At 63.6% G+C, this 57671-nt stretch carries 56 protein-coding genes (2 of these 56 running past the window's edge); 25 read left to right on the plus strand and 31 right to left on the minus strand.

Annotated elements, in window-relative coordinates; all coding sequences use genetic code 11:
• On the minus strand, positions 1-1466 hold the 5' portion of the coding sequence (locus V1293_RS21215) for a benzoate-CoA ligase family protein (protein WP_334511929.1). The gene continues 82 nt to the left of window position 1, outside the view; 1466 of the gene's 1548 nt are visible here — the first part of the coding sequence; it begins with the start codon at positions 1464-1466; the stop codon falls past the left edge of the window.
• Positions 1467-1592: 126 nt separating this feature from the next.
• Here V1293_RS21215 and V1293_RS21220 point away from each other — a divergent pair, with 126 nt between their 5' ends.
• From V1293_RS21220 to V1293_RS21235, 4 genes are all read left to right on the plus strand, one after another.
• Positions 1593-2498, plus strand: a complete 906-nt coding sequence (locus V1293_RS21220; protein ID WP_334511930.1) for a helix-turn-helix transcriptional regulator — start codon at positions 1593-1595, stop codon at positions 2496-2498.
• Between the two features lie 180 nt (positions 2499-2678).
• Positions 2679-3050, plus strand: a complete 372-nt coding sequence (locus tag V1293_RS21225; RefSeq protein WP_334511931.1) for a PilZ domain-containing protein — start codon at positions 2679-2681, stop codon at positions 3048-3050.
• Positions 3051-3055: 5 nt separating this feature from the next.
• Entirely contained in the window at positions 3056-3286 is a 231-nt protein-coding gene (locus tag V1293_RS21230) for a hypothetical protein (RefSeq protein ID WP_334511932.1), read from the plus strand.
• Positions 3287-3349: 63 nt separating this feature from the next.
• The gene (locus V1293_RS21235; protein WP_334511933.1) at positions 3350-3892 is read left to right on the plus strand and encodes a hypothetical protein; all 543 of its coding nucleotides are present in this window, start codon (positions 3350-3352) and stop codon (positions 3890-3892) included.
• Here V1293_RS21235 and V1293_RS21240 read toward each other — a convergent pair.
• Positions 3873-4664, minus strand: a complete 792-nt coding sequence (locus tag V1293_RS21240; protein WP_334511934.1) for an IclR family transcriptional regulator domain-containing protein — start codon at positions 4662-4664, stop codon at positions 3873-3875. The genes V1293_RS21235 and V1293_RS21240 overlap by 20 nt on opposite strands.
• A 96-nt stretch (positions 4665-4760) precedes the next feature.
• Here V1293_RS21240 and V1293_RS21245 point away from each other — a divergent pair, with 96 nt between their 5' ends.
• A complete protein-coding gene (locus V1293_RS21245) occupies positions 4761-6119 on the plus strand; it encodes an aromatic ring-hydroxylating dioxygenase subunit alpha (protein ID WP_334511935.1) in 1359 nt (452 codons plus the stop codon).
• 142 nt (positions 6120-6261) lie between these two features.
• Positions 6262-7698, plus strand: a complete 1437-nt coding sequence (locus V1293_RS21250; protein ID WP_334511937.1) for a glutamine synthetase family protein — start codon at positions 6262-6264, stop codon at positions 7696-7698.
• Between the two features lie 150 nt (positions 7699-7848).
• Here the strand turns inward: V1293_RS21250 and V1293_RS21255 are convergent, their stop codons facing one another.
• The 7 genes from V1293_RS21255 to V1293_RS21285 form a co-directional block, all read right to left on the minus strand.
• Entirely contained in the window at positions 7849-8577 is a 729-nt protein-coding gene (locus V1293_RS21255) for an ABC transporter ATP-binding protein (protein WP_334511939.1), read from the minus strand.
• Complete coding sequence (locus V1293_RS21260; RefSeq protein ID WP_334511941.1) at positions 8570-9349, minus strand: ABC transporter ATP-binding protein; 780 nt, start codon at positions 9347-9349, stop codon at positions 8570-8572. The genes V1293_RS21255 and V1293_RS21260 overlap by 8 nt, the downstream gene beginning before the upstream one ends.
• Positions 9342-10289, minus strand: a complete 948-nt coding sequence (locus tag V1293_RS21265; RefSeq protein WP_334511943.1) for a branched-chain amino acid ABC transporter permease — start codon at positions 10287-10289, stop codon at positions 9342-9344. Before V1293_RS21265 ends, V1293_RS21260 begins: the two co-directional genes overlap by 8 nt.
• Entirely contained in the window at positions 10286-11203 is a 918-nt protein-coding gene (locus V1293_RS21270) for a branched-chain amino acid ABC transporter permease (protein WP_334511945.1), read from the minus strand. The genes V1293_RS21265 and V1293_RS21270 overlap by 4 nt, the downstream gene beginning before the upstream one ends.
• A 146-nt stretch (positions 11204-11349) precedes the next feature.
• On the minus strand, positions 11350-12522 hold the full coding sequence (locus V1293_RS21275; protein WP_334511946.1) for an ABC transporter substrate-binding protein: 1173 nt from the start codon (positions 12520-12522) through the stop codon (positions 11350-11352).
• A gap of 247 nt (positions 12523-12769) precedes the next feature.
• On the minus strand, positions 12770-13657 hold the full coding sequence (locus V1293_RS21280) for a sigma-70 family RNA polymerase sigma factor (RefSeq protein ID WP_334511948.1): 888 nt from the start codon (positions 13655-13657) through the stop codon (positions 12770-12772).
• Positions 13658-13677: 20 nt separating this feature from the next.
• On the minus strand, positions 13678-13986 hold the full coding sequence (locus tag V1293_RS21285; RefSeq protein ID WP_334511951.1) for a hypothetical protein: 309 nt from the start codon (positions 13984-13986) through the stop codon (positions 13678-13680).
• A gap of 434 nt (positions 13987-14420) precedes the next feature.
• On the opposite strand from V1293_RS21285, the gene V1293_RS21290 reads away from it, so the two are divergent.
• Entirely contained in the window at positions 14421-15695 is a 1275-nt protein-coding gene (locus V1293_RS21290; protein WP_334511952.1) for an NAD(P)/FAD-dependent oxidoreductase, read from the plus strand.
• Between the two features lie 6 nt (positions 15696-15701).
• Here V1293_RS21290 and V1293_RS21295 read toward each other — a convergent pair whose 3' ends face one another.
• The 4 genes from V1293_RS21295 to V1293_RS21310 all read right to left on the minus strand — a co-directional run bounded on the left by V1293_RS21295 (position 15702) and on the right by V1293_RS21310 (position 20341).
• Positions 15702-17282, minus strand: coding sequence for a tannase/feruloyl esterase family alpha/beta hydrolase (locus tag V1293_RS21295; protein WP_442894363.1), 1581 nt, complete (start codon positions 17280-17282; stop codon positions 15702-15704).
• 187 nt (positions 17283-17469) lie between these two features.
• A complete protein-coding gene (locus V1293_RS21300; protein WP_442894364.1) occupies positions 17470-18651 on the minus strand; it encodes an ABC transporter substrate-binding protein in 1182 nt (393 codons plus the stop codon).
• A gap of 120 nt (positions 18652-18771) precedes the next feature.
• The gene (locus V1293_RS21305) at positions 18772-19095 is read right to left on the minus strand and encodes a 2Fe-2S iron-sulfur cluster-binding protein (RefSeq protein ID WP_334511958.1); all 324 of its coding nucleotides are present in this window, start codon (positions 19093-19095) and stop codon (positions 18772-18774) included.
• A 10-nt stretch (positions 19096-19105) separates the two neighbouring features.
• Positions 19106-20341: a cytochrome P450 gene (locus V1293_RS21310; RefSeq protein WP_334511959.1), complete on the minus strand. Its 1236-nt coding sequence runs from the start codon at positions 20339-20341 to the stop codon at positions 19106-19108.
• Positions 20342-20421: 80 nt separating this feature from the next.
• Between V1293_RS21310 and V1293_RS21315 the strand changes: the two genes are divergently transcribed.
• Complete coding sequence (locus V1293_RS21315) at positions 20422-20952, plus strand: MarR family winged helix-turn-helix transcriptional regulator (RefSeq protein WP_334511961.1); 531 nt, start codon at positions 20422-20424, stop codon at positions 20950-20952.
• 258 nt (positions 20953-21210) lie between these two features.
• Here the strand turns inward: V1293_RS21315 and V1293_RS21320 are convergent, their stop codons facing one another.
• Positions 21211-22434: an ABC transporter substrate-binding protein gene (locus tag V1293_RS21320; protein ID WP_442894260.1), complete on the minus strand. Its 1224-nt coding sequence runs from the start codon at positions 22432-22434 to the stop codon at positions 21211-21213.
• Positions 22435-22546: 112 nt separating this feature from the next.
• On the opposite strand from V1293_RS21320, the gene V1293_RS21325 reads away from it, so the two are divergent.
• Positions 22547-23062 carry a MarR family winged helix-turn-helix transcriptional regulator gene (locus V1293_RS21325; protein WP_334511962.1) on the plus strand — a complete coding sequence of 172 codons (516 nt, stop codon included), beginning with the start codon at positions 22547-22549 and terminating at the stop codon, positions 23060-23062.
• Between the two features lie 12 nt (positions 23063-23074).
• On the opposite strand, the gene V1293_RS21330 is transcribed toward V1293_RS21325, so the two are convergent.
• Positions 23075-24937 carry a feruloyl-CoA synthase gene (locus V1293_RS21330; protein ID WP_334511964.1) on the minus strand — a complete coding sequence of 621 codons (1863 nt, stop codon included), beginning with the start codon at positions 24935-24937 and terminating at the stop codon, positions 23075-23077.
• 170 nt (positions 24938-25107) lie between these two features.
• On the opposite strand from V1293_RS21330, the gene V1293_RS21335 reads away from it, so the two are divergent.
• Together V1293_RS21335 and atzF are read left to right on the plus strand one after the other, a co-directional pair.
• Positions 25108-25623 (plus strand): MarR family winged helix-turn-helix transcriptional regulator, encoded by a 516-nt coding sequence (locus V1293_RS21335; protein WP_334511966.1) that lies wholly within the window; start codon positions 25108-25110, stop codon positions 25621-25623.
• Positions 25624-25832: 209 nt separating this feature from the next.
• Positions 25833-27641 carry an allophanate hydrolase gene (gene atzF, locus V1293_RS21340; protein WP_334511969.1) on the plus strand — a complete coding sequence of 603 codons (1809 nt, stop codon included), beginning with the start codon at positions 25833-25835 and terminating at the stop codon, positions 27639-27641.
• Between the two features lie 157 nt (positions 27642-27798).
• Here atzF and V1293_RS21345 read toward each other — a convergent pair whose 3' ends face one another.
• The 11 genes from V1293_RS21345 to V1293_RS21395 form a co-directional block, all read right to left on the minus strand.
• Positions 27799-28533, minus strand: a complete 735-nt coding sequence (locus V1293_RS21345; RefSeq protein ID WP_334511971.1) for a GntR family transcriptional regulator — start codon at positions 28531-28533, stop codon at positions 27799-27801.
• Positions 28530-28928, minus strand: a complete 399-nt coding sequence (gene hpxZ, locus V1293_RS21350) for an oxalurate catabolism protein HpxZ (RefSeq protein ID WP_334511973.1) — start codon at positions 28926-28928, stop codon at positions 28530-28532. Before hpxZ ends, V1293_RS21345 begins: the two co-directional genes overlap by 4 nt.
• Before the next feature lie 2 nt (positions 28929-28930).
• Positions 28931-30328: an AtzE family amidohydrolase gene (locus tag V1293_RS21355; RefSeq protein WP_334511974.1), complete on the minus strand. Its 1398-nt coding sequence runs from the start codon at positions 30326-30328 to the stop codon at positions 28931-28933.
• A gap of 7 nt (positions 30329-30335) precedes the next feature.
• The gene (locus tag V1293_RS21360) at positions 30336-30518 is read right to left on the minus strand and encodes a DUF4089 domain-containing protein (RefSeq protein ID WP_334511976.1); all 183 of its coding nucleotides are present in this window, start codon (positions 30516-30518) and stop codon (positions 30336-30338) included.
• A gap of 18 nt (positions 30519-30536) precedes the next feature.
• Positions 30537-32363 (minus strand): ABC transporter ATP-binding protein, encoded by a 1827-nt coding sequence (locus tag V1293_RS21365; RefSeq protein WP_334511978.1) that lies wholly within the window; start codon positions 32361-32363, stop codon positions 30537-30539.
• Positions 32364-32472: 109 nt separating this feature from the next.
• Positions 32473-33372 carry an ABC transporter permease gene (locus V1293_RS21370; RefSeq protein WP_334511980.1) on the minus strand — a complete coding sequence of 300 codons (900 nt, stop codon included), beginning with the start codon at positions 33370-33372 and terminating at the stop codon, positions 32473-32475.
• Between the two features lie 9 nt (positions 33373-33381).
• Positions 33382-34395: an ABC transporter permease gene (locus tag V1293_RS21375; RefSeq protein ID WP_334511982.1), complete on the minus strand. Its 1014-nt coding sequence runs from the start codon at positions 34393-34395 to the stop codon at positions 33382-33384.
• A gap of 12 nt (positions 34396-34407) precedes the next feature.
• Entirely contained in the window at positions 34408-36030 is a 1623-nt protein-coding gene (locus tag V1293_RS21380; RefSeq protein WP_334511984.1) for an ABC transporter substrate-binding protein, read from the minus strand.
• A gap of 228 nt (positions 36031-36258) precedes the next feature.
• The gene (locus V1293_RS21385) at positions 36259-37209 is read right to left on the minus strand and encodes an aminoglycoside phosphotransferase family protein (RefSeq protein WP_334511987.1); all 951 of its coding nucleotides are present in this window, start codon (positions 37207-37209) and stop codon (positions 36259-36261) included.
• Between the two features lie 33 nt (positions 37210-37242).
• Positions 37243-38553: a sn-glycerol-3-phosphate ABC transporter substrate-binding protein UgpB gene (gene ugpB / locus V1293_RS21390; RefSeq protein ID WP_334511989.1), complete on the minus strand. Its 1311-nt coding sequence runs from the start codon at positions 38551-38553 to the stop codon at positions 37243-37245.
• Between the two features lie 8 nt (positions 38554-38561).
• The gene (locus tag V1293_RS21395; protein ID WP_334511990.1) at positions 38562-38711 is read right to left on the minus strand and encodes a hypothetical protein; all 150 of its coding nucleotides are present in this window, start codon (positions 38709-38711) and stop codon (positions 38562-38564) included.
• Between the two features lie 114 nt (positions 38712-38825).
• Here V1293_RS21395 and V1293_RS21400 point away from each other — a divergent pair, with 114 nt between their 5' ends.
• The 12 genes from V1293_RS21400 (at position 38826) to V1293_RS21455 (ending at position 50942) form a co-directional block, all read left to right on the plus strand.
• Complete coding sequence (locus V1293_RS21400; RefSeq protein WP_334511991.1) at positions 38826-39098, plus strand: hypothetical protein; 273 nt, start codon at positions 38826-38828, stop codon at positions 39096-39098.
• A gap of 95 nt (positions 39099-39193) precedes the next feature.
• Positions 39194-41200, plus strand: coding sequence for a sensor histidine kinase (locus V1293_RS21405; RefSeq protein WP_334516829.1), 2007 nt, complete (start codon positions 39194-39196; stop codon positions 41198-41200).
• Positions 41170-42915, plus strand: coding sequence for an ATP-binding response regulator (locus tag V1293_RS21410; RefSeq protein ID WP_334511993.1), 1746 nt, complete (start codon positions 41170-41172; stop codon positions 42913-42915). Before V1293_RS21405 ends, V1293_RS21410 begins: the two co-directional genes overlap by 31 nt.
• Positions 42912-43652, plus strand: coding sequence for a response regulator (locus V1293_RS21415; RefSeq protein ID WP_334511996.1), 741 nt, complete (start codon positions 42912-42914; stop codon positions 43650-43652). The genes V1293_RS21410 and V1293_RS21415 overlap by 4 nt, the downstream gene beginning before the upstream one ends.
• Positions 43653-44049: 397 nt before the next feature.
• Positions 44050-44661, plus strand: coding sequence for a sigma-70 family RNA polymerase sigma factor (locus V1293_RS21420; protein WP_334511999.1), 612 nt, complete (start codon positions 44050-44052; stop codon positions 44659-44661).
• Between the two features lie 176 nt (positions 44662-44837).
• Positions 44838-45038, plus strand: coding sequence for a hypothetical protein (locus V1293_RS21425; protein ID WP_334512001.1), 201 nt, complete (start codon positions 44838-44840; stop codon positions 45036-45038).
• Positions 45039-45425: 387 nt separating this feature from the next.
• Positions 45426-46406, plus strand: coding sequence for a hypothetical protein (locus V1293_RS21430; protein ID WP_334512003.1), 981 nt, complete (start codon positions 45426-45428; stop codon positions 46404-46406).
• 146 nt (positions 46407-46552) lie between these two features.
• Positions 46553-47962, plus strand: a complete 1410-nt coding sequence (locus V1293_RS21435) for a cytochrome ubiquinol oxidase subunit I (protein ID WP_334512005.1) — start codon at positions 46553-46555, stop codon at positions 47960-47962.
• A complete protein-coding gene (cydB, locus tag V1293_RS21440; protein WP_334512006.1) occupies positions 47959-48966 on the plus strand; it encodes a cytochrome d ubiquinol oxidase subunit II in 1008 nt (335 codons plus the stop codon). The genes V1293_RS21435 and cydB overlap by 4 nt, the downstream gene beginning before the upstream one ends.
• Positions 48966-49094: a DUF2474 domain-containing protein gene (locus V1293_RS21445; protein ID WP_334512007.1), complete on the plus strand. Its 129-nt coding sequence runs from the start codon at positions 48966-48968 to the stop codon at positions 49092-49094. The genes cydB and V1293_RS21445 overlap by 1 nt, the downstream gene beginning before the upstream one ends.
• A gap of 154 nt (positions 49095-49248) precedes the next feature.
• Positions 49249-49848, plus strand: a complete 600-nt coding sequence (locus tag V1293_RS21450; RefSeq protein WP_334512008.1) for a L,D-transpeptidase — start codon at positions 49249-49251, stop codon at positions 49846-49848.
• Positions 49849-49901: 53 nt separating this feature from the next.
• Positions 49902-50942, plus strand: coding sequence for an amino acid ABC transporter substrate-binding protein (locus V1293_RS21455; protein WP_334512010.1), 1041 nt, complete (start codon positions 49902-49904; stop codon positions 50940-50942).
• 186 nt (positions 50943-51128) lie between these two features.
• On the opposite strand, the gene V1293_RS21460 is transcribed toward V1293_RS21455, so the two are convergent.
• A complete protein-coding gene (locus V1293_RS21460) occupies positions 51129-52268 on the minus strand; it encodes an acyl-CoA dehydrogenase family protein (RefSeq protein ID WP_334512012.1) in 1140 nt (379 codons plus the stop codon).
• 174 nt (positions 52269-52442) lie between these two features.
• A complete protein-coding gene (locus V1293_RS21465) occupies positions 52443-53627 on the minus strand; it encodes an acyl-CoA dehydrogenase family protein (protein ID WP_334512014.1) in 1185 nt (394 codons plus the stop codon).
• 160 nt (positions 53628-53787) lie between these two features.
• Between V1293_RS21465 and V1293_RS21470 the strand changes: the two genes are divergently transcribed.
• Both V1293_RS21470 and V1293_RS21475 read left to right on the plus strand, forming a co-directional pair.
• Positions 53788-54333, plus strand: coding sequence for a carboxymuconolactone decarboxylase family protein (locus tag V1293_RS21470; RefSeq protein ID WP_334512015.1), 546 nt, complete (start codon positions 53788-53790; stop codon positions 54331-54333).
• A gap of 190 nt (positions 54334-54523) precedes the next feature.
• Entirely contained in the window at positions 54524-55018 is a 495-nt protein-coding gene (locus tag V1293_RS21475; protein ID WP_334512018.1) for a VOC family protein, read from the plus strand.
• 86 nt (positions 55019-55104) lie between these two features.
• Here V1293_RS21475 and V1293_RS21480 read toward each other — a convergent pair whose 3' ends face one another.
• The 3 genes from V1293_RS21480 to V1293_RS21490 form a co-directional block, all read right to left on the minus strand.
• On the minus strand, positions 55105-56349 hold the full coding sequence (locus V1293_RS21480; protein ID WP_334512020.1) for an MFS transporter: 1245 nt from the start codon (positions 56347-56349) through the stop codon (positions 55105-55107).
• A 177-nt stretch (positions 56350-56526) separates the two neighbouring features.
• Positions 56527-56889, minus strand: coding sequence for a nuclear transport factor 2 family protein (locus V1293_RS21485; RefSeq protein WP_334512022.1), 363 nt, complete (start codon positions 56887-56889; stop codon positions 56527-56529).
• Between the two features lie 26 nt (positions 56890-56915).
• On the minus strand, positions 56916-57671 hold the 3' portion of the coding sequence (locus tag V1293_RS21490; protein ID WP_334512024.1) for an MFS transporter. The gene runs 492 nt beyond the window's last position; 756 of the gene's 1248 nt are visible here — the last part of the coding sequence; its start codon lies beyond the right edge, outside the window; it ends in the stop codon at positions 56916-56918.

Here is a 57671-nt window from a genome sequence, read left to right on the forward strand (position 1 = left end):
CGCGGATATTTCCACGGGCCGATCTTCTGCTTGACGTGCTCCTTCAACGCCTCATGCAGGCCGTCGGTTTTGCTATCGGCGCGCAGCACGACGAAGGCTTTCGGCTTCAACAATCCTTCAGGGTCGGCCTCGGGCACCACGGCGGCTTCGAGCACGGCCGGGTGGGTGATCAGCGCGCTCTCGACCTCGAACGGCGAGACCCAGATGCCGGAGACCTTGAACATGTCGTCAGAGCGGCCGCAGAAGGTGTAACGGCCGTCGGCGTCGCGGATATATTTGTCGCCGGTGCGGGTCCAGGGGCCCTCGAAGGTCGAACGGCTCTTGGCGCGCTGGTTCCAGTAGCCCTCGCCAGCCGAGGGCGCATCGACCAGCAATTCGCCGACCTCGCCATCGGCCACCTCAGCGCCCGCTTCGTTGACCAGCCGCACCTTGTAGCCGGGAACCGGACGGCCAGAGGAGCCGTATTTGATGTCGCCGGGCGCGTTGGACAGGAAGATGTGCAACAGCTCGGTCGAGCCGACGCCGTCGAGAATGTCGACGCCGAACCGCGCCTTCCAGGCATTGCCGACCGATTCGGGCAGCGCCTCGCCGGCGGAGGTGCAGATGCGCAGGCGTGTGCCGGCGCGGGCATCCTTCATCGTCTCGTCGTTGAGCATCGCGGCGAACAGCGTCGGCACACCATAGAAGATGGTCGGGTTATACTTGTTCATCAGCGCGAACATCGCGGCCGGCGTCGGCCGGTCGGTGTGCAGGACCGTGGTGGCACCGACCGACATCGGAAACGTCAGCGCATTGCCGAGGCCATAGGCGAAGAACAGTTTGGCTGCCGACAGACAGACATCGTCCTCGCGAATGCCGAGCACCTGCCTGGCGTAGGTATCGGCGGTCGCGGCGAGATTGGCATGCAGGTGCCGCACGCCCTTCGGCATGCCGGTCGAGCCCGACGAATACAGCCAGAACGCGGGCTCGTCGGGATGCGTCGCCGCGGTCGCAAACGTATCGCTCTCGCGCGCGAGCTCATCTGCGAGCTTGTTGTAGCCGTGGGCGTCCTTGCCGGACACGACGACGTGCTCGAGATCGGGCAACCGCGCGACGATGTCTTTCACCACCGAAAGCAGCGCTTCGGAGACGAACAGCACGCGCGCGCGGCAATCCCCCAGGATGTAGGCATATTGCTCCGACGTCAGCAGCGTGTTGAGCGGCACTGGTACGATGCCGGCGCGGATCGCGCCGAGAAAGACGGCGGGGAAATCCACCGTATCCAGCATGATCATCGCCACGCGCTCTTCGCGGCGAACGCCGAGCCGGCGCAGCATGTTGGCCATGCGGCGGGTCTGCCGCTGCAGATCGCCATAGGTGAGCTCGGAGATGGTATCGGTAAAGGCGAGCTTGGCCCCGCGGCCCTCGTCGACATTACGATCGAGCAGCCAGGTCACCGCATTGTACGAACCGGACGTGCCGCTCACGACGCTTCTCCCCAGGTTTTAAGAATTATAATTCATACAAAGACACCAGCCACGCTTGCTGTCAATCCTCATCGGCATTATGTTTCCGAAAACCGTCCAACTATCGGCAAAGCCGAACGAGGCAAATTGACCGAGGCCAGCGACCCCGAAACCGGTTTTCTCGAGCAGCTCGGCCAGCGCGTGCGCACCATGCGGGCGCTGCGCGGCATGTCGCGAAAAGTGCTCGCCAAGGTGTCGGGAATTTCCGAGCGCTATATCGCGCAGCTCGAAAGCGGCAAGGGCAATGTCTCGATCGTGCTGCTGCGGCGCGTGTCGAACGCGATGGGCGCACATCTGGAAGACCTCATCCCCGCCACCGAACCGGCGCCCGACTGGGCCATCATCCGCGATCTCCTGCGCAAGGCGACGCCCGCCCAGATCGCGCAGGCCAAGGATGCGCTCGCCGGCGGCGGCCCTTCGGCGCAGCGGCGGATCACGTTTGCCGGCATCGCCCTGATCGGCCTGCGCGGCGCCGGCAAATCCACCCTTGGCAGGATGCTGGCGAAAAAGATCGGCTGGAAGTTCGTCGAGCTCAACAAGGAAGTCGAACGCGAGAACGGGCTGTCCGTCGCGGAGATCATCGCGCTCTACGGCCAGGAAGGTTTTCGCCGCATGGAGCAGGCGGCGCTCGGCCAGTTGCTGGCGCGGAAAGAGCTGATGGTGCTGGCGACCGGCGGCGGCATCGTCTCCGAGCCGTTGACGTTCGACCTGATCCTGTCGTCGTTCTACACCATCTGGCTCAAGGCCGAGCCGGAAGAGCACATGGCCCGCGTCCGCGGCCAGGGCGATCTGCGCCCGATGGCGGATGACCGCTCGGCGATGGCGGAACTGCGCAACATCCTGGTCAGCCGCGAACCGCTTTATGCGCGGGCTTCCGCCGTGGTCGATACCGCAGGGCTTTCCGTCGATGCGGCCGCGGCGCGGCTCAGCGATGCGGTGGCGCCGGTGCTGCACGACAAGCACGCATTCGGCCTGCGCAGCGCCGTCTCCTGAATATTTCGGCGGAACGATCGCCCATACCCCCGAGGCCCGGGCCACGCAGAGCGGTGCCCCCAACGGCTGCGGCCGGAGACGAACGCCTCCGTTAACCACCGCACACTTTCCATGCGAACGCCTGCAGCAACACAGCCTCAAAGTGTGTTACTAAAGCGTTAAACATATGGAAGACAGCACATGCTCGAGCGCCGTCAATTGCCCAGAAGCCGCGTTTACTATGGTGGACTAGTCGCGTTCAACGCCCGCAATTCGACGCTTGCCTGCGTCGTGCGCAATTTCAGCAAGCACGGCGCAAAGATCGAATTCGAGAATTCGGCCATGATCCCCGACCGGGTTGATTTCGAGATCGAGCGCAGGGGTCTCTCGTGCCGGGCCCACCTCGTCTGGCGCGATCACAACGCCGCCGGCCTGGTGTTTTCAGATGTGCAAAATACCGTCCAGGAGACGAGCGACGTCATTCCGCTGGACCTGGCGCGCAAGCTGCGCGCGACCGAACGGGCAAACCGGCGGCTCCAGTCGCGCCTCGATCAGCTTCTATCCGAACTCTAGATCGCATGAGCGCAGTTGAAGACGAAGGCGCCGCCATCCTTACTGTCGCCAGCGCGCCGAAAGTTCGGCGGCGCCGGCTGCGTTCGATATTGCTGGCGTTGATGGCGCAGTACACGATCGTCGCGATGATCGTCGGCCTGTCGGTCGCCGGCATCCTTCGCTATGTCGTGACCCCGCAAATCGTCGCCAAGTTCGAGGCGATCGACGCCGCGCTGAAGCACCGGCCCGCGCCATAGCGCGCCTGATCAGATATCGGCGATGCGACAGACTTCCTCGTGGAGACGAGATACTGATCGCGCATGAAACTGCTTTTTCTCCATGGATCGCCCGCGGTCGGCAAGCTGACGGTGGCAAAGGCGTTGCTCCGGATCGTGCCGGGGCGGCTGATGGACAATCACGCCGCCATCGATCTGGCGCTTATGGTGTTCGATTTCGGCGCACCCGGATTCTGGAAGTTGGTCCATGACGTCAGATGGTCGGCCATCAGTGCTGCCGCCGAGCACGGCGTGCCGCTGCTGGTTACGACCTTCTGCTATGCCGAACCTGACGACCGCACCCAGTTCGGCAAATTCGAAGAAATCATGCAGCGGCATGGCGGCGAATTGCTTCCGGTCTTCCTGCACTGCTCGCGGGAAGAAGCGACGCGGCGGGTTGGCAATCCGGACCGGGTCGAACGGCGGAAGATGACGTCAGGAGCAAGCCTGATCAAATATCTCGACAGCTACGACTTCGCGGCGGTGCCGCGGCCCGACTGCCTCAAGCTGGATACCGGGGTGAATTCGGCGGAAGCGATCGCGCAGCACATCGCCCGTCATTTCGGGCTCACACCAGCATCGATTTGACCGAGGCCGCCGCCGCACGCAGGCGCGGCAAAAAGCGCTCGACCATCTCGGCTGATGACACGCGGTCGACATGCGCGCCCATGTTGATGGCGGCGACGATTGTTCCGTCATAGCGGCGGACCGGCACCGAGATCGAGCGGAATCCCGGCTCGGCTTCGCGATCGACCAGCGAATAACCTTCCGCGCGATCGGCGATGATCGTCTTCAGCAACAGTTTTTTGTCGGTCACCGTGAACGGCGTCAGCGGCGTGAGATCCATTTTGCCGAGCGCCGCGGCCAGTTCGCCGTCCGGCAGCCGCGACAGCAGCACGCGGCCAACCGAGGTGCAGAAGGCCGGCAGCCGGTAGCCGATATCGATGCCCGCGGAAAATATCCGCGTCGGGCTGGCGCGGGCGATGAAGACGACATCATTGCCGTCAAGGATCGCCATCGACGAGATTTCCTGCGCCTCGCCCGACAATTTATCGAGCGCGGGCTGCAGCACCGAGACGACGTGGTTGGAAGCGAGATAGCTCGAGGCCAGCACCAGCACACGCGGCATCAGGCGGAACAGCTTGCCGTCGGTTGCGACGAAGCCGGCGCGTTCGAGCGTGAGGAGAATCCGCCGCGCGGTCGCGCGCGGCAGGTCGGCGGCCTTGGCGAGATCGCTCAATGTCATGGGCTGCCGGCTGCCGCCAAACACTTCCAGCACGCGCAGGCCGCGATCGAGGCTTTCGATGAAATCGGTCGCGCCGCGGTTGTCTGTGTCCCCCACGCGCTTAAGCTTCGGCATCGCTGCCTCCATAATCCGCTTGCCTAACGCCAAGTCTACGTTAAAATCGCACAGAAGTTCAATAGGCGAACAAATGGATATGCGGAGATCCTCGCCATGATGAGCCAGGAAGCGAACGACTTGATTACCCGCACCGGCCGCAAGGACCCCTGCGGCAAGCTAATGCGGATGTACTGGCAACCGGCGGCGCTGGTGGAAGAGCTGCAGGGTCCGCGGCCGGTGCGCCCCGTCAAATTGCTCGGCGAAAACCTGGTGCTGTTTCGCGACGAGGAAGGCCGCTACGGCCTGATCGACCGCCATTGCGCGCATCGCGGCGCCGACCTCGCCTTCGGGCGGCTCGAGAATGGCGGGCTGCGCTGCGCCTTTCATGGCTGGCTGTTCGATGTCAGCGGCCAGTGCCTGGAGACGCCCGCGGAGCCGAAGGACTCCAAGCTGTGCCAGGGCATCAAGCAGCGCTCCTATCCCGTGGTCGAGAAGAGCGGCATCCTCTGGGCATATTTGGGCGAAGGCGAGCCGCCGGCGTTTCCGGAGATCGACTGCTTCGTCGCGCCCGACAGCCATACCTTTGCGTTCAAGGGCCACATCAATTGCAACTGGCTGCAGGCGCTGGAAGTCGGCATCGATCCGGCGCACGCCTCGTTCCTGCATCGCTTCTTCGAGGACGAAGATACTTCCACTGCCTACGGCAAGCAGTTCCGCGGCGCTTCCGCCGGAAGCGAAATGCCGATGACGAAGATTTTGCGCGAGTACGACAACCCGATCATCAATGTCGAGCACACCGAATACGGGCTGCGGCTGATTGCGCTGCGCGAGATCGACGAGGAACGGACGCATGTTCGCGTCACCAACCAGCTCTTCCCGCACGGCTTCGTCATCCCGATGAGCCAGGAGATGACGATCACGCAGTGGCATGTGCCTATCGATGACGAGAACTGCTACTGGTACGCGATCTTCACCAGCTACACGGCACCGGTCGACAAGAAGAAGATGCGCGACCAGCGTCTCGAATTGTACGAGCTGCCGGATTACACCTCGCGCAAGAACAAGAGCAACGATTACGGTTTTGATCCGCACGAACAGGCGACCGAGACCTATACCGGCATGGGGACCGACATCAACGTCCACGACCAGTGGGCGGTGGAATCGATGGGCGCGATCCAGGACCGCACCAACGAGCATCTCGGCACCTCCGACAAGGCGATCGTGCAATATCGCCGACTGCTGCGGCAGGAGATCGAGAAAGCCGCAGGCGGCGAAAAGCCGTTCATGTTCCTGGACGCCGCGCATGCGCGCAGCATCCAGGGCCCGGCGACGATGGACGGCATCGGGCCGACGCGCGGCTGGGAAATCTACTGGATGGAAGTCGACGTCAAGCGCCGCCGCGGCGCGCCGTGGGCGGCACCCGTGCCGGCCGAGATCGCCGGCAAGATCCGGCATTTGTCGGCGGCGGAGTGATGGCTCCCTCCCCGTCATTGCGAGCGCAGCGAAGCAATCCATGCCGACGCTTGCGGCACTATGGATTGCTTCGCTTCGCTCGCAATGACGGCCGATATAGCGCTATTCCAATGCCTCAAGTCAGACTCGCAGGAGCTGCGCGTTGAGTTTCGTCGAACGTCACGGGCTGTGGTCGAAAGAGCAGCAGGAGGCTGCCAGCCGCCTGCGCAAGATCGTCGAAGAGAAAAATCTCGAAGTCGTCAGGCTGTCATTCCCCGATCAGCACGGCATTTTGCGCGGCAAGACGCTGGTGGCGAGCGAAGCGCTGGCCTCGCTCGAAAGCGGCTGCTCCATTACCACCACGATGCTCGCCAAGGACACCTCGCACAAGACGGTGTTCCCGGTGTTCACGGCGGGCGGCGGTTTCGGCATGAAGGAGATGGAGGGCGCTGCCGATGTGTTGATGGTCGCGGACCCCACCACGTTTCGCGTGCTGCCCTGGGCGCCAACGACGGGATGGCTGCTGTGCGACCTCTATTTCAGCGACGGCCGGCCGGTGCCTTTTGCGACAAGACATCTCTATCGCAAGATACTCGATCAACTGGGAAGCCGCGGTTACGATTTCGTCGCAGGGCTCGAGGTCGAATTCCACCTCTTCAAGCTCGAAGACGCGCACATGACGCCGGAGGATGCCGGCCAGCCCGGTAGGCCGCCATCCGTCAGCCTGCTGTCGCACGGCTATCAATACCTGACCGAGCAGCGCTACGACCAGATGGAGCCGGCGCTGGAAATCATCCGCCGCGACGTGCTGGCGCTCGGCCTGCCGCTGCGGTCGGTCGAGGTCGAGTTCGGTCCAAGCCAGTGCGAATTCACTTTTGCACCCACCAAGGGGCTGACGCCCGCCGACAACATGGTGCTGTTTCGCTCGGCCGTGAAGCAGATCGCGCGACGTCACGGCTATCACGCGACCTTCATGTGCCGGCCGAAACTGCCCAACGTGTTCGCCTCGGGCTGGCATCTGCATCAATCGCTGGTGTCGCGCGCGAATGGTGAGAATGCGTTCATGACGAAAGCTGCCGGAGAAGCACTGAGCGAGTTCGGCCGCGCCTATCTCGCAGGACTTTTGGAGCACGCCCGCGCCTCCACCGTGTTCACGACGCCGACCATCAACGGCTACAAGCGCTACCGCTCCTATTCGCTGGCGCCCGACCGCGCGATCTGGGGCCGCGACAACCGCGGCGTCATGATCCGCGTGCTCGGCGGCGCGGGCGATAGCGCCACGCGGCTGGAAAACCGCATCGGCGAACCCGCGGCCAATCCCTATCTCTACATGGCTTCGCAGATTCTCTCAGGCCTCGATGGTGTCGATCGCAAGCTCGATCCTGGCCCGTCGGCGGATACGCCGTACGAGACCAAGGCTGCGCTGCTGCCGAAGAGTCTTCGCGAGGCGGTGTTTGCGCTGCAGGAGGATCCGTTCTTCCGGCAGGCGCTGGGGACGGAGTTCGTGGATTATTACGTCCACATCAAGAACGCCGAGATCGAACGGTTTCAGGCCGAGGTGTCGGACTGGGAGCATCGCGAGTATTTCGAGATGTTTTGAGGGGGCGGCGCTCTCTCGGTCGTCCCTGCGAACGCAGGGACCCATAACCACAAATGTTTCTGGTTACGACAGGTCGTCGAACAGCTTTCTTAAATCGATAGATCACGCGGTATGGGTCCCTGCGTTCGCAGGGACGACGACGGAGATGGCTCAAATCCCCAAATACCTGTGCTGCAGATCCGGCTCGGCGATCAACTGCTCGCTCGTCCCGCTCCACACCGTCCGACCGCGCTCGATGATGTAATGGCGGTCGGCGATGCGGGAGAGGTTGGCGACGTTCTTGTCGATGACGAGCACCGACTGGCCGCGGCGCTTCAGCATCGACAGGCAGTTCCAGATTTCCTCGCGGATCAGCGGCGCGAGGCCTTCGGTGGCTTCATCGAGGATGAGAAGCTTCGGATTGGTCATCAGCGCGCGGCCGATCGCCAGCATCTGCTGCTCGCCGCCCGACAACGTCACGCCCATGTTGCTGCTGCGCTCGGCGAGCCGCGGAAACAGCGCGTGGATTTTGTCGATGGTCCAGGGATCGGGATTGCCCAGGCGGTTGCCCGAGGCTGCGACCAGATTTTCGTACACCGTCAGGTTCGGAAAGATCTGGCGGCCTTCCGGCACCAGGCCGATGCCGAGTTTTGCAATCTTGTACGACGGCAGGCTGCGCACTTCCTCGCCGGCGAAACGCACCTTGCCGGCGCGGGCCGGCGTCATGCCCATGATGGAGCGGATGGTGGTGGTCTTGCCCATGCCGTTGCGGCCCATCAGGGCGACCATCTCGCCGGACTGAACCTTCAACGAAAGCCCGAACAGCACCTGGCTGAGGCCATAGCAGGTCTCGATGCCGTCGATTTCGAGCAAGGTCTCAGCCATCCTGGATTCAGCCATGACCGACCACCACATGCTGGTCGCCGAGATAGGCGCGCTTCACTTCCTCGTTGTTCCTGATCGCGTCGGGATCGCCTGACGCGATGACGCGGCCATAGACCAGAACGGTGATGCGGTCGGCGAGCGCGAACACCGCCTCCATGTCATGCTCGACCAGCACGATGGTGACTTCCTTCCGCAGCTCCTTCAATAGCGCCACCATGCGCGCGGATTCGGTGACGCCGAGGCCGGCCATCGGCTCGTCCAGCAGCAGCAATTGCGGCTTGGTGGCGAGCGCCACCGCGAGCTCCAGCTCGCGCTGTTCGCCGTGGCTCAATTCGGACACCAGCACGTCGGCGCGTTTCGCAAGCCCTACCCGCGTCAGCGCGGCCTGCGCCGCGTCGCGCAGATGCTTCTCCTTGCGAGCAGCGCCCCAGAAGTGGAACGAGTGCCCATCATGCGCCTGCGCCGCGATCGCGACGTTATCGATCGCGGTAAAATCCTTCAGCAGCGACGTGATCTGGAACGATCGCGCCAACCCAAGCCGGCTGCGCTGATAGGCCGGTACCCCGGTGACGTCGCGGCCAGCAAAGTGAATGGCGCCGGAATTCGGCATCAACTGCCCGGTCAACTGGCTGATCAGCGTAGTCTTGCCGGCGCCGTTGGGACCGATGATGGCGTGCAGCTCGCCGGGAGCGACGTCGAGCGACAGATTGTCGGTGGCCTTGATACCGCCGAAGCTGCGGACCAGATTTTCGACGCGGAGCAAGGGATCAACTGAGGAATCAGCCACGGCTCAACCTCCCGAGCACGCCCATGATGCCGCCGCGCGCGAACAGCACGATCAGCAGCAACAGCGGGCCCATGATCAACGCCCAGTATTCGGTAAACTGCGACAACAGCTCTTCCAGCAACAGAAACACGATGGTGCCGATCACCGGCCCGAACAGCGAGCCCATGCCGCCGAACACCACCATCACCATGAGTTCGCCGGAGCGGGTCCAGTACATTCCGGCCGGGCTGACGAAGTCGGTATTGTTCGCCAGCAGCGCGCCGGCAAGGCCGCAGATGGTGCCCGAGATGACGAAACAGACCAGACGATATCGGTTGGCATGAAAGCCGATCGCCTGCATGCGCTGCTCGTTGGAGCGCACGCCCTGCACCACCATGCCAAAGCGCGAATTGATGATACGCCAGATCAGGTAGATGCCGCCGAACAGGCAGCCGAGGCAGAGGTAGTAGAACTGCACGCGGTTTGAAAGATCAATCAGGCCGCCGAACGTGCTGCGCTTGTAGATGGTGAGGCCGTCGTCGCCGCCGTAGCGCGAGAGCCCCGAGGTGACGTAATAGGCCATCTGCGCGAAGGCGAGCGTGATCATGATGAAATAGACGCCGCGGGTGCGCAGCGACAGCGCGCCGATCACGAGCGCATACAGCGCCGACGCTGCCAGCGCCACCGGCCACTGGATGAAGCCGGAGCCGATGCCCTCATAGGCGAGGATGCCAACCGCATAGCCGCCGATGCCGAGATAGGCGGCGTGGCCGAAACTCATCATGCCGCCATAGCCCATGATGAGGTTGAGGCTGGCGGCGGCGAGCGCAAAGATGACGATGCGGGTGAACAGCGTCAGGATGAAGATGTTGCCGGTCAGCGCGGAATAGACTGGCAACAGCGTGAGGCCAAGCGCGACGAGCGCCACGACGACGTTGCGGACGTTGATGTGAGATTTCATCGCTTGGCGGCCGGAAACAGCCCCTCCGGCCGCACCACCAGGACGATGGCCATCAGCAGATAGATCAGCATCGAGGACAATGCGGGTGCCGCGGTGGAGGCCGCGGCAGAACTCAACACCATGCGTAAGAGATCCGGCAGGAAGGCGCGGCCGAGCGTATCGATCATGCCGACGAAGATCGCGGCCAGGAACGCGCCGCGGATCGAGCCGATGCCGCCGATCACAATGATGACGAAGGCGAGAATCAGGATGTTCTCGCCCATGCCGATCTGCACCGTGAGGATCGGCGCCTGCATCAGCCCGGCAAGGCCGGCAAGCGCGGCGCCAAGCCCGAACACCAGCGTGAACAGCAGCTTGATGTTGATGCCGAGCGCGCCGATCATTTCGCGGTTCGAGGCGCCGGCGCGGATCAGCATGCCGATGCGGGTCCGCATCACGACGATATAAAGCAGCGCCGCGACCGCCAGCGCGACCACGATGATCGACAGCCGATAGGCCGGATAGAACACGCCGGGGACGATCTGCACCGGCACGGTCAGCCAGGCCGGCAGCGGCAACGACAGGCCGGCCGGGCCCCAGACCAGTCGCACCGCGTCATTGAAGAAAAGAATCAGCCCGAAGGTCGCCAGCACCTGATCGAGGTGGTCGCGGCCGTAGAGATGCCGGAGCGCGATGAATTCGAGCGCGATGCCCAGCAGCAGCGTGGCGCCGAGCGCCAGCAGGATGCCGAGCACGAAACTGTTCGTCCACGCCACGAAGGTGGCGGCGAAGTACGCGCCCATCATGTAGAGCGAGCCGTGCGCCAGGTTGACGAAGTCCATGATGCCGAACACCAGCGTCAGGCCGGCCGCCAGCAAAAACAGCAGCAGCCCGAACTGCAGGCCGTTCAGCGATTGTTCTACGAGGACGAGCATGAACCTAAAACTCTGGGCCTAACAAAACAGCGGCAGCACATCTGCGCCGCCGCCATTTTCTTGTTGGGCGGATGATCTGTCGCAAACCGCCCCCGGGTCAAGCCCGAGGGTGCGCCCGCGAGATCATGCACCGGTCATGCCAACCATCACTTCATCGGACATTTGTCGTGGAAGCGGTCCTGGTCGTCCTTGACGATGGTGGCCACCGTCTTGAGCGAGAGCTGACCGTCGGCGTCCTTGACCACGTCCTGCAGGTAGAAATTCTGGATCGGAATGTGGTTCTTGCCGTATTTGAACGGGCCGCGCACGGACTTGAAGTTGGCCTTCTCCATCTCGGCCTTCATCTCGTCCTTCTTCGCGGTGTCGCCCTTCACCGCGATAACCGCGCTGTTGATGAGCTGCGCGGCGTCATAGGACTGCGCGCCGTAGAAGGTCGGGCGCAGGCCGGTGTACTTCTTGCGGTAGTCCTCGACGAACTTCTTGTTCTCGGCGTTGGGCAGGTCATTGACCCACTGCTGGGCGCCGGGAACGCCGAGCGCGTTTTCCTTCTGCAAGGGCAGCGACAATTCGTCGATCGTAAACGCCGTATAGAGCGGGATCTGCGCCTTGATGCCGGCCTGCGCGTATTGATTGAGGAACTGCACACCGGCAGCGCCCGGATAGAACACGAAGATCGACTCGGCCTTGGAGTTCTTGGCCTTGGTGAGTTCGGCGGAGAAGTCGAGCTGGCTCGGCCACACCGTATATTCCTCGCCCACGACCTGGCCCTTGAACGTGCTCTTGACGCCGGCCAGCATGTCCTTGCCCGCCGCATAGTTCGGGCCGATCAAAAACACCGACTTGACGCCCTTCTGGTTCATGTAGGTGCCGACCGCCTGCGGGGTCTGGTCGTTCTGCCACGAGGTCGAGAACACGTAAGGCGAGCAGAGTTCGCCGGCGAGCTGCGAGGGGCCGGCATTGGCCGAGATCAGGAAGGTTTTCGAATCGACCGCGGTCTTGAGCGAGGCCAGCAGCACGTTCGACCAGATATAGCCGGCGATGAAGTCGACCTTGTCGGACTGGATCAGTTTTTCGGTCTTCTGCTTGCCGACATCCGGCTTCTGGCCGTCGTCCTCGTAGATCACCTCGACCGGCTTGCCGCCCATCTTGCGGCCGAGATGGTCGAGCGCGAGCTCGAACGAGTTGCGCATGTCGTTGCCGATCACAGCGGTCGGGCCGCTGAAGGTCGAGACAAAGCCGATCTTGATGGTGTCGCCAGCGGATGCGGGCTGCGCCAGCGCCAAAACGGTTGCGCCCGCCAGCCAGAATGCCTTTTTCATAATCACTCCCCTCCTCGTTATCGTACCAGACCCGGGCGACCGCGCTTGTCCCGCGCGCCTCATTATCAGGTGAGGTATTTTGTGCGCGAAATCGCCGGTCTGCGGCAAGCATGAACCGCTGGCCCGGCTTTGGACCTTCGGCTCATGCCCCCGATGGCCTGCACCATAATTCGTGGATGGCGGGGGATGGCAAGAACTATAGTGCCGGTTGCCAAGGCAACAATTGTCGCAGCCCCGGGGGGCCGGTTCAGACCAGATATTCCGCGCCGTCGATGACGTAAGGCGCGTGGCGGAAATCCCGGATGGTCGCGACCTTGCCGGCGGACCAGCCCAGCAGCATGAAGTATTTAGGCCCTTGGTCAGGCGCGTTCGGATCGAACACCAGGATGGCGGGATGTCCCTCGACCAGGCCCGGGACCAGACGCCAGTCGCTGACCTTCGAATAGTTGCCGAAATAGCGGGACACTTCGGCCTTGCCACGCATGTGGGACTTGCTGACGAGGTCGAGCCTGACATCGTCCGAAATCATGGCGCGGATCGCGTCGAAATCCCGCGCGTTGAAATGGGCGACATAGGTGCCGAGGCGCGCGCGGTCGGCATCCGATAATCGCTGTTGCGGCGTGTCCTCCGGCTCATCGGCGATCTCCCGCAACTGCGCGCGGCCACGATGCAGCGCGGCCTTGGCCGCCGGCAGGCTGCAATCCATCACCTCGCAGATCTCCTTGAGCGAGCAGCCGAGCACGTCCATCAGGATCACGCTCGAGCGCTGCGCCACCGGCAGGCGCATGAAGGTGCGCAACGAGGTGGCGGCGATCTGGCGGCTCTCCACGGCATCGAGCTGGTCAACGATCATCTCCACCTCCTCACCCGAGCGGAGCGCCTCCTGGCGGGTGCGCCGGCGCAGGAAATCCAGCGCGGTGTTGTGCGCGATCCGGAACAGCCAGCCTTCGGGATTGCCGATCGCGCCGGCGGCCGCCTGCGCGTCCACCGCCTTGATCAACGCGTCCTGCAGCACGTCCTCGCCGTCGATGACCGAGCCGACCATGCGCGCGCAATAGCGATGCAGTTTTGGCCGCATCGCGACCAGCAGGCGCTCGATGTCGAAGGCGGCGGACGTCTCTCGCACCCCTGTCATTCTACCTCCGGCAAGCGGGTTCAGTTCTCGTCCAGCATGCGGTAATTGCCGACGACGGTGGCGGCTTTGGGCAGCGGCGGTTCGACGCAACGCTCCCGAATGCCGCTCTGGAACGCGGCGAACGCCGGAAGCTTCGGCAACGGGCTCGAGCCGTCATCGGCGGCGGTCTCGACAAAATGGATGAAGGTATCGTCCTCCAGCCGCAGCGACATATAGCGCAAGCCTTCCGGCTGCGCCGCCTTCAGTTCCGCAAACACCGCCCCGACCAGTTCGGCGTTCCTGTCGGCCATATCAGGCTTTGTCCTGTACCTTATCACGGTCCGTCGCATGGGCTTCTCCTCGTTGGCGGCTGCAAAGGCAGCGCTTCGATCCCAAGGACGTTTGGAACCGGCCAAAGGATGCGGTGCAGGAAAGAAATATTTTCTCTCCGTCGTCCCTGCGAACGCAGGGACCCATACGCCGCGGCCGGTGTGAAGGGCGCGCGGGGAGACGGCTTCTCTGGACATCCACAGTGGCGGTTAACCAGCGCAGAGCGTCAGCTACCGTGCTTCCTCGACAGATCACGCGGTATGGGTCCCTGCGTTCGCAGGGACGACCGGGGCGAGAGGCGCGAACCAATCAACCCGTCGTCCCTGCGAACGCAGGGGACGACAGCATCATACGCTTTCGCTATCGGCCGATTAGCAAACGCGCCTTGGACCGCAGGCGCAAATGGCTACATAATCCTATGCGTTGAGACATCTTAGAACAGGGGTTGCATCCAATGACGACAACGCCGCAACAGCCTCATCACGTAGTGATCGTCGGCGCCGGTTTTGGCGGACTGGAGACCGCCTTTGGCCTCGCCGGTGCGCCGGTGCGGATCACGCTGATCGACCGCCGCAACCATCATCTGTTCCAGCCGCTGCTCTACCAGGTCGCGACCGCCTCGCTGGCGACGTCGGAAATCGCCTGGCCGATCCGCTACCTGCTGCGCGGACGCCAGGAGGTGACCACACTGTTTGCCAATGTCAGCGGCGTCGATGCCGCGGGCAAGCGCGTGCTGCTCGATGACGGCGATGCGCTGGCCTATGATACGCTGGTGCTCGCGACCGGCGCCCGCCACGCCTATTTCGGCCACGACGAATGGGAGCCGTTCGCGCCGGGCCTGAAGACGCTGGAGGACGCCACCACGCTGCGGCGGCGCATCCTCGTCGCCTTCGAGCGCGCCGAGCGCGAGACCAATCCGGCACAGCGCGCGGCGCTGTTGACCTTCGTCATCATCGGCGCCGGCCCGACCGGCGTCGAAATGGCGGGGACCATCGCCGACCTCGCCAGGGACACGCTGCCGCCGGACTTTCGCAACATCGACACCCACAAGACCCGCGTGGTGCTGATCGAGGCCGGCCCGCGCGTGCTCGCCGGCTTTCCCGAGGATCTCTCCGCCTATGCGCAGCGCTCGCTGGAGGAGATCGGCGTCGAGGTGGTGCTCGGACAACCCGTCACCGAATGCGCCATCGATGGCGTGGTCTATGGCGGCAACAGACTGGAGGCCAGAACCATCGTCTGGGCCGCCGGCGTGCGCGCCTCGCGCGCGGCGGAATGGCTGAACGCACCCGCCGACCGCGCCTACCGCTTGAAGGTCGAGCCAGATCTTACCGTGCCCGGCCATTCCGACATCTTTGCCGTTGGCGACACCGTGACGATCGCAGGCCCCGACGGCAATCCGGTGCCGGGCATCGCGCCGGCCGCCAAGCAGCAGGGGCGCTACGCGGCCGCGCTCATCAAGGCGCGCCTCGGCGGCGGCACGCTGCCGCCGTTCCGCTACAAGCATGCCGGCAGTCTCGCGCAGATCGGCAAGAAAAAGGCCGTGATCGATTTCGGCCGCATCAAGCTGCGCGGCAACCTCGCCTGGTGGATCTGGGGCATCGCCCACATCTACTTCCTGATCGGCCTCCGCAACCGGCTCAGCGTCGCGCTGAGCTGGCTGTGGATCCACGCCCGCGACCAGCGCGCCGCGCGGCTGATCACGCAGGGCTCGAGCAAGGTCACGGGATAGGTTTCGTCACGGCGCGCATGCAAAACTGGCCGCGCGATTGACCTCTCCCGATTTGTAATGCGGCCATGCCGGCCATTGGCACAACGGCAGCGCGCGCGCCGTCTCAAACGCCGGCGCTTCGACCTTCTGCTCGGTCACTTCGAGATCGCCGGGCGCCTTGCCATTCTCGACCCAGTCGACCAGCACAGCCAGCATGTCGACATTGGCGGGCGCACCGGAGCCGACATGATCGACGCCGGGCGCCGTGTAGAGCCGGGCAAACTCCGCCGTCATCTCCTTGCCGAGCTTCCGCTGCACGTTTTCGAAATAGCGGATTCCCGCGTAGGGGCTCTGGGCGTAATCGGCCATGTTCTCGAGAATCACGAGCTTGCCGCCGCGGGCGGCAAAGCGGCCCAGGTCCGGATTGGTCGAATCCATCAATCGCGACACCTGAAGCAGGCGCTCCTTGTGCTCTTCCGGCTTGTATGTCGTGACGTCGAGCTTCGGATCGCGCGCGAAGACATATTGGATGCCGCCCGCGCCATAGATCCAGGCGATGCCATTGGCTGGCACCGGCGGCTGTGCCGGCGCCGCCTTGCCGAGCCACCAGGCAATCCAGCCGCCGGTCGGACCGAAGGCAGGCGTGTTTTCGCCCGAGACGCCCCAGCCCGGATAATCATCAAGGCCGTTCTCCAGCGGAAAGGCGAACTTGTAGGTCGAATGCAGCGTCTTGATCGCCGCGACCTGCGGCTCGGTCAGGCACGCGTCGCCGCTCTGGCCCGCCGCGCAACGCAATGACTCCGGTTGGAATTTCGCCTTGCAGCCGACCGGATCCAGAACGAGCAGATCCTCGGCGCCATCCGCCTTGTCGCAAGCCTGCAGCACCGCCTTGGCGACGAGCTCAACCTGGGCAGGGCGGATCCAGCTTTCGCCCATCGTCGCCAAGCCCGACCGCGTGCCGGCATGCTGCAAGCCGACCCAGTTGATGACGGGCACGCGGGCAAAGATGCCGTCGAAGTCATCGGGATAGCGCTGCGCCATCGTCAGCGCCTCGCGGCCGCCTTCCGACGATCCCATGAAGTACAGCTTGGCGGGAGGGTTGCCATACGCGCGCACCATCAGGGCAACGGCGGCATCCCGCACGCGCTTGTAGGATCGATGCGCAAAATTCTCGAACGCCTCGTCGTTGAGCGCAAACACCTGCGGCGGCTCGCCCGGCTTGGTCTCGTGGCCGGAATCGGTGCCATAGGTGACAAAGCCGCGCGCCAGCGGCGAAGGCGCGCCGAACGGATAGGCCGGCGGCAAGGCGAGGCCGGTGATCAGCACGCCGTTGAAGCCGCCGCCGCCATATTGCAGCGAGCGGCCATTCCACTCGACCGGGAGATTCACCTGGAATTTGATCGGCGGCGCATTGGGATCGGACGGAGCGATCTGGCCGAGCACCTTGCAAAATTCGGGATTGGCCGGGGTGACGCGCGCCGCCGGCGTCGGTCCTCTTTCGGCGACCGCGAGCGGTGAAGGCGCGATTATAGAGGCGGAGTCGATCCGGACGGCATTGTCGGTCGGCCGGATAAGGTCGCTGCAGGTCGCAGCCGGATCGCCCGTCATTTTCGCGGCCATTGCGTCCACGCTAAAGAGCGACGCCGCTGCGACCAGCGAAGCCAACTGAATCCACGCGCGCAGATCGAACTTGAATTGTTGCATCGTTTCCCCCGCTATCGTCTTGCAGCTGCGTTTTGGCCGGCCGTCAGGCCTACAATGGTTTGCGCCGCGCGGACGTCAATCGAAATAAGCCTCACTTCACCAGCGAGCAGCCGCCATCCGCGAGTGGGCGGAAGGCCTGGTCGGCGGGTACGGTCGAAACCAGCTTGTAGTAATCGTAAGGATATTTCGACTCTTGCGGCTTCTTCACCTCGAACAGATACATCGGGTGAATGACACGGCCGTCCTGGCGGATGGTGACGTCGCCGAACAATTTGTCCTTGCCCTTGAACTTCTTCATCTGCGGCACCGCATCCTTGGCATGGTCGCTGCCGGTCGCCGCCACCGCGTTAAGATAGGCCAGCGTGGAAGCATAGACGCCGGCCTGATTGCCGCTCGGCATCTTGCCGTTCACGCCGGGCCGCGCCGCAAAGCGTTTGGCGAACGCGCGGGTGTCGTCATCCATGTCCCAGTAGAACGCCTCGAACAGCTGCAGGCCCTGGCCTACCTTCAGGCCCATGCCGTGGACGTCGTTGATGAACAGCAGGAACGCCACCATGGTCTGACCGCTTTGCTGAAGGCCGAATTCGGCGGCCTGCTTCACGGCGTTGACGGTGTCGCCGCCGGCATTGGCGAGCCCGATCACCTTGGCCTTGGAGTTCTGGGCCTGCAGCAACAACGAAGCGAAATCCGCCGTGTTGAGCGGATGCTTGGCTGAGCCCAGCACCTTGCCGCCGTGCTTTTCGATGTAGTTGGTGGCCTCGGCCTCGATGCCTTGGCCAAGCGCAAAATTCACCGTGATAAAATACCATTCCTTGCCGCCACGCGCCATCATCGCCGCCGCCGTGGAATTGCCGGTCGCCCAGGCGTCGTTGACCCACTGGATGGTGTTGGGCGAGCAGGCCTTGCCGGTCAGGTCGGAACTGGCGGTGGATGACGCGAGAAACGTCATGCGGCTGTCGCGCAGCAGCGAATTGATGGTGAGGCCGACCGCGGAATTCGGCACGTCGACCACCGCGTCGACGCCGTCGACATCGAGCCATTTGCGGACGATCGCCGAACCCACATCGGCCTTGTTCTGGTGATCGGCGTAGACGATCTCGACCTTGATGCCCTTGCCGCCGCCGTTGAAATCCTCCGCCGCCATACGCGCGGCCTCCACCGAACCCATGCCATTGGTGTCCTGGAAGATGCCGGAGATGTCGTTGAGCACGCCGACGCGGACGACGTTGTCGGAAATTTCCGCACGCGCCGCGCCCCACGTCGCGCACGACATGGCGAGCGCCAGACCGAACCTGCAAACCTTCATTGTCTTCTCCCTTTGGAATTTGATTCTGGGTTTCCCGGACTTTGCCGGGTTTGACTTCGCTCCGCGCAGCGGGCTGCGATTACGGCATCACAATTGCCGGTCGGGCAGGCTGAGGACCAAACCGTTGAGATCGGCGGCGAGCTTGATCTGACAGGACAAACGGCTGTTGGCCTGCCGTACGGCGGCGGCGCCGTCCAGCAGCGCGTCCTCATCGCCGCCCATGGCGGGCAGACGCGCGAGCCAGCTCTCGTCGACATAGACATGACAGGTGGCGCACATGGCGTTGCCGCCGCATTCGGCGAGAATTCCATTGATGTCCTGCCGCGTCGCGGCCTGCATCGCGCTCTCGCCCACGCTCGCCTCGATCTGCTGCCGGCGACCGTCGGGATGAATGAAGATGATGCTTGGCATAAGCGGTCCGTCAGGCCGGAGAAATCGTAATGGGGAGACTTTCGAGGCCGCGCAGCGTGTTGTTGTAGCGGCGCTTCACCGGACCGGTGATCGCGATTGTCGCGACCTTGCGCGCGATCGCCGCCAGCATCACCTCGCCTTCGACGCGCGCCAGAAGCTGGCCGACGCACATATGGATGCCCGAGCCGAACCCGACATGCCCGGAGGTGCGGCGGGTCACATCGTAGTTGTCAGGATTTTCCCAGCGCCGCGGATCGCGGTTGGCGGCGCCGAGAAACATCAGCACCTTCTCGCCTTCGCCGATGCGATGGCCTGCGAGTTCGACCTCCCGCGTCGTGGTGCGGAAGAAAGTCTGCACCGGGCTTTCGAAACGGATCGCCTCCTCGAATGCATTGCGCGCCAGCGTCGGATCGCTGCGCAGCCGCGCGAATTGATCGGGGAAGCGCGCCAGGCAGTAGACTGCGGCGCCGATGCCGTTCACGGTGGTATCGAGCCCGGCCGAAAGCAGCGAGCGCACCAACAGCGGCGCCTCTTCCGGCGTGATGTCGCCCGCGTCGGCGCGGGCATGGACGCAGGCGCCGAAACCGCCGGGCGCGAGATTTTCGCGCTGGCATTGCGCGGCGACATAGGCCTGGTGCGGCGCCGAGCGTTCGATCGCCTCCTGCCGCAACTGGTTCGGCGGCCCGAAGGAGTTGAACACCAGGCTCGCGTAAGGCAGCAGGTTCTCCCGCCCCTCCTGCTTCAGGCCCATCGCATCGGGAAACACCGAGAGCGGATAGGCCTCCGCGAGATCGGCAACCGCGTCAAAACTGCCGCGCGCCAGCAATTCGTCGACCTTGGCGGCGGCCATCGCCGTGAAATGGTCGCGGACCCCTTTCATCGCCGTCGGCGACAGCACCTGGGCAAGCACCGCCCGCGTCCTGGTATGCGCCGGCGGATCCGCCTCGAGGATGATGCTCTGCGGGCGCCACGGCTTTTCCTTGGCGAAATCGCTCAGGCCCACGCCGCGGCTCGAACAGAACGTCAGGGGATCGTTGAGGACGGCATGCACCTCCGCGTAGCGCGCCACGCCGTAGACGCCCCATTTGTCGAGCCAGACCAGCGGCCCGGCCTCGCGGAGGGTGTCGTGGATCGCGTGCGGATCCTCGAAAAACTCGATCGAGAACGGGTCCACGTCGAGGCTTGGCACACCGGCGGGCGCGCCCCGCGCCGGGGTGACAGAATCTGTGCGGGAGGTCGCGCTCATGTGGGTCTCCTGCATATTGTTCTTGCGGAACGGTATGCCCTGTCTCTATGTCTGGGATGCTGGAGCGGCTTCGGAAGAGCATGAGCAGGAACAGACAGGCGCGCGCGGCCCGCGCGGGCACGGCAGGCAGGAGCGGACGCGCCGAACAGGTGCTCGACCTCGACCGCTACGTCCCGGCGCTCATCACCTTCATCGCCAACAAATTGTCGCGCAGCGCGACCGTGGTCTATCAGAAGCGCTTTGGCGTCAACGTCACGGAATGGCGGATCCTGTCGCTGCTCGCGATCGAGCCGGAAATTTCCGCGGCGCGCATCTGCCACGTCATCGGCTTCGACAAGGGACCGGTCAGCCGGACGCTGGCCGGGATGGAGGAGCGCGGGCTGGTCAGCATCAGGGCCGACCGGCAGGACGGGCGCACCCACTCGATCTCGCTGACCGCGAAGGGATTGACCACCCACGACCAGGTCATCGCGGTCGCGCTCGAGCGCGAACGCCGGCTGCTCTCCTGCCTGAGCAAACCGGAGCGCGAGACCTTGATCGGGCTGCTGCTGCGGGTGCACGGCAATCTCGACGCCGTGAAAGGCGCAGGCGAAGTCGACGACCGGGACTGAGCGGAACGCGTCAGCCACGCCTCGCTGAACGACGACGACGCCATCGTGTTGCGCACGCAGTACCGCACTGTGTCGTGACGATCCGACACGCCCAAACATCCGTTTCTCCCTGCGCGGCCCGGCAATCTCTGTGCTCTGCGATCGGCCGCTTGTCGAAAACAGGCTCGCACAAATTAGTTGCCTTGGCAACATAAACGACAAGCCTCGACGATCGATTTTCGGCTGCCGCCGGTTCCTGCCGGCAGCAGGCCGGTCAGGTCATTTCTTGACCAGCGGGCAGTTGCCCTCGCTTTCGGGGCGAAACGCCTGATCGCCCGGAATTGTCGCAACGACCTTCAGCAGGTCCCACTTCGAACTGGACTCATCCGGCTTCTTGACCTCCAGCAGATAGAACGGGTGAATCTTGCGGCCGTCGCTGCGGATGGTTCCCTTGCCGAACAGCGGATCGTCGGTCGGCATCGCCTTCATGGCAGCGACCACGGCCTTGCCGTCGGCGGCACCACCGACCTTGTCGACCGCTTTCAGGTAATGCAGCACCGACGCGTAGACGCCGGCCTGCATGTCGTTCGGATAATTCTTCTGCGGATGGCGTTCGGCGAACCGCTTGGCGAAGGCGCGCGTACCGTCGTTCAGATCCCAGTAGAACGGATTCATGATCTGCGCGCCTTGCGCCGCCTTCAGGCCGAGCGCGGGAATGCCGTTCATGCCGAGAATCAGCCCGACCAGCTTCTGCTTTTGCGTCAGCCCGAACTCCGCCGCCTGCTTGATCGAGGTGATGGTATCGTCGCCCGCATTTGCGACGCCGACGATATCGGCACCCGAGGCCTGCGCCTGCAACAGGAACGAGGCGTAATCGGCGGTGCCGAGCGGATGGCGCACGGCGCCAAGCACTTCGCCGCCGGACGCCTTGACGCCTTCGGCCGCCTGCTTCTCCAGATCGTGGCCGAAGGCGTAGTCGGCGGTCAGGAAGAACCATTTCTTGCCGCCCTGCGCGACCACGGCTTTGCCGAGGCCACGGCCATAGGCATAGGTGTCGTAGGTCCAGTGCACGGTGTTTGGCGTGCACTTCTCGCCGGTGAGCAGCGCCGTGCCGGCGCCGGAGCCGATGAAGACCTTGTTCTTCTGCTCGCTCATACCGGCGACCGCGAGCGCAATCGCCGAGTTCGGCAGGTCGAATATGGCGTCGACGTTTTCGGCGTCGTACCAGCGCCGCGCGATGCCGACGCCGACGTCGGTCTTGTTCTGGTGATCGGCGGTGATGACCTCGACCGGCTTGCCGGCGGCCTTGCCGCCATAATCCTCCACCGCCATTTGCGCCGCAATGACCGAGCCTATGCCCTGATAGGTCGAAAACACGCCCGACTGGTCGTTAAGCACGCCGACCCGCACGCGGTCCTGGGCGTGGGCTTGATCTTGGGCGGCGCTGACGAGCATGCCGCCGAGCGCGGCAACGAGCATTCCTGTGCGAAAAGACTGTCGCATGCATTCCCTCCTGGATGGAAAAGGCGGCCTTCGCGGCCACTTCGGAATTGCTTATAACTTATAAGTATTTTGAGGATTGTCAATTCACGTGATGACGTGCGAGCTATTGCCCATGGGAAGAATCGCCAAAGTTTCGACGCGCAAGGGCAACGGGGGCGCCAGACCGGCCGAGCCGGGCGCGGGCCGAGAACTCGATCTCACCGCGCTCCAGCAGACCCCGGGATTCATGATCCGGATCCTGCAATTGCAGAATTTCGAGGCGTTCTATCCGTATTTCGAATCGCTAAAACTCTCGCCGCTCGAATACGCCATCCTCGTCGCGGTGCGCGACAACAAGACGGTGACGCAGAGCGAGCTTGCCGGCGTGCTGAAAATGCAACTGCCCAACCTCGTGAAGATTCTGTCGCGGATGGAAGAGACCGGAGTTTTGAAGCGCAAGCGGTCCACGCGGGACAAGCGGGCGGTCGAGCTCAGCCTCAGCGCGGCGGGCGAGCGGCGCGCCGACGAGGCCAGCCGGCTAGGCGAGCGTTTCAATGCGCAGACGCTTTCCGCGCTCAGCAAGCCCGAGCAAACAGCCTTTCTCCAGATGCTGGTGCGGCTGGTCGAGGCGCACAACAACGGATTCTAAGGCGAACATCTCTCAGCCGCCGCAGCCGATCCATTCGACCGAGGAATCGTCGTCCAGCGTCGTCACCGCGCCCGCGCGCCGCGTCAGCACCGCGCGCTGGTTGATGTAGCCCTTGTCGGTAATCTCGCCACCGTCGACAGACGCGATCTCCGCCAGCAGCAGCGCGCGTGTGGCGTGGCCTGACGAGTTACCGGCCTGCGCCTTCAGCTTTGCAAGGCCTTGCGCGATCGCAGCGCGAACCTTGTCGTGGCCGATCACGTCTTTCACATCGGCATTGTCTAATAGGCCGGCGTGCGCGCGGCAGGCCGCGATGTTCGGAAACACCAAAAAGCGGACCTCATCGCGGCCGTGACCGGTCACCACGATATCCTGCGCCAGCGGCGCCAGCGCGGCGATGCCTGCAACGCGCAAGGTGCCGACGCTGACCCAGGTGCCGGAATTGAGCTTGAAATCCTCGGCGACGCGGCCGTCGAAAAACAGGCCGAGTTCAGGACGCGCCGGATCGGCGAAGGTCACGGCGTCGCCGATCAGATAGAAGCCTTCGGCGTCGAACGCCTGCGCGGTCAATTCCGGCGCCTTCCAGTAGCCGGGCGTGACGTTCGGGCCGCGCACGCGCACCTCCAGCTTGTCGCCCGACGGCACGAGCTTCAGTTCGGTGCCGGGGATCGGCACGCCGATATTGCCGGAACGCTCGGCCTGGAAATGGCAGTCAGTCGCCAGCGGCGAAGTTTCGGTCGACCCCCAGGCCGACACCATCGGCAGCGCACGGCCGACGGTCTTGATCGAGAGTTCTTCCAGCGCATCCCAGAGATTCTGCGGCAAGGCGGCGCCGGCATAGAACGCGAACTTCACCTCGCCGAAGAATTTCGTTCGCAATTCTTCATCGCTTCGCAACGCCGCGATCAGCATGTCAAAACCGCGCGGCACGTTGAAATAGACCGTCGGCATCACGCTGCGCAGATTGGCGAGCGAGGTCGCGAACAGCCCCGGCGCCGGCTTGCCGCCATCGACATAGAGCGTGCCGCCATTGCGCAGGACCAGATTGAAATTGTGGTTGGCGCCGAAGGTGTGGCTCCAGGGCAGCCAGTCGAGGATCACGAGCTTTTCGCCGCCATCATCGAGGAACGACCAGGTCTGCGCCTTGGCCTCTTGGCTCGAGGTCAGCATGCGCTGGGTGTTGATCACGGCCTTTGGCGTGCCGGTCGAGCCTGACGTGAACAGGAATTTTGCGATCGTATCCGGCGTGATCGCAGCGAATGCCGATTCGACATCGGGCGTTTCCGGCGTGGCCGCGATGTTGCGAAACGAGATCACATCGGCGTCGCCGGCGCTGCCGCTGACGATCGCAGCCGAATGCAGCGGCTGGATCGCCGCCAGCGCCGCCGCGAACGGTTTTGTGGCGGAAACATAGATCGCGCCGGGCCCAAGCAATTCGACCATGCTCTTGAGCTTGTCGAAATCTTTCGACATCAGCGAATAGGCCGGCGAGATCGCGGCCGATGGCACGCCGACGTGCTGGGCCGCGAGCGCGAACAGCGCGTGCTCGACGCTGTTGTCGGACAGGATGACCAGCGGACGCTCGGCGCTCAGCCCTTGCACGAGGATCCAGGCGGCTGCCGGACGCACCTGCTGCAGGGCGTCCTTGTAGGTGACCGTAGTCCACGGCGCATCGGCGCTCGTACGGTCGCCGAGAAAGATCCGCTCCGGCGCCTGCCGCGCCCAATGCTCCAGCCAGTCGCCGACGCAACGCGCACCCGGCTGCAGCGGCGAGGTCGACCTCACCAAAATGCTGCCGTCGGCGCGGCGATCGGCGACGATCGCTGGCGTCGCGAACAGGCTGCGGGAATTGTCACCGCTTGCGGCGGCGATGGTCATGGTTTCCTCCTGTCCCGGCTGGTTACGGGATTGCCGCGCATCATGCCGGCGTGCAACTCGAAAGGCTGCTTGGCCCTAATGTTGAGCACAACAATTGTTGTCGTCAACAACAATCTTCCCCTGAAGCCCGCGAAGCGCTAGAACGAGAGGCGATGGCGGGAAACAGTCACATGCCCAGAACAGCCAAATCGCGCGCGGGCTCGCAGCCGCGTTCCGGCCGCAAGCAAGCCGGAAACGGCAGCGCGCAAAGCGACGTCATGGACGACGAGATCGGCCTCGATGCGCTGGCCGGCCACGCTGGTTATGCCGTGCGGCGCTTCCAGATCTGGATTTTCCAGGATTTCATCCGCACGCTTTCCACCGTCGACATCCGCCCGACACAGTATTCGGTGATGACGGTGATCGGCGCCAATCCCGGCCTGAGCCAGATGGCGGTCGCCAAGCGGCTCGGGATCGAGCGCGCCAGGCTGGTGCACCTGCTGGACAGCCTCGAACAGCGTGAACTGGTCAGCCGTCGCAGGTCGGCCACCGACCGGCGCTCCCACGCCCTGCACCTGACGGCGCGCGGCAGGACCGCGCTGGCGCAGTTCAGGCGGCTCGCCGCCGATCATGAGCGCCATGTGGCCGATAAAATCGGAAAGGAAAACCGCGAGCGGCTGCTGCAAATCCTGTCCGCCTTCACCTGAGCGAGGCCGCAGCCTTGGCTTGGGTCTCGTCGCCTAAACTTTAGGCAGCCGCTCGCATGCGACAGGCTCGCAGTACAAATACGCTCGTATCCTAAACACCTGATATTACATATCTATCGTTTAAGGCTGGCTCCGCCCAACGATTGTACACAATGGCACATCGCTTGCTTCATTGCCGGTAACCTTTGCTCGCTGGAGTTTTGCTCGCCATGAGGTCTGACGCGCCTGAAACCGTTGCTGCGATCGTCGCTGCGCACCGCGCCGCGACCATGACCCCGGCGCAAACTGTTACGCGTAGCTATCAGCGCATCCGCGCCTGCAACGATCCGGCCGTGTTCATCAGCCTGCGCGACGAGAGGGAGGCGCTGGCGGAGGCCGAAGCGCTGGCCTCGAAGGACGCGGCATCGCTTCCGCTGCTCGGCGTCCCGGTAGCGGTGAAGGACAATATCGACGCGCAGGGTTTGCCGACCACCGCGGCCTGCCCGGCCTTCTCCTATTCGCCCGCACAGGATTCGACGGCCGTGGCAAAGCTGCGGGCGGCCGGCGCCATCATCATCGGCAAGACCAATCTCGACCAGTTCGCGACAGGTCTCGTCGGCGTCCGCTCGCCCTATGGCATTCCCGTCAATCCGATCCGCGCCGATTTGATTCCGGGCGGGTCGAGCTCGGGATCGGCGGTCGCGGTTTCCGCCGGCCTGGTGCCGCTGGCACTCGGCACCGACACCGCGGGTTCGGGCCGCGTGCCGGCAATGCTCAACAACATCGTTGGACTTAAGCCGAGCCTCGGGTTGATCTCCAACGCCGGACTCGTTCCGGCGTGCCGGACGCTGGACTGCATTTCGGTGTTCTCGCTCACCGTCGACGACGCGATGACCGCGCTGGCGGCGATGGCGGGCTCTGACGGCGCCGATCCGTTTTCGCGCGACCGGCCGCTGGGAGCAGTGTCCGCGTTTCCTGGCCAATTGCGATTGGGCGTGCCGCGCAACGGCCAATTGATCTTCTTCGGCGACCGCGCCGCGGAGAAAGCCTATGGCGAGGCGCTCGCGCGCTGGACCTCGCTCGGCGCCACGCTGGTCGAATTCGACCTCGAGCCGTTTTATGAGACCGCGCGCTTGCTCTATGAGGGCCCGTGGGTCGCCGAGCGATATCTCGTGATCCGCGACCTGCTGGCGTCCGCGCCGGATTCGATCCACCCGGTGACGCGCGAGATCACGGCCGCCGGTGCGCGGCTGACCGCCGCCGATACCTTTGCCTCGCTCTATCGGCTGCAGGCGCTGCGCCGCATGGCCGAGAGAGCCTTTGCCAATTTCGACGCGATGGTGCTGCCGACGGCGCCGACCGCCTATTCGACCGCGCAGGTGCTGGCCAATCCAATCGAGCTCAACAGCCGGCTCGGCACCTACACCAATTTTGTGAATCTGCTCGACCTCTGCGGGCTGGCGCTGCCCGCCGCGATGCGTGCCGACGGCATTCCGTTCGGCATCACGCTGCTGGCGCCCGCGGGCCACGACGCGGCGCTCGCCAGCATCGGGCGGGTGTTTCACGCCGATACCAAACTGAAGATGGGAGCCAAGGGCCTGACGCAGCCACCGCTCGCGGCGTTGCCGACCGAGGCGAGTGACGACGAAATCACCATCGCCGTGGTCGGCGCGCATCTGTCCGGCATGGCGCTCAACGGCGAACTGCAGACGCTCGGCGGACGCCTGCTCGAAGAGGCCACCACCGCGCCCGATTACAAACTCTATGCGCTCGAAACCACGCCGCCGAAGCCCGGCATGCTGCGTGTGGACGCCGGCGCAGGCAGTTCGATCAAGCTGGAGCTATGGGCGTTGTCGGCGGCAGCGTTCGGCAAATTCGTCGCCGCGATCCCGCCGCCGCTCGGGATTGGCACCATACGGCTGGAGGATGGAAGGGGCGTGAAGGGTTTTGTCGTCGAGCCCGCCGCGATCGACGGCGCACGCGACATTTCGTCGTTCGGCGGCTGGCGCGCGTTCATGGCTGACAAGGCTGGGGTTTAGCCTTGGAGCGACAGAGCGCTCCCTCGCCCCGTTCTTGCGGGGAGAGGGTTGGGGTGACGGGCCTCTCTCCGCGCAAACGACTGTCGAGGGACCTGTACCCCCTCACCCGGCGCTACGCGCCGACCTCTCCCCGCAAGCGGGGCGAGGTTGAAAAAACCTACACTGACACCGCGTAAATCTCATACTCCCCGCGCACCAGTTCGATGTGGGCGCGCATCGCGGCGGCCGCGCCGGCCTTGTCGCCGCGCATGATCGCGACCACGACGCGGTCGTGTTCGGCGTGCGATTTCGCCAGACGCCCGAGATTGCGGAACTGGGCGCGGCGAAACGGCTGCACGCGCACCCGGGTCGCCAGCGTCATTTCGGCGATATAGCTGTTCTGCGAGCCGGCATAGATCGCGTTGTGAAAGCGCTCGTTGACTTCATGAAAGCGTTCGGGATTGCCGGCGTGGCTCAGCACCCGCAATTCCTCGTGGATGGCCTCCAGCTTCTGACGATCTCCCGGTGGCATCCGCTCGGCGGCGAGCCCGGCGCACAACGCCTCCAGTTCAGCCATCGCCTCGAACATTTCGGTTAAACGATCCAGCGAAGGCTGCGCCACCACGGCGCCGCGGTGGGCGCGGGCTTCGACCAGGCCGCTCGCCACCAGTTGCCGCAATGCCTCGCGGACCGGCGTGCGCGACACCGAAAAGCGCCGCGCAATATCCGTCTCGTCGAGCGCCGATCCCGGCGGCAGCACGCCGCGCACGATCTCGTCGGCCAACTGCAGCCGCAGCTCTTCCGCGCGCGTGACCTTGTCGCGTTGCGGCGACGGGCGGTCGACGCGGCGAACCGGCGTCTCGGCTTCCGCGCCGGATGGCGGCACTGGCGGGCGAAGATCGTCAAGACTCATGTCTTTGAACCCTGCGGATCATTGATGATGCTGACATGGGCGGCGACAACCCGCCAGCCTTCGGGGAAGCGCACCCACGTCTGCATCTGCCGCCCGACCTTGCCGGGCAGCGAGTCGCGATAGAACAGTGTGGAGGCGACGGCGGCGTCGCGGCCATAGGTCGTGATCACGGTCTTGTCGGTCCTGCGGCCCAACCCTATCGGCGAGCGCGCGGCGCGGAACGCCATGATCTCCTCATAGCCGTAGAGGTTTTCCCCGATGCCATAGCGCAGCGTGCGCGGATCATTGCGAAAGAGTTCGTCGAGCACTGCGATGTCGTTCGACACCAGCGCCTTCTCGTAGCGCGCGAATTGCGCGGTCACCTCGGCAAGCACATCGGGAAGATCAATTTCCATGACTACAATCCTCTCGGAGCCGGTGCGGCGGCAACGCCCATGCGCTCCAGCGCATGTGCAACGCGCAACGCGATATCCTCCCGCCAGGGCGCGGCAATGATCTGCACGCCGATCGGCATCGGCTCCAGCGGCACCGGCACCGCGACAACCGGCAGGCCGATGAACGAAATCGGCTGGGTGTGGATGCCGATATTGGCGCGCACCGGCAGCTCGACGCCGTCGAGCACGAAATTCACCTGGCCCAGCTTGGGCGCGATGCAGGGCGTTGCCGGCGCGATGATCACGTCGACCGACCTGAACAGCTCCAGCACCTTTGCGCGATACCAGCGGCGGAATTTTTGCGCGCGATCGACCAGCGGCGCCGGAACCATGGCGCCGGCAATCAGGCGGTCGCGCACCGCGGGATCGAAATCGTTCGGGCGCGTGCGCAGGCGGTCGAGATGCAGCGAAGCGCCCTCGGTCGTGCTGATCACGTAAGCCGCGGCGCGGGCGCGCGCGGCCTCGGGAATTTCGATAGTGTTGGTCGCGTTCAGCGCCTTGGCGACGCGCGCCACGGCCTCGACCGCTTCCGGGAATACGTTCTTCTGGAAATAACCGCCGGCCACGGCGACCCGCAGGCCGGAGATATCCTCAGCCAGCAGCGGCGTGACCGATTCAACGAGCCGCGTCGTACAGGCCGCGTCATCGGCGTCAGGCCCCTGCATGGCATCATAGGCCAGCGCGAGATCGCCGACGCTGCGCGCGAACGGGCCGAGATGATCGAGGCTTGCGACAAACGGAAAAGATCGCGCCCGCGACAGCCGGCCGTAGGTCGGCTTCAGGCCAAAGATGCCGCAGAACGACGACGGCACCCGGATCGAGCCATTGGTGTCGGAGCCCAACGCGATCGGAACCAGCCCACCGCCGACCGCGCTGCCCGAGCCACCCGACGAGCCACCGGTCATCCGCGTCGGATCATGTGGATTGCGCGACGGGCCGTCATGCACGTTCTCGCCCGTAAAATCATAGGCGTATTCGCCCATGTTGAGCGCGCCGATCAGCACGGCGCCGGCCGCCTCCATGCGTTCGATCAGCGTGGCGTCGCGCGATGACGGAGCGAGATCGCGGTTGATCTTCGATCCGGCGCGGGTGGCAAGACCTTTGACGTCGAAAAGATTCTTCACCGCGAACGGCACGCCGGCGAGCGGACCGACCTTCTGACCGGCGGCGATCGCGGCGTCGACCGCGCGGGCTTTCGCGCGCGCGCGTTCGGCGGTGATGTCGGTGAAAGAGTTTAGCACGGGATCATGTTTGGCGATCCGCGCCAAGTTGACCTCGGTCGCATCAAGCGCAGAAAGTTTGCGGTCCGTTACGGCTTGCGCGATTTGCTGGGCTGACAGCCCGCCAGTGTTTACGGTCATGGCAACATCACGCGGTGTAGACACTGGCCGGCTCGATGTCATCCGGCAGCGGGAATTCATCGACCAGCCGCGCCAGCCTCAGCGACACTTCGAGGTTCGCACGCACGGCAGGCCGCCAGGCTTCCTCGACCGGCAGCGCCAGCGCCGTTGCGACGGCGTCGATATAATTATCAAGATGATCGGCAGCCATTTCGCTCCCACTCGATTTTTAGTGAACCGGCAACGGCGGATGCGGGATCGCCGTCAGCAATTCCTTTGTATAGGCATCCTGCGGATCGCCCAGCACCCGCTCGGACGAGCCTTGCTCGACGATTCGCCCCGCACGCATCACGATGACACGATCGCACAGCAAACGCACCACATTCAGATCATGCGACACGAACAAATAGCTCATGCCCATCGATTGCTTAAGGTCCTGCAGCAGATTGAGCACGACAGCCTGCACGGAGACGTCGAGCGCCGCTGTCGGCTCGTCGAGGATCACGAGCTTTGGATGCAGCGCGATCGCGCGTGCGATGCCGACGCGGGCCTTCTGGCCGCCGGATAATTGGTGCGGAAAGCGATCGAGCAGGTTGACCGGAAGGCCGACCAGCCCGGCCAATTCCTCGCAGCGCGCGCGCAGCGCGTCGCGGCCCCTGACGTCGCCGAGCTGCAGAAGCGGATCGGCGATGGCGCGTGCCGCGGTGAAGCGCGGGTTGAGGCTGTCGGTCGGGTCCTGGAACACCATCTGGATGCTCTTGCGCAGCGGCAGCCGCGCAAAGGAATTGGGCATGATGGCGCCGATCTCGTCGCCGTCGAACAGGATGCGGCCGGAGGTCTGGTCCAGCAGACGCATCACCATCATCGATGTCGTGGACTTGCCGCAGCCGGATTCGCCGACCAGACCGACGCTCTCGCCATGGCCGACGGTGAAACCGATGCCATCCACCGCGCGAAACACTTCCGCCTCGACCGGCGGCTTGCGGGAGAACAGTTTTGACAGTACCGCGCTCGCGCCCTGGCGCGGATATTCCTTGACGAGCTTTTCGACGAGGAGGAGCGGCTTCTCCCTCTCCCCGCTCTTCGCGGGGTCGAGACGAGCGGAGCTCGCTCTTAGAGGGTCGGGGTGAGGGGCTGTTTCCGCGAGCGCAGTCTGCGGAGAGTCCCCCTCACCCGCCGCGCTCCGCGCGTCGACCTCTCCCCGCGTGCGGGGAGAGGCGGAGACCGCCGCCTCGTCTTCTGGAAGCAAATCCCGCAAGGAGACGCCGATCCTCGGCGTCGCGCGCATCAATTTCTTGGTATAAGCGTGCTCAGGCCTCGCAAAAATATCCGCCGACTTCGCGGTCTCAACCACGCGACCCTTCTCCATCACCACCACGCGATCACAATAGGCGGCGGCAAGGCCCAGATCATGCGTGATCAGAATCGTCGACATGCTGCGGCGCTTGGTGAGCTCGACGATCAGATCCATCACCGCCTTCTGTGTGGTGACGTCGAGTCCCGTCGTCGGCTCGTCCGCGATAAGGAGCTGCGGATTGCAGGCCAGCGCCAGCGCGATCACGACGCGCTGGCACATGCCCCCCGAGAGTTCGAACGGATAGGCGTGATAGCGCTCGCGGGGACGCGCGATCTTGACCTGCTCCAGCGCCTCGATCGCCTTCTCGCCGCGGTCACTGGCCGCGCTCTGCACATGCTGCCGCAGCACGTCCTCGATCTGGTCGCCGACCTTTCGGATCGGATTGAGGGCGGCGCGCGGATTCTGAAAAATCATCGAGATTTCGCGGCCGCGCAAGTCGCGCATCTGGTTCTCGGTCGCCGCCTTGACATCGATGCCGGAAAACACCACCGAGCCCTCGGCGACCTTGCCGGCTCGGTCGAGAATCCGCATTACCGCGTAGGACGTCACCGACTTGCCGGAGCCGGACTCGCCGACAATACCGAGCGTCTCGCCCTTCGCTACTGATATGTTGACGTGCTGCACCGCCTTGACGATGCCGCGCCGTGTTGTGAATTCGACGGTGAGATCGTTGACGTCGAGCAGAGGCTGGGCCGTCATGACGACCTCCGCAAAAATCTCGAAAACAACCCCATGCAAAGTAGAACGGTCAGCACCCCTGCCGCATTCCCCTTGCGGGGGCCGAGACGAGCAAAGCTTGAATCAGCCATTACGTCCTCCGCTGCGGATCGACGATGTCGCGCAGGCCGTCGCCGAGCAGGTTGAAGCAGAACACTGCGATCATCAGCGCGAGCCCCGGGAACAGCGCGATCCACCATTCGCCCGAGACCATGAAGCCGGCGCCTTCCGCGACCATGATGCCCCACTCCGCCGTGGGCGGCCGAACGCCGAGACCGATGAAGGAAAGGCCGGCGGCATTCAAAATCGCGTAACCCATGGTCAGCGACATCTGCACGATCATGATCGGCATGATGTTGGGCAGGATATGCACCAGCAGGATCCGCATTTCGCCATTGCCCGACAGCCGCGCCGCCTGCACGAAGCCGGCGTTGCGCCGCACATTCGCCTCAGCCCGCGCGACGCGGGCATAGAGCGGAAAATTCACGATCGCAGTGGCAATGATGATGTTCTGCACGGTATTGCCGAGCGCCGCGACGATGCCCATCGCCAGCACGAACAGCGGAAACGCCATGATGGTGTCGGCGATGCGGCCGACGATGCGGTCGGTCCAGCCGCCGAAATAGCCGGCGGCGATGCCGGCCAGGCCACCCATCAGGAACACCAGCACCACGGAAGCGACCGCGATGAACGTATCGAGCCTTGTGGCGACGACGACGCGGCTGAAGATGTCGCGGCCCAACTGGTCGGTGCCGAACCAGTGCGCCGCGGACGGCGGCTTCAGCGCCGAGGCGGTATCGCTGGCGAGCGGATCGTACGGCACGATGTAGGGACCGAAGATCGCGGCAAACAGGATGACAACCAGCAGGCCGAAGGCAAAGGCGGTGACGCGGTTCTCGCCGAGCACGTAGCGGGTATGCTCGAAGATGGCTGATAGTCCCGAGGTACGCGCAGGTCCGACGGGTTCAGCGGCAGGCGCAACGCTACTCATCTTCCAACCTCACCCTTCCAGCCGCACGCGCGGATCGATCACGCCGTAGAGAATGTCGATGATCAGATTGAGCAGCACGTACATGACCGCCATGGTCAGCACAAAACCCTGCACCGGCGCGAAGTCCGACGAGATCAGCGCTTCCACCGCATAGGAGCCGATGCCGGGCCATGCGAAAACTTTTTCGACCAGCACATTGGCGCCAAGCAGGAACGAGAACACCATGCTGAGCGTGGTGATGACCGGCAGCATCGCATTGCGAAACGCGTAGGTGACGATCACGGTCGAGGGTGAAAGCCCGCTGGCGCGCGCGGTGCGGACGAAATCGGACGCCAGCACCGCCAGCATCGAGGCCCGCGTCATGCGCGCGATCGGCGCCAGCGAAAAGATCGCCAGCGTCGCCGCCGGCAGGATCAGCTGGCTCAGCGCCGAACGAAACGTCTCGAAGTCACGCGCGATCAGGGCGTCGATCAAATAGAGGCCGGTCACGGCGGGCGGCGTGCTGTAGAACACGTCGAGCCGGCCGAGCGGCGCCGGCGACCAGCCGAGCCTGAAATAGAACACATAGACCAGCACCAGACCTGTAAAGAACACCGGCAGCGATACGCCGGCCGTCGTGGTGATGCGACAGAGATGGTCGATCCACGAACCCGGGCGGGTCGCCGCCAGCACACCGAGCGGGATCGCGATCATGACCGAAACAACGAGGCCGAGCAGCGTCAGTTCGGCGGACGCCGGCAGGCGGTTGCGGATTTCGGTAGCAACCGGCTGGCCTGTCGTCAGCGAGTTGCCGAAATCGCCATGCGCGAGATCGCTGGTGTAGCGGAAGAACTGCTCGATCAGCGGCTTGTCGAAGCCGAGCTTCTTGCGGATCTGCTCGATCGCCTCCTTGCTGGCCGCGGGCCCGGCGAAATAAGCCGCGGGATCGCCGGGCAGCGCGCGCGTCAGCAGGAAGGTGACGATCACGACCCCGATCAACGACGGGATCGCAAACATCAGCCGCTTGCCGATCATGGTCAGCATGGTGCTCGCCTCTTACGCCTTCACCAGCGCGCGGTAATCCAGCCTGCGGTGGAACCAGTACTGATAGCCCGACACGTTCTTCTGCATCGCGACGTTGACGTAGGGCTGATATAGCGGGATGCGCGGGATGTCCTTGAAGGCGAGATCGACAAAACCCTTTACGTCGGTGCCGTATTTGGCGGTGTTGCCGACCGCGGCGGCGTCGACGGCGCCGCTGATGAATTCGTCCATCGCCTTTGACTGGTAGCTCATGGTGTTGAAGATCGAATTCTTGCCGTCGTAGCACCAGATGAAGAAGTACTCGGGATAATCGAGCCAGCCGGAGAACACGTTAGTGTAGAGCGGCAGCACCTTCTTGTTGAGCTCGGTGCGCCAGTTGGCGCCGGGGATCTTGTTGATCGTGGTCTTGATGCCGATCTGCGCGAGGCTCTCCTGCACCAGCACGCAGAGCGGTTCGTTGACGCCGGCAAAGCCGAGGTCGAACGACAGCGTGGTCTCGAAGCCATTGGGATGGCCGGCCTCCGCCAGCAATGCCTTGGCCCTGGCGATGTCGGTGACGTATTTGGTCGGCTGCGGCCACGCCACCTCGGTGGCCTTGTCGGCCGCGGCGCCGAACATCGGCTTGGCCAGGCCGAACAGCACCGCATCCATGATCTTCTGGTAGGGAATCGCGCAGGCGACTGCTTCGCGGACCTTGGGATTGTCGAACGGCGGGATCTTGACGTTCATGCCGATGTACTGGACGCCGTTGGAATAGGGCACCGAGACGATGTTGAGCTTGCCGCTGTCCTTCAGCTCGACGAAATCCTTGTTCGGCAGATCGTAGGAGATGTCGGCGTCGCCGCGCTCCAGCAGCGCGCGCCGGTTACCCGCCTGCGGCACCATGCGCCAGATCACGCGCTTGACCTTGGGCAAGGGACCGCCGACCCAGGCGTCGTTGCGCTCCATGATGACTTCGGTGCCGGCGGTCCACTTCGTTACCTTGTAGGCGCCGGAGCCCGCGGTCTGCTGCTTGGTGTATTCGAGGCCCCAGGGATCCTTCTCGGTGGCGTTCTTCTTCACCAGCTCCGAGTTGACGACGCACGGCACGATGACCGCGAGGTCCGGGATGGTGAGGCGATCCTTCTTGGCAAAATCGATCCGCACCGTGTTGTCGTCGACGACGACGAACTGCTCGGGTTTGGTCAGGGAGCCCGCGCCCATCTGGAACGTCGGAAAACCGCCGACGCTCACCGCGCGATCGAGCGACCACTTGACGTCCTTGGCCGTGACCGGCGCGCCGTCGTGGAACGTCGCCTTCTTCTTCAGCTTGAAGGTGACCGACATGTCGCCGACATTCATATCTTCGGCGAGCTCCGGCTTGAACTTGTCGCGGTCGTAATACGGTACGCCGCCCGGGCCGCTCTTCATCTCGTGGCTGATCAGGCGGTCGTAGCAATTCCACGACACCTCGTAGCCGGGCACGTTGGTGCCGACGCCGTGAATGTCGAGATTGTTGGGGCCGCTTTCGGAGACGATCAGCAGCGTCTCCGACCGCGCATCAGCCTTGGCCGCAGACCAGATCGCCGGCGCGGGCGTCAACGCGCCGGCAGCCGCCAGTCCCGATACGGATTTCAGGAAATCGCGACGCTTCATGGGTGATGCTCCAAACGCCTGAGGGAAACGGCTTTGGAGCTGGAATCGCAAGGTTTGTGCCAACCCTTAAGGAAAGCTTGGCGGTGCACTAACCGTTTGATTCAGCGTGCCAATATCGCCGTCGCGCGACATTGGAGGCGGCGCGACATCCCGACAGATTGCATACAAAGAGGCATATTTGCTCAATAACTATGCAGATATTTCAAGCGCTCTATTGCTGTGCGGTGCTCAGACGGGCCAGAGCAAATCCTGCAATTCACGGAGGTCCGCGGCCTTCTGCTGCCAGCCCTCGATACAGATATGCCTGACGGGATCACTGTGACGATGTAGCAGCATCAGCGCCATCAGCCGCCGCTTCAGGTCTGTCGTGATATCCGCAGCAGAATATCCGAAGCCCTCGAACAGGCTCCGTACCCGCCGCGGCATGCCGGCGGTCATGAAGGCGCTCGGCCCCAGCAGGTCGTATTCGCCCCTCCCCGTCATCACGTCGCCGAAATCGATCAGGCCGGACACGCGCCAGCCGTCCATTTCACGCCTCAGCAAAAAATTTTCCGGAATGTACTCACCGGCCAAGATAACCGGCGGCGCATCCAGAGGAATGAGGGCGGCCGCGTCACGAAGAAGATCGTCCAACCCGGCCAGAAATTGGCGCGGCAATCCGAGGCGCTCATGCCTGGCCCGGCATCCCTGGATTTGCCTTGGTATGAACTGGTCCCAACGCGGCTCGATTTGCGAGAGGTCGCCCAAGGGGGCGCGCTGCACCTCTGCGATGGTCTCCCCGATCTGAAAGAGAATGCGCTCCTTCTGATCTTCAGGCAGGCGCGGCCACACCTGCGAACCCAAGCGGCCATAAAGGCGCGTGATCACGAGATACGGCCATTGGTCGCGTTCACCTTCGAACACGATCTCGGGGATCGGCACGGCAAGCCGGCCGCGAAGCTGCGCCAGCGAAGCACGCTCCGATGCGAATTGGCCGCGAAGAAATGGAGGAAAAATCTTCAGGATAAGTGGCTCATCGAGCCCAACGACGAGATTGGTACCCGTGGAGAATATTTGAGGTTCTGTGCAGGCGAGTCCGTGGCCACGGGCGATGTCGATCGCCACTGGCAGCCATTGCGACGGATCGGCGCGAAAGGGGCGGAACGGCTCATAGTCAGTGAAGTTCGGCAGTGCGTGCATGGTGTCCGTGGCGCGCCTTCAGGAATGACGGAATTAGCGGTCCGGATTGGCCCGTTCGAACTGGCGCAGCAGGCGGTTGCCGCGCTCGACGGCGACGTCGAGGGCCGCCTGCGCGGACTGCTTGCCGCTGAACACCTGCTCGAGTTCTTCGTCGATCACGCTGCGGATCAGCACAAAGGACCCAAGCCGAATTCCCTTCGAATTCTCGGTCGGCGGCTTCAAGGTGAGTTGCTCGATACCGATCGCCGCACCGGGATCGCGATCGTAAAAACCTTGCGCGCGGGTGAGGTCAAAGGCGGCGCGGGTGATCGGCAGATAGCCGGTGTTCTGGTGCCAGGCGGCCTGAACTTCCGGCTTCGAGAGATAGGCAAAGAACCGCGCGACGCCGGTGTATTCGGCGTGCGGCCGGTCGCGAAGCACCCACAGAGTGGCGCCGCCGATGATGGAATTTTGCGGGGCGCCGGTGATTTCGGGCCGATACGGGATCATGCCGTAACCGACCTCAAACTTCGAATTGGCCTTGATGTCCGCGCGCGTCCCGGACGAGCCGATGAAGATGGCACATTCGCCCTTCTGAAAGCGCGGCTCGGCCGATTGCCCGCGGCCGCCATAATAGAAAACTTTCGTCGCCTGCCATTCCGCGAGTTGCGCGATGTGCCGCACCACGTCCGGATTGTTGAAGGTCAGTTCCGCATCGAGCCCGCTGAAGCCATTGGCCCGGGTCGCCAATGGCAGATTGTGGAACGCGGAAAAATTCTCGACATGGACCCAGGAAGGCCAGGATGTGGTGAGCCCGCACGGCGAGCCCGCCGCGCGCAGGCGCTTCGCCGCTGCGCCGACCTCGGCCCAGGTGTTCGGCGCCACTTCCGGATCGAGGCCGGCGGCGCGGAACAGATCCTTGTTGTAGTAAAGGATCGGCGTCGAGACGTTGAACGGAAACGACAGCATGTTGCCGGCGACGTCGGAGTAGTAGCCGGTCACGGCCGGCATATACGCCTCCGGCGAGAACGGCTCCGACTGGTCGCGCATCAATTCGAACACCGGATAGATCGCGCCCTTTGCCGCCATCATGGTCGCGGTCGCGATCTCGTTGACCTGAACGATGGCGGGCTGGCTGCGCGAACGGAATGCGAAGATCGCCGCCGTCACCGTCTCGGTGTAGTTGCCCTTGTAGGTCGGCACGACCCGGTAGTCGGACTGCGACGCATTGAAATCGGCCGCCAGCTTTTCAAGCTGTTTGCCGAGTTCCCCCGACATCGCGTGCCACCACATGATCTCGGTGGCGGCCTGCGCCGGCGACGCCAGCGCCGCGGCGGCGAGCGCTGCGAGTTGCAAGGATCTCAAGGCCAATTTCACTGGTGATTTCCCTGCTCTGCCGCGCCGGCGATGAACCTGTCCGCCGAGCCCTCATAAATCGCTGCGGCTGCGGTTTCAATCCGCCCGGCATCGCCGCAGCGCACAACACAATTTAAGATTGCAGCAAGACTATCAGGATTACTCACCGCATACCGCCTGCCAGCCATGCCGCCAATAGCCAAACATCGGTAAATTCTGCTAAAAATGCGTTGAACCTTTTTTCCCCGCCACAGACTCCTTCTCTAAGGGGATTGTCGCCTGTGTATCGCCGCGCCGACCTTTCGCGGACCTTCGTGCTCGTTGTTGCGCTGTTGCTTACGGCGGTCTCAACGGGCGCTTTTGCGCGCGAGTTTCGTCGCGATGCCCAGGACGAGAGGCATCCGATCGACCCGTTCCATTCCCGCCATTTCGGCGTGGAAAGGGAATCTCTCGACCATATCAAGACCGGCGCGGCCGATCTCAACCGTACCATCGTTGCATTGATCGGGACGGTGCCACCGGTATTGATCGCGCGTCTTGGTAGAGTGGAGTGAATTTGACTGGCGCACCGCAACAGCACCGATCAGCGGAACGGCCGGCGACCTTCGCCGCGCGCGGCCGGTTTCGCGTGGTGCAGTGGCTGCGCGCGGTGCCGATCCGCTGGCGCATCCTGTCGATCGCGGCATTGAACTCTGCCGTCGTCGTGGTGCTCGCCGTATTGATCTGGAACGGCGCGAAGGTCCTGGATTCGGCCTGGGACGACGTCCGGCAGGTGCGGGAATCCGACAAGATCCTGGCGCTGCTGGAAAGCGAAACCAGCCGGCTGCAGAACCTGATCCATCGCTACATCAACCAGCCGAGCCCCGAACTGTTCGCCGAGATCCTGCTGCTGCGCGAAGCGGTGCTCGGCACCCTCACCACGCGGGCCGCCAACGACCCGATGCTGTCGGGAGCGGTCGAGCGGCTCGAACACGTCACCGACCGTTTCCTCAACGGCTTTGGCGAATTGCGCGCCGTGCAGGCCACCATCACCAGGACCTATGAGCAGCAGGTGCTGGGCCCGGCCCGCGAAATGGCCGGGCTGTATTCGATCATCGAGGGCGCCACCGGGCATCGCGACGCGCAGATCTGGCCGGCGCTCGGAAGATCCCGCGAAGCGTTTACGGCCATGCTGGTCGCCGCCAACGCCTATTACCTGTCGCCCGCCTCGGCCTCCGCCGAGGATGCCCGCAGGAATACCGAGGCCATCGAGAAGACGATCCCCGTGATGGCCGACCTTGCCGACAACGATTTGCAGCGCATGGCGCTGACGCGGCTGCAGGCGCGGACCGTGGCGCTGCGCGAGGGCATGGCCAAATTGACCGAGCAGCTTGCGATCCGCACCGAGCTGTTGCGCAACACCATCGATGCCAGCCAGGCCGAGGCCATCGGCGTTATCGACGAGTTGTCGGGCAAGATGCGCCAGCGCGAGCAGAAGGCGCAGGAGACGTTCGACAGGACGCTATCGGCCATCTCGCGCCGGGTGCTGTCGATCGCCGTGATGTTCCTCGGCATCATCCTGTCCGCCGGCGTCCTGATCGCGCTCTCGATTCGCCTGCCGCTGCAGCAGATCCTGGCGGCGATGCATGCGATCACGTCGGGCAATTACGATCGCAGGGTGCAGGGCACCACCGCCAGGGACGAGGTTGGCGCTATGGCGCGCGCGGTGGACGTGTTCCGCGAAAACGCCATCGCCAAGCGCAAGACCGAGGACGAGCTGCGCGCCTCGAAGGAAAGGGCCGAAAGCGCGCTGCTCGAACTCAACACCGCGCAGCAGAACCTGATCGACGCCGAACGGCTGGCGGCGCTCGGCGGGCTGGTCGCCGGCGTCGCCCATGAAGTCAACAACCCGATCGGCATCAGCCTGACGGTAGCATCGAGCTTTGCGCGCCGCGCTGAAACGTTCGAGCAGGAGCTGCGCACCGAGCCGCTGCGCCGCTCCAAGCTCGACGAGTTCGTCAAGTCCTCGCGCGACGCGGCAGGCCAACTGGTGGCGAACCTGCACCGCGCCGGCGAGCTGATCCAGTCGTTCAAGCAGGTGGCGGTGGACCGCTCGCACGCCGAGCGCCGCCAATTCAACCTCAGCGAGGCCACCGACCAGATCGTCGCCAGCCTGAAACCGGTGCTGAAGAAGGCGGCGATCACGCTGTCGGTGGACGTGCCGGAAGGGCTTTTCATCGACGGCTATCCCGGCTCCTACGGCCAGATATTAACCAATCTTTTCCTCAACGCCGCCAATCATGCCTTTGCCGACGGCCGTTCCGGGGCGATCACGATCTCGGCGCGGGCCCGCGGCAGCGACGATGTCGAGATCATTTTTGCCGACAACGGGGCCGGAATGACGCCGGATGTGCAGCGGCAGGCGTTCGACCCCTTCTTTACGACGCGCCGCAACGAAGGCGGTACCGGGCTGGGCTTGCATATCGTCTATAATCTTGTCACTCAACAGCTCGGCGGCCGGATGATGCTGGAGTCAAGGCTGGGACAAGGCACCACCTTCCGCATTATCATGCCTAAAGTCGCCAAGGGCGGATCGACAGGCGAACCCACGATTACAGACCAGACAGCAGCCGACGGAACTCCTCAATGGCCGAACAGGACGATGTCCTCCACCTGATCGACGATACCGGGACCGTTCCGGAGGACTCGTCCGCGCGCAAATGGAAGATCGCCGTCATCGACGACGATGCCGCGGTGCACGAGGGCACCCGCTTCGCGCTGAGCGACTACAATCTCCACGGCGCGACGCTGGAAATCCTCTCGGCCTATTCCGCGGCCGAAGGCCGCACCTTGATGCGCGACAATCCCGACGTCGCGGCGGTGCTGCTCGATGTCATCATGGAAACCGACGTCGCCGGGCTGGAGCTCGTCGAATACATCCGCAACGAAATCAAGAACGAAACCGTCCGCATCATCCTGCGCACCGGCCAGCCGGGACAAGCGCCCGAGCGCCGCGTCATCGTCCAGTACGACATCAACGACTACAAGGCCAAGACGGAGCTCACGGCCGACAAGCTGTTCACCTCGCTGACGGCCGCGCTGCGCAGCTACCAGCAGCTCGAGCGCATGGTGCAGACCAGGCGCGGGCTTGAAATCATCATCGACGCCGCCTCGACGCTCTACGACTTCAAATCGATGCAGCGGCTTGCGGAAGGCGTGCTGACGCAGCTCGCCTCGCTGCTCAATGTCGACTGCGCCGGCATCCTGGTGCTGCGCGACGACGGCGCCGCGGGGAGCGAATTCTCGGTGCTGGCGGGCTCCGGCTGCTACAGCCGCTTCATCGGCACCACGAGCTCCAAGGCGCTCGATCCGGATTTGCGACAAATGGTGGAAGCCGCCTTCCAGCGCCGCAAGAACGAATTCGCCGACCACCGCAGCGTGCTTTATTTGCGCACCGGAAGCGGCCGCGAGGTGGTGGTGCTGCTGCAGGCCGAGCGCCAGCTCTCCGACACCGACCGCGCGCTGGTCGAGATTTTCTCCAGCCGGCTTTCGATCGCGTTCGACAACGTCATCCTCTACCGGCAACTGCACGAGGCCAACACCCAGCTCGAGGACCGCGTCGCCCAGCGCACCCGCGCGCTGATGCAGGCCAACCGAAGGCTCTCGGCGCAGTGGCTGCGGCTGCAGCGCGCCAACGGCTTCAAGAACGAGATTCTCGGCACCGTCGCCCACGATTTGAAGAATCCGCTTGGCGTGATCCTCGGCCGCACCGAAATGCTTACCGAGCTGATCGGCGCCGGCTCCCCGAAGGAGAACGTCACCGCCCAGGTCGAGCATATCAGGGACGCCACCAAGCGCCTGACCTTGATGGTCGATCACCTGATTTCGGATGCGATGGCGGATGCCTTCGACATCACGATCCGCCGCGAACCAGTCGATATCGCAGCCCTCGTGACCGAGGTTGCCGATTCCAACCTGCCCTCGGCCGTCAACAAGCAGCAGGCCATCGCCGTGGCGGCGCCACCGAATGTCGTCACCATGTGCGATGCCGACCGGATCCGCGAGGCGATCGACAACCTCGTCAGCAACGCCATCAAATACTCGCCGATCGGCGGCAAGATCACGGTGGCCGTCACCCATGACGGCGGCGACACGGTGATCCGCATCGCCGACCAGGGCGCCGGCCTCTCGCCCGAGGATCTCGGCCGGCTGTTCGGCCGCTTCCAGCGGCTCTCGGCCAAGCCGACGGCCGGGGAAAGTTCGACCGGCCTTGGACTGTCGATCGTCAAACGTATCATCGACATGCATGGCGGCCATGTGACCGCGGAAAGCGGCGGCCCCGGACAGGGATCGACGTTTACCGTTACACTGCCTGCGACAGAGACGACATGACCCAGAGCCCGCACATCATCATCGTCGACGACGAGGCGCCGGCCCGCGAGATGGTCGGTGATTACCTCAAGATGCACGGATTCGGCGTCACGCTGTGCGACGGCGGAAAAAGCCTGCGCGCCGTGATCGAGACCAACGTGCCCGACCTCGTCGTGCTCGACCTCAACATGCCCGAGGAAGACGGGCTTTCGATCATCCGCGACCTGAAGAGCCGCATCAACGTTCCCGTCATCATGCTGACGGCGACCGCAAGCCCGATCGACCGCGTCGTCGGCCTCGAACTCGGCGCCGACGACTACATCGCAAAGCCCTGCGAGCTGCGCGAGCTGATGGCGCGCATCCGCTCGGTGCTTCGCCGCAGCGCGCCGGCCAAGGCGGCGGCAGCACCTGAAGCTGCGGCTGCGAAGGCGGAGAAGGAGCAACTGGTGCGGTTCGGCACCAAATGGCTCGATCTCGAAGCCCAGGCGCTGCGCGACGACGAAGGCAACGAGCATCCGCTGACGGCATCCGAATTCGGCCTGTTGAAAGTGTTCGCGGCCAATCCGAAGCGGGTGTTGTCACGCGAGCGGCTGCTGGAATTGGCCAATGCGCGCGACGCCGAAGCCTTCGACCGCGCCGTCGACCTGCGCATCATGCGCATCCGGCGCAAGATCGAGATCGACCCGACCAAACCCGCGGTCATTCGCACGATCAGAGGCGGTGGCTACCTGTTCTCGCCGACGGGTGAGAAGGGTTAGCGTTCTGCGCTCCCTCGCCCCGCTCTTGCGGGGTCGAGACGAGCGAAGCTCGCTCTTAGAGGGTCGGGGTGAGGGGCTGCCTCCACGAGTTGAGAACGTGGTGGGTCCGGTACCCCCTCACCCGGATCGCATCTTCGATGCCATCCGACCTCTCCCCGCAAGCGGGGCGAGGTTGAAGCCCGGATGCGGAACGATTTGGAGTCTGAAATCATCCAATTTTCCGCATATTGAAATTACTGGCCTTTCACCCCCGAATGTTTCGTCGCAGGCTCCGCGACGAAACAATTCTCTCCTGCACGAAACCATTTTTCCCTTTTGGTGCAGACATCCCGAAACCGAGCCTAATTAACAATCCTCCCAACGAAACGCCGCCCGGCGTCGGAATTGGGAGCCTGTCATGTCGAACGTCGTCGCCATCAACGCCGCAGCCAAGAAGTCGATTGCCGCCGCCCGCGCGACGTCAGACGAAATGCTGCTGCAGAGTATTGCCAAGGGCGACCGCACGGCGATGCATGTGCTTTACTCCCGCCATAACGTCCGGGTTTACCGCTTCGTGCTGCGCATGGTGCGCGATACCACCATGGCGGAGGACCTCGTCAGCCAGGTGTTCCTTGACGTGTGGCGGACCGCCAGCCGGTTCGAGGGCCGCTCGCAGGTTTCGACCTGGCTGCTGTCGATTGCCCGCTTCAAGGCGCTGACCGCGCTGCGCCAGCGCAAGCATGAGGACATCGAGCAGGAAGACGTGCTCGAGATCGCCGATGAGGCCGACACGCCGGAAGCCTCGCTCGACCGCAGCAACACCAAGGCGATCCTGCGCGCCTGCGTCGCAAAACTGTCGCCGGCCCATCGCGAGATCATCAACCTCGTCTACTACCACGAGAAGTCGGTGGAAGAGGCCGGCGCGATCATCGGTATCCCCCAGAGCACGGTGAAGACCCGGATGTTCTACGCCCGCAAACAATTGGCCGAGTTGCTTAAGGGCGCCGGCGTGGACAGCCTCGCCGCATAAACGAAGCTATTTCAAGTGGTTAAACTGGTATTGGGGACGAAAAACGGGTCGATTTCGACGGACAAAGATTACCTCCGACGAAACAAATGAAACAATCGGCGACATCACCCGGAAAAACTCAGCCCCTATACCTTTCCTCAACAACTTGAACACCGACGCCGAACAGGAGAGCGAACATGCTGAAGCCGTCCTTCCGCCTTTTCATCGTCCCGCTCGGCGCCGTCGCGACCCTTGCCACGCTTTCGGCACAGCACGTCCAGCCTCGCGCCCAACGCGACAGCGGTTCGACGTTCGTGCGCGAGCAGGTGGTTGATTGCGGCACCAAGAGTCCCAAGGAGGTCTGCGTGATCTCCTACGACAGCGAGACCCCCCGCTGAATTTCTAACCTTCCAAGCTCTAGACCTCCCAAGTTCTGGACCTCCCAAGTGACCTCCAACGACCCGGCCGGGATGCCCCCCAGCCGGGTCGCTCTGTATTTGGCATCCGATTTCGTGTGCGCGATGCAAAAGCCGCACGAAGAAGTTACGCCGCCCGCTTTGCCACCGACGCAGCGACCCTGCCGTCTGCCCTGATTCAACCGTTATTGGCCGGCGCAATATGCGATGTATCGTCGACCACAACGGCAGGATTGTATGCCAGTACGAACAGATCAACCGCGCGTTCGCATAGCTGTCGAACGCTGCGTCCCGAGATCAGGCAACTCTGACTTGTCGTATTGCAACCGCACGGCTTGCTGCTTGACGCGGCCACGCCGCTCATGATGCTTGCCGCCGGCGATGGATGCTGTGGCAAACGAAAATGAAGTCAGGCTGCGCAAGGGCACGTCGCTCAATGAGCGGCTCGTTCTCGCAGGCATTGCCGTAATTTTGTGTTTGATCGCCTTGCCCGGCCTCGCTCACCTGGCAAACGACCATTGGCTTGGCATCGCCGCTTTGTTTGCGTTGCTGTTCGGATGCCTCCTGCTGGGCGCAGCCCTATTCGATCGCAACGTCGTCTGGATCATCACGCCAGGCGAAATCCTGATCGGCGAACAGCGTCCATTCGGGAAGTTGCACCGAAGATTGATCAGGGATGATGAACTATCGGGAATGCGTCTTCGAAAGAGCATCGGCAAATCAGTGGAGTTCAGCCTCGTATTCGAGACCGAATCGGGAAATTTGATCACCTCGCCTCCGTTGCCGGACGTTACCCAGGTGCACGAAACCGCCGTGCGAATTTCTCGTCTGCTGCGGCTTCCCGATCCCGAACCGGCCGAGAACCCGCTCGACGCCGTCAATGCCGGGATACGACTGGGCAAGCCGGTCAACCCCAAACGGGTGCGAGGACTTAAGGTTATCATCGTGCTGCTCGCCGTCGTGCTGAACATTCCGTTCATCCATGCGCTCTGGAACGACACATTGTCCGCCTTCGGGATCGCCGTCTGGTCGCTCGGCGCGATCGTAGCCTTCGTGCTGCTCAGATCCCTCAATCGGATGAGTGCATGCTGGGTCGTCCACGATGGCGCAATCAGGATTGAACGGCTTTCATGGAATGGCACGACAGAAGTGGAAATGATCGCCGGTGACGATGTCGAGGCCATCGACGTCGAGAGCGGCGGTCGCAAGGATAGCCTCTACATGATCACAATCCGGCTTCGCACGGGAAAGAAAATCCGCAGCCCGGCGCTGGCCGGCAAGGATCAGACCCGAGCCGTGCAGGCCGAGATCATCCGGCGACTGGGACTGAATCCATCGCCTGCCGGATAGGCTTGCACGCCTGTCCCGCGCGGCATGCAGGTATAATCGTCGCATCGGGCGTGGTAAGGTACACGCCTGGTTCGGACGCAATTTTCGAAAACTCTAGTTCGGTTTTTCGAGATCGCGCCCGGCGAAACTTGCGACAGGTGGTGCCGATGTTCGAAGGCTGGGATGCGGTCGTATTGGCCCGGGCGCAGTTTGCTTTCACGATGTCGTTCCACATCATATTCCCTGCCTTCTCGATCGGGCTTGCCAGCTATCTCGCCGTGCTCGAAGCGCTGTGGTTGTGGACCGGGCGCGAAGTCTTTATCAACCTGTTCAACTACTGGCTAAAAATCTTTGCCGTCGCGTTCGGCATGGGCGTGGTGTCGGGCATCGTGATGTCCTACCAGTTCGGCACCAACTGGTCGGCTTTTTCAGACAAAACCGGCCCGGTGCTTGGTCCGCTGATGGCCTATGAGGTTTTGACCGCGTTCTTCCTCGAGGCCGGCTTCCTCGGCGTGATGCTGTTCGGTCTGCAGCGCGTCGGTCCAAGACTGCACTTTCTGGCGACGCTGATGGTCGCGATCGGCACGCTGATTTCGGCGTTCTGGATTCTGTCGGCCAATTCCTGGATGCAGACGCCGACCGGCCACGCTGTCAATGCGGACGGGCAGTTCATCGCCGCCGACTGGCTGAAAGTGATCTTCAATCCGTCGTTCCCCTACCGCCTGGTGCACATGGTGCTGGCGGCGTATCTGACCACCGCGCTGGTAGTCGGCGCGGTCGGCGCCTGGCACCTGCTGCGCGACCGCCATCTCGCCGGCCCGCGCGTGATGTTTTCGATGGCGATGTGGATGGCGACGCTGGTGGCGCCGATCCAGATCCTCGCCGGCGACCAGCACGGGCTCAACACGCTGGAGCATCAACCGGTGAAGATCATGGCGATGGAGGGGCACTTCCAGAGCCACAAGGACGGCGCGCCGCTGATCCTGTTCGGCCTGCCCAACCAGGCCGCCGGCAGGGTCGACTATGCGATCGAAGTGCCGAAGCTGGGATCGGTGATTCTCAAACACTCGCCTGATGCGCCGATGGCCGGCCTCGACACGGTGCCGCGCGAAAACTGGCCGCCGGTGCCGATCACGTTCTGGTCGTTCCGGATCATGGTCGGCATGGGATTGCTGATGCTGGCGCTCGGCCTGTTCAGCCTGTTGATGCGCGTGCAGGGCAAGCTCTACGATTCCCGGCTGCTGCACATGTTTGCGGTCGCGATGGCTCCCGCAGGTTTTATTGCCGTACTCGCGGGCTGGATCACCACCGAGACCGGGCGGCAGCCTTACACTGTGTACGGATTGTTGCGGACGGTTGAATCCGCCTCGCCACTGGCGGCGCCCGCAGTTGCGTCCTCGCTGATCGCCTTCATTATCGTTTATTTCGCCGTGTTCACGGCCGGCGTGATCTATCTGCTGCGCCTGATGGTGGCCCCGCCGCATCCCGGCGAAGAGGGACCATCGCACGACGTCCCGATCCGCTCGGCGGGCATCACGCCCGCCGCTGGCGCGGCCGTCGAGGGAGCCGCCCAATGATCCCGATCGACCTTCCGACCATCTGGGCATTCATCATCGCCTTTGCCGTGTTCGTGTATGTCGTGATGGACGGCTTCGACCTCGGCCTCGGCATCCTGTTTCCGCTCTTCCCCGAGAAAAGGGATCGCGACGTCATCATGAACAGCGTCGCCCCGGTCTGGGACGGCAACGAAACCTGGCTGGTGCTCGGCGGTGGCGGCCTGATGGCCGCGTTCCCGCTGGCTTATGCCGTGCTGATGCCGGCGCTCTATACGCCGATGATCGCGATGCTGCTTGGCCTCGTGTTCCGAGGCGTCGCCTTCGAATTCCGCTGGCGCACGACCAAGGCGCGAAACAGGTGGGACATCGCCTTTTTCGGCGGGTCGCTGGTTGCGACGCTGGCACAAGGCATTGCGCTCGGCGCCATCCTGCAAGGCGTGCATGTCGAGGGGCGGCACTATGCCGGCGGCTGGTGGGACTGGCTGACGCCCTTCAGCATCCTGACCGGCGTGTCGCTGGTGATCGGCTACGCGCTGCTTGGCGCGACATGGCTCGTCATGAAGACCGAGGGTGCATTGCGCGACCGCGCCTATCATCTGAGCTGGATATCTCTGCTGGCGATGCTCGCCGCCATCGGCGCGGTCAGCATCGCAACGCCCTTCCTGCACGTGCAGTACACGCATCGCTGGTTCGCCTGGCCGAACGTCCTCCTGAGCGCGCAGGTGCCGATCGCGGTGGCCGCCATCACCGCGCTCTTACTGCGCAGCCTCGCCAACAAATACGATTACCAGCCGTTCTTCCTGTCGCTGGCACTGTTCGCGCTGTCCTATGCCGGGCTCGGCATCAGCATGTATCCCTATATCGTGCCGCAGAGCATCACGATCTGGCAGGCGGCGGCGCCGGCGAACAGTCAGATCTTCATGCTGTTCGGCGTCGCCGGGCTGATCCCGCTGATCCTCGGCTATACCGCCTGGGCCTATTGGGTGTTTCGCGGCAAGGTCAAACCCGAGAGCGGATATCATTGATGCCGACCGAGCCAAACCCGCGTCCGCTGCCGGAGCGCCTGTTGTGGTTCGCCGCGCTTTGGCTCGGCGGCGTCGGCACCGTGGCGCTGATTTCATTTTGCCTGCGGCTATGGATCGCGCCGAAATAAGGCGGCCGAGGTCCCATGAATATGGCGACTTGCGGAAATAGAAGACATTTCAGTGGGGTATCCGCCTCATTCGCCCTAAACTTGCCATCAAGCTGGCCCTGAGATTTGATGGTTCCGCTGATTTGGCCAACGCGCCAGCAAGGAGAGCTCTGCGATGACGAAATTTCGGCACCTGATCTGGATGGTGATCGCTGCAAGCGGTCTGATCCTTTCTGCCTCGCAGAGCCAGGCGCAGACGCGGCAGCCCGACGTCGGCGACCAGCCGGGGCTGCTTCCCGATGAATCCGTCGAACTCGATCCACAGTTCAGGAAGACCGCGGTGCTCTATCGCACCAACGAAGCGCCGGGCACCATCATCGTGGTCACGGCCGAGCGCCATCTTTATCTGATTCAGGGCAATGGCCGCGCATTGCGCTACGGCATTGGCGTCGGTCGTGAAGGGTTCACGTGGCAGGGCCTCGTCAACATCACGCGCAAGGCGGAGTGGCCGGACTGGACGCCGCCGCCGGAGATGATCGCACGCCAGCCCTATCTGCCGCGCTTCATGGCCGGCGGGCCCGGCAACCCGCTCGGCGCGCGCGCGATGTACCTCGGCACCACCGTCTACCGTATCCACGGCACCAACCGGCCTGACACCATCGGCACCGCCGTCTCTTCCGGCTGCTTCCGCCTGGTCAACGCCGACGTCGCCGACCTCTACGAGCGTGTCCCTGTTGGCACCAAGGTGATTATCCGGCAAAAGCCGGAACTGTGATTGCGAACCGCCTCTCCTGCCGATCCATTTCCCTGAAATTGCGAGTTGAAAAAATGCTACGGACATTCCGAGGCGGCCTCCTGATCGGGCTGGCGGTCGCAGTCGCGGTCGCGGCAATTGCGATCACCTATGAGCGTTACGACACCAAGACCCTGAAGCGGACCATCCGCCGCGGCGACGTGTTGTGCGGCGTCAACAAGGGTCTGCCCGGCTTCTCGATCCCCGACGACAAGGGCGACTGGACCGGCTTCGACGTCGACTTCTGTCGCGCGGTGGCCGCGGCGATCTTCGACGACCCCAGGAAGGCGAAATTCGTGCCGCTCGACGCCAGCGAGCGTTTCAAGGAGCTGCAGAGCCGCAAGGTCGACATCCTCTCCCGCAACTCGACCTGGAGCATGTCACGCGAGACCAATTACGACCTCTATTTCCCGGCCGTCGCCTATTATGACGGCCAGGGTTTCATGCTGCCGCGCTCGCGCAACATCGATTCCGCGCTCGACCTCAACAACAGCAAGGTTTGCGTGCAGGAGGGGACGACGACGGTGCTCAACGTCGCCGACCATTTCCGCGCCAACAATATGAAATACACCGAAGTCAAGTTTCCCAAGCTGGAAGACGTACTCAAGGCGTATGAATCCGGCAAGTGCGATACCTTCACCGCCGACGTCTCCCAGCTCTACGCGCTTCGCTTGAACCTCATCCAGCCCAGCGACCATGTCATCCTGCCCGACGTCATCTCCAAGGAGCCGCTCGCTCCCGTGGTGCGTCAGCGCGACGACGACTGGATGATGCTCGTGAAGTGGACGCTGTACGCGATGATCAACGCCGAGGAACTCGGCATCACCTCGAAGAACATCGACGAGGCGCTGAAGTCGAAGAAGCCCGACGTGATGCGGCTGGTCGGCACCGAAGGCAGCTACGGCGAAGACCTCGGCCTGCCCAAGGACTGGGCCGCCCGCATCATCCGCCATGTCGGCAATTACGGCGAGATCTACGAGCGCAATGTCGGCGAAGGATCGAAGCTGAAGATCCCGCGCGGGCTGAATTCGCTCTGGAGCAACGGCGGCATCCAGTACGCCCCGCCGATCAGGTGACGCTTTTCACTAACCACACTCACCGCTGTCGTCGCCCGGCTTGACCGGGCGATCCCAGTATTCCAGAGACGCTGACGATAAAACGAGAGGCCGCGGCGTACTGGATCACCCGCCCCAGTGCGCAATTGCGCACAAGGCGGGTGATGACATCGGTGTAGGAGGCGCTTCGCCCCGGAATGACGAGCGCTAATAACTCTTCATCCGCGCCAACTGATCGGCGTGGTAGTTGCTGTCCCCGAACAATTCCTGGCAGACCCGCGCGCGCTTCATGAAGAAGCCGATGTCGAACTGGTCGGTCATGCCCATGCCGCCGTGCATCTGCACGCCCTCCTGCACGGCGAGCGTCGCCGTGGTGCCGGCGCGGGCCTTTGCAACTGCGACCGCGGCTCCTGCCCGCTCAAAATCGCCGTCCAGCGTCTGCAGCGCCTTCAGGACGGCGGCGCGGGTGATCTCGATATCGATATAGAGCTGGGCTGCGCGGTGCTGCAGCGCCTGGAATTCCCCGATCAATTTACCGAACTGCTTGCGCTCCTTCAGATAGGTGACGGTGCGGCCGAACACCTCCTCGCTCAGGCCCACCATTTCGGAGGCCACTGCGCCGCGGCCGATGTTGAGCACGCCGTCAAGCAGCACCCCGCCCTGATCGACCTCGCCGAGCACATGATCCGCGTCGACCCCGACATTGGCGAATTCGATTCGCGCGGCGTTATGCGCATCGACCATCACCGTGCGCTCGACGGCGACGCCCTTGGCCTTGGGATCGACCAGGAATAGCGTCAGCCCGCTGCGCTCGCCGGCAACGCCGCCGGTGCGGCCAGCGACGATCAGGAGATCGGCGACGTGGCCGTCGACCACAAGGGCCTTGGCGCCATTAAGCTTGAAACCATTGCCGGAGCGCACCGCCTGCAATTTTGTCTGCAGCGGGCGATGTTTTGCGCCTTCGTCGATCGCGAGCGCGGCCAACAGCGAGCCGTCGGCAATCTTCGGCAGATGCGCTGATTTCTGCGCCTCGCTGCCGCCGCGCGCCAGCGCGGAGGCCGCCAGCACCGCCGTCGACAAGAACGGCGACGGCATCAGCGTGCGTCCGATTTCCTCCATCACCACACCGGCCTCGACACAGCCGAGCCCGCTGCCGCCAAAATTCTCCGGCACCAGCAGGCCGGAAAATCCCATCTCGGCGAACGTCTTCCAGAGCTCGCGGGAAAAGCCCGTGGCGTCCTTGCTGTCGCGCAAGCTGCGCAGGTGCGACACCGGCGCCTTGTCGCTGATAAGGCCGCGCGCGCTGTCGCGCAGCATGGATTGTTCTTCGGTGAGCACGAGGGGCATGAGAGATATCCGCTTCAGAGGTGAATCTAAGTTGCTTCGTCGTCCCTGCGAAAGCAGGGACCCATACGCCGCGGCCTATCGAGTAGGAACAAAGCTAGCACCAAAATCAATACTCACAGCGGTGGTTATGGGTCCCTGCGTTCGCAGGGACGACGAGAGAGTAAGCCCGGGCCCTCACGCCCCCGGCAGATCGAGGATGCGCTTGGCGACGATGCCGAGCATTACCTCCGAGGTGCCGCCTTCGATCGAGTTGGCCTTGGTGCGCAGCCAGGCGCGCGGGCGGGCGCCGGCCCTGGAGCGTTCGCTTTCCCATTCCAGCGCATCAATGCCGCCGGCCGACATCAGGATTTCGTGGCGGCGCTTGTTGAGTTCGGTGCCGTAATACTTCATCGCCGAGGAAAATGCCGGATGCGACTGCCCGGCTTTCGCAAGATCAACCGCGCGTTCGGCCGCCGCGGCGAGTGCCGCCTCGTCGATCTCGAAGGTCGAGATCTGGCCGCGCAGCATCGCATCTTCCAGCCGGCCCTGTTCGTCGGCGCCGATGGAATCGGCGGCGACCTGGCCGAGCGGCCGGCCGACGCCGCGCTCGCCCATGCCTGAGATCATCGCGCGTTCATGCTGCAGCAAATATTTCGCGACATCCCAGCCGCGGTTGACGGTACCGACCACATGCGACTTCGGCACGCGCACATTGTCGAAGAAGGTTTCGCAGAACGGCGAATAGCCGGAGATCAGGAGAATGGGCTTGGTCGAAACGCCTTTTGAGGCCATGTCGAACAGGATAAAACTGATGCCGTCATGCTTCTTCGCGGTGGGATCGGTCCGCACCAGGCAGAAAATCCAGTCGGCGTAGTTCGCGTATGAGGTCCAGATCTTCTGGCCGTTGATGATGTAATCGTCGCCGTCGCTCTCGGCGCGGGTCTGCAGTGAAGCGAGGTCCGATCCGGCGTTCGGCTCGGAATAGCCCTGGCACCAGCGGATCAGGCCCGCGGCGATTTTTGGCAGATGCTCCTTCTTCTGCGCTTCGTTGCCGTACTTCAGCAGCGCCGGCCCGAGCATCCAGATGCCAAAACTCGACAGCGGCGACCGCGCGCCCATCGCCGACATTTCCTCGCGCAGCACCTTGTGCTCGGCGCGATCGAGCCCTCCGCCGCCATATTCCTTCGGCCAATCCGGCACGGTCCAGCCCTTATCACGCATCCGCTCGAACCAGACGCGCTGCGGCTCGGAAGAGAATTTTGCGTTACGCCCGCCCCAATAGGTGTCGTTCTCCGAGGTCATCGGACGCCGCATCTCCGGCGGGCAATTGGCCTCCAGCCAGGCCCGGGTTTCACGGCGGAATGTTTCCAGATCGGACATGTCGGCGTTTCCATGTGGAATGTTGGGAGCGACCTTAGTCTTCGCAGTGCGGAATTCAATATATGTCTGACGTCAGCCCATGCCGCGCCGACGGTAGTCATGACGCCCGATCGGGTGTATGCGCAAAGCCGTAACGATTGAAAAACAAGAGGAAACGGGCATGCGGCTAAAATTGCTTTCGCCTGGCGAAATGAGCGCCGAACAAAAAGAAACCTACGACGAAGCGATATCCGGTAAGCGCGGCGCCCCGCCGGCGCCGATGATGGCCTGGCTCAACAGCCCGGACATGGCGCGGCATGCCACGCGGCTCGGCGAGCAGCTTCGTTTCAACACGATTTTTCCCGCAAAGCTTTCCGAGATCGCGATCCTCGTCACCGCGCGACACTGGACCTCGCATTACGAATGGTACGCGCATAAGCGCCTGGCGCTTAAAGGCGGCATGGATCCGAAGATCATCGAGGACATAAGGGATCGCCGCACGCCAACCTTTGACGACCCCAAAGGCCGGATGATCTACGACCTCGCCAAATCGCTGCATGAGGGCAAAGGCGTCTCGCAGTCGCTGTATGATGAGGCCGTGAAGGTGCTCACCGAACGCGGGATTGTCGAAGTGATCGGGCTGTGCGGTTACTACACGATGGTATCGATGACGCTGAACACCTTTGAATTCGGGCTGCCGGAGGGCGAGGTGTCGGACCTTGCGTGAGAGAGAATCCGCGCCTACGTGTCCCGGACGCGGCGCAGCGCTTCTTCAGCGGTGCACCGCAGAGCCGGGACCCACACCGGCCCGCAACGTGGGCCCCGGCTTAGCAGCGCATCGCCGGCGTCGCGCAAAGCGCGATCCCGAGCGCACTGCACAGCATCCGGGGCACGCTGACCTTCCGAATGGAGATACCATGCCCCAAAACCCACCCGTCATTGCCGGCACCCGGATCGGGCATGTCCATCTCAAGGTCGCCGATCTCGAGCGTTCGCTAGGATTCTACTGCGGCGTACTCGGCTTCGAGGTGATGCAGCGGATGGGCGCCAGCGCGGCGTTCATTTCCGCCGGTGGCTATCACCATCACATCGGTCTCAACACCTGGGAAAGCAAAGGCGGTCATCCGCCTCCGCCCGGCACCACCGGGCTGTTTCACACCGCCATTCTCTATCCCACACGCCCGGCGCTGGCGGATGCGCTGCATCGCGTGATCGAGGCCGGCATCGAGCTTGATGGCGCCAGCGACCACGGCGTCAGCGAGGCGCTGTATTTGCGCGATCCCGACCAGAACGGCGTCGAGCTCTACCGCGACCGGCCGCAGGAGGAATGGCCGCGCGCCCCGGACGGATCACTGGCGATGTTCACGAAGCGGTTGGACCTCGAGGATTTGCTCAGGGAGCGCGAGGCGTAGTTTGTAGCCCGGATGAAGCGAAGCGAAATCCGGGACCAGTGCACGCCGGATGAACGGTTCCCGGATTGCGCTTCGCTCCATCCGGGCTACGCGCTTTTTCCGCGCCCGCGAATCATGACCAGCACCGCCGCCGTCAACTCCACCGCGATACAGCCATAGAACGGCAGCGTGTAGCTTCCCGACAGATCGCGCAGCAGGCCGACCACGCCGGGGCCGAATGCGTAGGTGATCTGGTTGATCGCCGTGATCAGGCTGACCAGCACGCCGAACGAACGCGGATCGAACTCGCGCTGCACGATCAGCGCCGGCAGCGTGATCAGATTGCCGACGGAGAAACCGAACAGCGCGCAAGCGGCGACCAGCGCGTAATCATGATGCACGTTGATGACGATCAGAAGCGCGATCGCCTGGCTGGCGAACGAAAGCGACGACGCCAGCCGCTGGTTCATCCGGTCGATCACGAATGAAAACAGCACCCGGCCGACCACCGCCATCGCCGTCAGTAACGCCATCGCGATCGCCGCCTGCTGCCGCCCGATCACCGAATCCAGAAGCGCGATCAGGTGCACGATGAAGCCGACCTGCGCGAACAGCACCAGCGCGAACGCCGCCGACACCGAGAGGAAGCCGATATCGCGAAACGCCCGTGCGCGAATTTGCGTCGGCGACGGCGCGTCCGCCGCCTCGACATCGCCTGCGCTCGAATGAACCGGCGGCCGCCCGACGGACAGCAGGATCACCGGAACCATCACCGCGACCATCGCCACGGCGGAGGCAGTCATCGCGCCGGAAAAGCCGAAATGGCCGATCGCCATGATCAGCAGCGGCACGCCGGCAATGCCGCCAAAACTCGCGCCGTTCAGCGCCAGGCTGATCGCCATGCCGCGCTTGTTGTCGAACCAGAGGCCGAGCGTATTGGTGATGATGCCGAGGCTGGTACCCGCCCAGCCGAAGGCCAGCACGGCATTGGCGAGGTAAAGCTGCCAGGGTTCCCTGACCTGGCCGATCGAGATCGCGGCGGCGGCCATCGCCAACGTTCCCGCGATCAGGCAATTGCGCGGGCCGAACGCCTTGATGGCTTCGCTGACGAAGGCGACCAGCGCAGCGCCGAACAGATAGAAGAACGTCGTGCCGGACGAGATCAGCGACGCCGGCCAGCCGTGCAGCCGCTGCAGTTCGGCGACATAGACGCTCTGGCCATAGAAGCCGAGCCCCCAGCCGAACGTCGCCAGCAGGAAGCAGACAACGACGATGCGCCAGCCGTCGTAGCGGATCGAGGTTTCGTCCAGAGGGGTGTAGTTGCGAGCGTCCAACTTCTTTCTCTCCGTCATGGCCGGGCTTGTCCCGGCCATCCACGTCCTAGCGTCCATCAGCAGGTAAAGACGTGGATGCCCGGGACATCTAGCGCGAAGACGCGCTTCGCGCTTTTGCCCGGGCATGACGATAACTACTAGCAGAGTCAGAAGGGCCATCAATTCGATGGACGCCGAACTGTCAGCAGATGGCAACTAGGCAGTCGGCTTCGAGGGATCGTAGAAGAATCGCTCGCGAAACACCCTGTCGCCGCGCCATTCCTGCAGCGCGACCTCGTCGAACCGTCCGGTCTTGCCGGAATGGTAGACGAATTCGAACACCCAATTGATCGCGACGCGATCGCCCTCGACGACCGAGGCGACGCAAGTCGACGTCACGCTCTTCACGCGTTCCAGCACCGCGCGCTCATGCGCCACCAGAACGTCGCGGCCGACCCGCGGCGCGGCCGCGTTTTCCTGCATGCTGGCGTCCTCGGTGTAGAAGCGTTCGATGGCGCCTGCATGATCGCCGGAGACGACGGTTGCAATGAATTCATCGAGACGAGCGCGCGTCGGCATGGGGCCTCCAGCAATCAAATTGAAGATCAGACAGTCGGATCGGGAATCTGGTTGACCGCCTGCAGCTTCGCCCGGCGCCTAGCGAATGATGCAAACGACAGCACCGCAAGGCCGAGCAGCACCGGCGGAAACACCACCATGTTTACCATCGACCAGCCGTAATGCGCCAGCAATTGGCCTGAGGAGAACGACCCCAGCGCCATCATCCCGAACACCAGGAAATCGTTGAAGGCCTGCACCTTGTTGCGCTCCTGCGGCCGGTGCGTCTCCAGCACCAGCGCGGACGCGCCGATAAAGGCAAAATTCCACCCCACGCCGAGCACGATCAGCGTCGCCCAAAAGTGCATCGCGGTGATGCCGGCAAGGCCGATTCCTGCCGCGGCGGCTTCCAACATCAGGCCGAGCGCCACGATTTTTGGCGCGCCGAAACGCGCTATCAGCGAGCCGGTGAAGAAGCTCGGCCCGTACATCGCCACGATGTGCCACTGAATGCCGAAATTGGAATCGCTGACCGTGAGGCCACACATCTTCATGGCGAGCGGCGCCGAGGTCATCACGAGATTCATCATGGGGTATGCAATCACCCCGCACAGCGCCGCCGCGATGAAGCGCGGCTGCCGCGCGATCGTAAACAGCGGCCGGCCGCCATGCATGTCCGATGGCGCCGGCTTCGGCGCATCGACGCCCCACAGCACCGCCATCGCCACCAGCGCGACAAAGGCCTGCACCACGAAGCTGAACGCAAACAAATAAGGCGGCCAGATATCCATGGTCCACTGCAC

The sequence above is a fragment of the Bradyrhizobium sp. AZCC 1693 genome (assembly GCF_036924745.1).
In the GTDB taxonomy this organism is placed as follows: domain Bacteria; phylum Pseudomonadota; class Alphaproteobacteria; order Rhizobiales; family Xanthobacteraceae; genus Bradyrhizobium.

Bases quoted from the DNA above. Each gene is read 5' to 3' on its own strand.
- V1293_RS21455 (WP_334512010.1), top strand. From the start codon at position 49,902: ATGCTACGGACATTCCGAGGCGGCCTCCTGATCGGGCTGGCGGTCGCA.
- V1293_RS21265 (WP_334511943.1), bottom strand. From the start codon at position 10,289: ATGAAATCTCACATCAACGTCCGCAACGTCGTCGTGGCGCTCGTCGCG.
- V1293_RS21465 (WP_334512014.1), bottom strand. From the start codon at position 53,627: ATGTCCGATCTGGAAACATTCCGCCGTGAAACCCGGGCCTGGCTGGAG.
- V1293_RS21375 (WP_334511982.1), bottom strand. From the start codon at position 34,395: ATGCTGACCATGATCGGCAAGCGGCTGATGTTTGCGATCCCGTCGTTG.
- V1293_RS21235 (WP_334511933.1), top strand. From the start codon at position 3,350: ATGAAACTGCTTTTTCTCCATGGATCGCCCGCGGTCGGCAAGCTGACG.
- V1293_RS21435 (WP_334512005.1), top strand. From the start codon at position 46,553: ATGTTCGAAGGCTGGGATGCGGTCGTATTGGCCCGGGCGCAGTTTGCT.
- V1293_RS21275 (WP_334511946.1), bottom strand. From the start codon at position 12,522: ATGAAAAAGGCATTCTGGCTGGCGGGCGCAACCGTTTTGGCGCTGGCG.
- V1293_RS21475 (WP_334512018.1), top strand. From the start codon at position 54,524: ATGCCCCAAAACCCACCCGTCATTGCCGGCACCCGGATCGGGCATGTC.
- V1293_RS21355 (WP_334511974.1), bottom strand. From the start codon at position 30,328: ATGACCGTAAACACTGGCGGGCTGTCAGCCCAGCAAATCGCGCAAGCC.
- V1293_RS21425 (WP_334512001.1), top strand. From the start codon at position 44,838: ATGCTGAAGCCGTCCTTCCGCCTTTTCATCGTCCCGCTCGGCGCCGTC.
- V1293_RS21470 (WP_334512015.1), top strand. From the start codon at position 53,788: ATGCGGCTAAAATTGCTTTCGCCTGGCGAAATGAGCGCCGAACAAAAA.
- V1293_RS21360 (WP_334511976.1), bottom strand. From the start codon at position 30,518: ATGGCTGCCGATCATCTTGATAATTATATCGACGCCGTCGCAACGGCG.
- V1293_RS21290 (WP_334511952.1), top strand. From the start codon at position 14,421: ATGACGACAACGCCGCAACAGCCTCATCACGTAGTGATCGTCGGCGCC.
- cydB (WP_334512006.1), top strand. From the start codon at position 47,959: ATGATCCCGATCGACCTTCCGACCATCTGGGCATTCATCATCGCCTTT.
- V1293_RS21245 (WP_334511935.1), top strand. From the start codon at position 4,761: ATGATGAGCCAGGAAGCGAACGACTTGATTACCCGCACCGGCCGCAAG.
- V1293_RS21320 (WP_442894260.1), bottom strand. From the start codon at position 22,434: ATGCGACAGTCTTTTCGCACAGGAATGCTCGTTGCCGCGCTCGGCGGC.
- V1293_RS21485 (WP_334512022.1), bottom strand. From the start codon at position 56,889: ATGCCGACGCGCGCTCGTCTCGATGAATTCATTGCAACCGTCGTCTCC.
- V1293_RS21420 (WP_334511999.1), top strand. From the start codon at position 44,050: ATGTCGAACGTCGTCGCCATCAACGCCGCAGCCAAGAAGTCGATTGCC.
- V1293_RS21415 (WP_334511996.1), top strand. From the start codon at position 42,912: ATGACCCAGAGCCCGCACATCATCATCGTCGACGACGAGGCGCCGGCC.
- atzF (WP_334511969.1), top strand. From the start codon at position 25,833: ATGAGGTCTGACGCGCCTGAAACCGTTGCTGCGATCGTCGCTGCGCAC.
- V1293_RS21365 (WP_334511978.1), bottom strand. From the start codon at position 32,363: ATGACGGCCCAGCCTCTGCTCGACGTCAACGATCTCACCGTCGAATTC.
- V1293_RS21255 (WP_334511939.1), bottom strand. From the start codon at position 8,577: ATGGCTGAATCCAGGATGGCTGAGACCTTGCTCGAAATCGACGGCATC.
- V1293_RS21325 (WP_334511962.1), top strand. From the start codon at position 22,547: ATGGGAAGAATCGCCAAAGTTTCGACGCGCAAGGGCAACGGGGGCGCC.
- V1293_RS21460 (WP_334512012.1), bottom strand. From the start codon at position 52,268: ATGCCCCTCGTGCTCACCGAAGAACAATCCATGCTGCGCGACAGCGCG.
- V1293_RS21385 (WP_334511987.1), bottom strand. From the start codon at position 37,209: ATGCACGCACTGCCGAACTTCACTGACTATGAGCCGTTCCGCCCCTTT.
- V1293_RS21225 (WP_334511931.1), top strand. From the start codon at position 2,679: ATGCTCGAGCGCCGTCAATTGCCCAGAAGCCGCGTTTACTATGGTGGA.
- V1293_RS21445 (WP_334512007.1), top strand. From the start codon at position 48,966: ATGCCGACCGAGCCAAACCCGCGTCCGCTGCCGGAGCGCCTGTTGTGG.
- V1293_RS21280 (WP_334511948.1), bottom strand. From the start codon at position 13,657: ATGACAGGGGTGCGAGAGACGTCCGCCGCCTTCGACATCGAGCGCCTG.
- V1293_RS21380 (WP_334511984.1), bottom strand. From the start codon at position 36,030: ATGAAGCGTCGCGATTTCCTGAAATCCGTATCGGGACTGGCGGCTGCC.
- V1293_RS21315 (WP_334511961.1), top strand. From the start codon at position 20,422: ATGAGCAGGAACAGACAGGCGCGCGCGGCCCGCGCGGGCACGGCAGGC.
- V1293_RS21345 (WP_334511971.1), bottom strand. From the start codon at position 28,533: ATGAGTCTTGACGATCTTCGCCCGCCAGTGCCGCCATCCGGCGCGGAA.
- V1293_RS21450 (WP_334512008.1), top strand. From the start codon at position 49,249: ATGACGAAATTTCGGCACCTGATCTGGATGGTGATCGCTGCAAGCGGT.
- V1293_RS21285 (WP_334511951.1), bottom strand. From the start codon at position 13,986: ATGCGACGGACCGTGATAAGGTACAGGACAAAGCCTGATATGGCCGAC.
- V1293_RS21295 (WP_442894363.1), bottom strand. From the start codon at position 17,282: ATGACGGGCGATCCGGCTGCGACCTGCAGCGACCTTATCCGGCCGACC.
- V1293_RS21370 (WP_334511980.1), bottom strand. From the start codon at position 33,372: ATGAGTAGCGTTGCGCCTGCCGCTGAACCCGTCGGACCTGCGCGTACC.
- V1293_RS21240 (WP_334511934.1), bottom strand. From the start codon at position 4,664: ATGCCGAAGCTTAAGCGCGTGGGGGACACAGACAACCGCGGCGCGACC.
- V1293_RS21300 (WP_442894364.1), bottom strand. From the start codon at position 18,651: ATGTCGTGCGCGACGTGGGGCGCGGCGCGTGCGGAAATTTCCGACAAC.
- V1293_RS21270 (WP_334511945.1), bottom strand. From the start codon at position 11,203: ATGCTCGTCCTCGTAGAACAATCGCTGAACGGCCTGCAGTTCGGGCTG.
- V1293_RS21230 (WP_334511932.1), top strand. From the start codon at position 3,056: ATGAGCGCAGTTGAAGACGAAGGCGCCGCCATCCTTACTGTCGCCAGC.
- V1293_RS21305 (WP_334511958.1), bottom strand. From the start codon at position 19,095: ATGCCAAGCATCATCTTCATTCATCCCGACGGTCGCCGGCAGCAGATC.
- V1293_RS21330 (WP_334511964.1), bottom strand. From the start codon at position 24,937: ATGACCATCGCCGCCGCAAGCGGTGACAATTCCCGCAGCCTGTTCGCG.
- V1293_RS21480 (WP_334512020.1), bottom strand. From the start codon at position 56,349: ATGACGGAGAGAAAGAAGTTGGACGCTCGCAACTACACCCCTCTGGAC.
- V1293_RS21335 (WP_334511966.1), top strand. From the start codon at position 25,108: ATGCCCAGAACAGCCAAATCGCGCGCGGGCTCGCAGCCGCGTTCCGGC.
- V1293_RS21410 (WP_334511993.1), top strand. From the start codon at position 41,170: ATGGCCGAACAGGACGATGTCCTCCACCTGATCGACGATACCGGGACC.
- V1293_RS21310 (WP_334511959.1), bottom strand. From the start codon at position 20,341: ATGAGCGCGACCTCCCGCACAGATTCTGTCACCCCGGCGCGGGGCGCG.
- hpxZ (WP_334511973.1), bottom strand. From the start codon at position 28,928: ATGGAAATTGATCTTCCCGATGTGCTTGCCGAGGTGACCGCGCAATTC.